This window comes from Streptomyces sp. NPDC051740 (genome assembly GCF_044453165.1).
In the GTDB taxonomy this organism is placed as follows: domain Bacteria; phylum Actinomycetota; class Actinomycetes; order Streptomycetales; family Streptomycetaceae; genus Streptomyces; species Streptomyces atrovirens.
Genome location: NZ_JBITCL010000008.1, coordinates 278472 through 330744, shown reverse-complemented (window position 1 = coordinate 330744; position 52273 = coordinate 278472). Strand labels below are relative to the sequence as shown.

Here is a 52273-nt window from a genome sequence, read left to right as displayed (position 1 = left end):
CGGTCGAGCTGTTCGGCGGGGTGCGCTTCCCCGCCGTCGGCGAACTGCCGTACCTGCTGACCCTCGGGGGCCACGGCTTCTACTGGTTCCGGCTCCGCAAGGACGCCGCGTAGAACCCGGGGCGGGGCGGTTTCCGCCGCTCCGCCCGGGGCACGCATGAGTAACACCCCGCCCACCGGCGGCGCCCCCGTGGGCGCGCCGAAAGAGGGGAAAGGACGCGACGCCATGTCGGAAGCCGTCACACGCACCGTCACGACCCCGCCCGGCCTCCTTGCGTCACTGGATCCACTGCTCAGGGAGTGGCTGCCGCGGCAGCGCTGGTTCGCGGGCAAGGGCCGCCCGGTCACCGGGTTCTCCCTGGTCGCGGCCACCGAACTGCTGCCGCCCACGGCCAAGCTGGGCCTGTACCACCTGCTCGTGCGCGCGCACCAGCCACTCCAGCCGGGCCACGGCAGCCCCGAGCAGCCCGGCGACTGCTACCAGCTGCTCATAGGCGTGCGCGAGGCGTTGCCGCCCCGGCTCGCGCCCGCGCTGATCGGTCATGTGACGCGGGGCCCGCTGGCCGGACGGACGGTCTACGAGGCCCTGCACGACACCCGGCCCGCCGAACTGCTCCTGGAGGCCCTGCGCACCCGGGCCCGGATCGGCGGGCTTCGCTTCGAGCGGGACCCGCGCCAGGAGATCCGGTCCGGTCTGGTGCCGCGCCTGGTGACCGCCGAGCAGTCGAACTCGTCGGTCGTCTACGGAGATACGTTCATCCTGAAGCTGTTGCGCCGGGTCGTGCCCGGGATCAACCCCGACCTGGAGCTGCCGCTGGCGCTGGCCGGCGTGGGCTGCCCCCGGGTGCCCCCGCCGACGGCCTGGCTGGTCGCGGAGCCCGATGAGTCCCCCGGCCCGCCGCCCCCGGCCGAGCCGTACGTCCTGGGGGTGCTCCAGCCGTTCGTGCAGGGTGCGACGGACGGCTGGGAGCTGGCGCTGCGGGAGCTGGCCAAGGGGGAGGACTTCGTCGCCGAGTCGCGGGCTCTCGGGCGGGCCACCGCCGAGGTGCACACCGCGCTGGCCCGCGCGCTGCCCACGGTCACGCTGGGGCACGCCCAGCTCCGTTCCCTGGTCGCCGGCATGACCGAGCGGCTGGAAGCCGCCGTGCACGCGGTGCCCGCGCTGCGGCCGTACGCGGACGGGCTGCGCTCGGCGTTCACGGCGCTGGACGATCTGGCCGCCGAGGGCCGCGTCTGGACCGCCCAGCGGGTGCACGGCGACCTGCACCTCGGGCAGTGCCTGCGCTCCCCCGCCGGGGAGTGGTCGCTGATCGACTTCGAGGGGGAGCCGGCCCGTCCGCTGGCCGAGCGGCGGATGCCGCAGCCGGCGGTGCGGGACGTCGCCGGCATGCTGCGGTCCTTCGACTACGCGGCGCGTTCGGTGGACCCGCCGCAGCCGGACTGGGCCGTGCGGTGCCGGGCCGCGTACTGCTCCGGCTACGCGGAGGCGGCCGGCCGGGATCCGCGCACCGACCCGGTGCTGCTGCGCGCGTACGAGACCGACAAGGCGGTCTACGAAGTGGTCTACGAGGCCCGGCACCGTCCCGAGTGGCTGCCCGTACCGCTGGCCGCCGTGCACCGGCTCGCCTCGACCGACCTGATCTGACCCATCCGACCCGCGTCCAGGAGGCTTCGCCCGTGACCCCCCGCCCCGAGTCCAGCGGTTCGCATCCGGAGCAGCCGGCCGAGCGGCAGCCCGCGGCAGCCGAACCGGTGAAGAAGGCCACCGCGAAGAAGACCACCGCGGCGGCGAAGGCCGTGGCCAAGAAGGCGGCGACCGAGAAAGCGACGGTGAAGAAGGCCGCGGTGAAGAAGGCCGCTGCCAAGAGCCCGGCGAAGAAGGCCGCGAAGAAGACCCCGGCCAAGAAGACCCCCGCCAAGAAGACCACGGCGAGGAAGACGGCGTCGAAGGCCACCCCCGCCGCACAGCCCGCCCCGCCCGAGATGGAGATCGCCGTCTCCCCCGCCGTGGACGCCGCCGACCGGGAGCGGCTGCTGAGCGGGACGCATCACGCCCCGCACTCCGTGCTCGGCGCGCATCCGGTGCCCGGCGGGGTCGTCTTCCGGGCGCTGAGGCCGTACGCCCTCGCGGTGACCGTCGTCTCCGGGGGCCTCACCGTCGAGCTGCACGACGACGGTGACGGCTTCTTCTCGGGGCTGCTGCCGCTGGGCGGGGTCCCGGCGTACCGGCTGCTCGTGACGTACGAGGGGACGGTGCAGGAGACGGAGGACGCGTACCGGTTCCTGCCCACGCTCGGCGAGCTCGACCTGCATCTGATCGGCGAGGGGCGGCACGAGGAGCTGTGGACGGTCCTCGGCGCGCACCCGATGACCCACCAGGGCGTCACCGGCACCCGCTTCACGGTGTGGGCGCCGAACGCGCGCGGGGTGCGGGTGTCCGGCACCTTCAACTTCTGGGACGGCACCGGCTTCCCCATGCGGTCGCTGGGCTCGACGGGGGTGTGGGAGCTGTTCGTGCCGGGGATCGGCGAGGGTGAGCTGTACAAGTTCGAGATCACCCGTCCCGACGGTTCGAGGACCCTGCGCGCCGACCCGCTGGCCCGCCGTACGGAGGTCCCGCCGGCCACGTCGTCGATCGTCACGTCGTCGGTGTACGAGTGGGGCGACGCGGAATGGCTGGAGCGCAGGGCCGAAGTGCCCGCGCACCGGGCGCCGTTCTCCGTCTACGAGGTGCACCTGCCCTCCTGGCGTCCGGGACTGACGTACCGGCAGCTCGCCGAGCAGCTCCCCGCGTACGTCAAGGACCTCGGCTTCACCCACGTGGAGCTGATGCCGGTCGCCGAGCACCCCTTCGGCGGCTCCTGGGGCTACCAGGTCACCGGGTTCTACGCGCCCACGGCCCGCCTCGGCACCCCGGACGACTTCCGGTACCTGGTCGACGCCCTGCACCGGGCCGGGATCGGGGTGATCATGGACTGGGTGCCGGCGCACTTCCCGCGCGACGAGTGGGCGCTGGCGGAGTTCGACGGGCGTCCGCTGTACGAGCACGAGGACCCGCTGCGGGCCGCGCACCCGGACTGGGGGACCCTGGAGTTCGACTTCGGGCGGCGCGAGGTGCGCAACTTCCTCGTCGCCAACGCCCTTTACTGGTGCGAGGAGTTCCACATCGACGGGCTGCGCGTGGACGCGGTCGCCTCGATGCTCTACCTCGACTACTCGCGCGAGCCCGGCCAGTGGACGCCGAACGAGCACGGCGGCCGGGAGAACCTGGACGCGGTGGCGTTCCTGCAGGAGATGAACGCGACCGTGTACCGCCGGGTGCCGGGGGTCGTGACGATCGCGGAGGAGTCCACGGCCTGGGACGGCGTCACCCGGGCCACCCACCACAAGGGCCCCAGCGGCTTCGGCGGGCTCGGCTTCGGGCTGAAGTGGAACATGGGCTGGATGCACGACTCGCTCCAGTACATGAGCCACGAGCCGGTCCACCGCCGGTACCACCACGGCGAGATGACCTTCTCGATGGTGTACGCCTACAGCGAGAACTACGTGCTGCCGATCTCCCACGACGAGGTGGTGCACGGCAAGCGGTCCCTGGTGTCGAAGATGCCCGGCGACTGGTGGCAGCAGCGCGCCAACCTCCGCGCCTACCTGGGCTTCATGTGGGCCCATCCGGGCAAGCAACTCCTCTTCATGGGGCAGGAGTTCGCGCAGGGTGCGGAGTGGTCGGAGGCGCACGGCCCGGACTGGTGGCTCCTCGACCCGAACTACGGCGCCGAGGCCGACCACCGCGGGGTGCGCGATCTGGTGCGCGACCTCAACACCGTGTACGGGCACACCCCGGCGCTGTGGCGGGGTGACACCGACCCGTCCGGTTTCCGGTGGGTGACCGGGGACGCGGCCGAGGACAACGTGTTCGCGTTCCTGCGGTACGACAGCGACGGCTCCCCGCTGCTCGCGGTGTCGCACCTGGCCCCGGTGGTCCGGCAGGACTACCGGATCGGCGTCCCCGACGACGTGCCCGCCTGGCACGAGGTGGTGAACACCGACGCCGGCCGCTACGGCGGCGGTGACGTCATCCACCCCGACCCGGTCAAGCCGGAGCCGCAGGGACGGCACGGGTTCCCGGCGAGCGTCCGCCTGACCCTGCCGCCCCTGGCGACGGTGTGGCTGCGCCCGGCCTGAGCTTCTCCGCTCAGTTTTCCGCTCAGGCCAGGGCGTCGGCCAGCGGCTTCGGCAGCGGCTCGGTGTGCAGGACGCCGAGCCGCTGGGTGGCGCGGGTGAGGGCCACGTACAGGTCGCTGGTGCCGTAGCGGCCCGGCTCGACCACGAGGACCGAGTCGAACTCCAGCCCCTTGGCCTGGCGCGGGTCGAGCAGCACGACGGCGTGCGCCAGGTCGGGCTCGGCACCCGCCGTCACCCCGTCCAGCCGTGCGGCCAGCGCCCGGTGCAGCTCGCGCGGGGCGATGACCGCGAGGCGGCCCTCGTCGGGGGTGAGTTCCGCGACGGCCTTGGCGACGGCGCCGGGCAGGTCGTCGGCGGCGCGGGCCCAGGGCCGTACGCCCGTGGAGCGGACGGAGCCGGGCGGCTCGAAGCCGGGGTGCTCCGCGCGCACCACGGCCGCGGCCACGTCCATGATCTCGGCGGGGGTGCGGTAGTTGACGCCGAGCCGGGTGTGCTCCCAGCGGTCCTCGACGAACGGGGTGAGGATGTCCGCCCAGGCGCCGACACCGCCCGCCTCTGAGGTCTGCGCCGGGTCGCCGACCAGGGTCATCGAGCGGGTGGGGCTGCGCCGCATCAGCAGCCGCCACGCCATCGGGGAGAGCTCCTGCGCCTCGTCGACGATGATGTGCCCGAACGCCCAGGTGCGGTCGGCGGCGGCGCGTTCGGCGGCGCTGCGGTGGTCGTCCTCCTCGTGCCGTTCGGCGAAGCGTTCGGCGTCGATGATGTCGTGCGCCGACAGCACCTCGGAGGAGTCCGGGTCGTCGTCCTCCTTGTCCTCGAACTCGTAGGTCCGGGAGGCGTACGAGACGTCCAGGACGCCCTGGGCGAAGGCGATCTGCGTCTGCCGTTCGCGTTCGGCGCGCTCGCGTTCGAGGCGGTCGTCCTCGCCGAGGAGTTCGGCGGCCTCGTCGAGCAGGGGCACGTCGGAGACGGTCCAGTGCCGGGTGACCGGGCGGCGGACCGCGGCGGCGTCCTCGTCGGGGAGGTGGCCCTCGGGTGCGGCGAGGAAGTCGGCGACCAGGCGCTGCGGGGTGATCCTCGGCCACAGCCGGTCGATCGCGGACCACACCTCGGGGTTCTCGGCGAGCTCGTCGCGGATCTGGGTGATGTCGCTGGGGTCGAGCAGGTTGGAGCCGTCGTAGGGGTCGGTGCCGATGCGTTCGGCGACCATGTCGGTGAGCGCGTTGAGGATGTGGCCCTCGAAGTGCTCACGGGCCACGTTGTGCGGCAGCCCGGCGGCGCGGGTGCGTTCGCGGGCGACGTTCACCAGGCCGTCGTCCAGCATCAGGACCTCGCGGTCGTGCTCGATCGCGATCACCGGGTCGGGCAGCGCCTGCCGGTCGCGTACGACGTCGGCGAGGACGCCGGCCATCTCCGCGCGGCCCTTGACGGCGGCGGCCTCGGGGGTGTCGGTCCGGGTGGTCCGCACGCCGGGGAACAGCTCGCCGACGGTCGCGAGCAGCACACCGGTCTCGCCGAGGCTGGGCAGCACCTCGCCGATGTAGCCGAGGAACGCCGGGTTGGGGCCGACGATCAGGACGGCACGGCGGGCCAGCAGTTCGCGGTGCTCGTAGAGGAGGTAGGCGGCGCGGTGCAGGGCGACGGCGGTCTTGCCGGTGCCGGGGCCGCCCTCGACCACCATGACCCCGTGGTGCGGGGCGCGGATGATGCGGTCCTGGTCGGCCTGGATGGTGCGCACGATGTCGCCCATGCGGCCGGTGCGCGCGGAGTTGAGCGCGGCGAGCAGTACGGCGTCGCCGGTCGGGTCCTCGTGGCCGGTACGGGTCTCGTCGCCGAGGTCGAGGACCTCGTCGTGCAGGGCGGTGACCCGGCGGCCCTCGGTGGAGATGTGCCGGCGGCGCCTGAGCCCCATCGTGGTGTGGCCGGTGGCCAGGTAGAACGGGCGGGCCACGTCGGCCCGCCAGTCGATGAGGACGGGCGTGCGTTCGGCGTCGTCGGCGCGCAGGCCGATCCGGCCGATGTGGTGGGTGTCGCCGGAGGCGAGGTCGATGCGGCCGAAGCAGAGGGAACCGTCCACGGCGTTCAGCGCGGCGAGCAGCCCGGAGCGCTCGGCGACCAGGATGTCCCGCTCCAGCCGGGCCTGCCTGGGGGTGTGGCCCTGGGCGAGCGCCTCCGTGACGGACACCTCGGCGTCGCCGCGCAGGACGTCCACGCGTGCGTACAGTCCGTCGACGAATTGCTGTTCCTGCCGCAATTCCTCGTCCGGAAATTCGGTGTTTGACAATTCCGCTCCCGCCCGGATATACTGTGGTCACTGAACTTCACCGCGACTCCCTTCGAACTTCACCGGAAATGAAGTCGCGAATCAATGAATATACGCAAAGAAAACCCCCGGGCGCAATTGCCCGGGGGTTTTCTTGTGCCGTGCACCAGGTCGCGTCAGGCCGTACCAGGTCGTCGTGCCAGGTCAGAGCACGTCCGCCAGCTCCTCGAGGAGCCGCCGCCTGGGCCTGGCCCCCACCATCGACCGCAGCGGTTCCCCGTCGCGGAACACCATGAAGGTCGGCATCGACAGCACCTTGTAGGCGTTGGTCGTACCGGGATTGGCGTCCACATTCAGCTGGACGACCTTCAGCCGGCCCTCCTCCTCGGCGGCCAGCGCGCTCAGCACCGGCGCCATCTGCCGGCACGGCGGGCACCAGTCGGCCGTGAACTCCACCAGCACCGGCAGCTCGGCCCCGATCACCTCTTCCTCGAAGTCCGCGTCGGTCACCTCGGGCACACCGCTCGCCTTGCTCATCGCAGCTCCCCTCCCAGTTCGCACACCGGCTCCGGACCGCCCGGAACCGCCGCGTCGGCGGCCAGCACGTCCCGTGCCGACTCCGCCCGCGCCAGCTGCTCGCCGACCTTCGCCCGTACCGCGCGCAGCTCGCCGATCAGGGCGTCGAGCTCGTCCAGCTTGCGCCGGTAGACCTGGAGCGAGGCGGGGCACGAGTCGCCCTCGGGATGACCGGCCCGCAGACACTCCACGAAGGGCCGGGTCTCCTCCAGGTCGAACCCGAAGTCCTGGAGCGTGCGGATCTGCCGCAGCAGCCTCAGATCGCTCTCGTCGTAGGTCCGGTATCCGTTGCCGGTGCGCCGCGCGGACAGCAGCCCGCGTGACTCGTAGTACCGCAGCGTCCGCGTGGTGGTCCCGGCCCGTGCGGCCAGCTCGCCGATTCGCATACCGACGAACGTAAGCCTTGACGTCGGCGTCAAGGCAAGGACGGGACGGAAACGGCCGAGCGGCCGGACTCACGGGGGTGAAGTCCGGCCGCTCGGCTGCTGTGGAGGCCCGGATACGGGCGACGGGCCTCCGGTGACCGGGCGGCTGAGCTACGGGGGGAGTACCCAGCCGCCCGGGTCTGTGGGGCGTGACGTCGGCGGCCGTCAGGCCTTGGCCAGCTCCTTCTCGCCGCCCGGCTCGGACAGCTCGGCGCGGGGCTCGTCCTGGTCGCCGTCGGCGGCGTGGTCGTCCAGCAGCGTCTTCTCGTCGAAGGGGACGCGGCCGGCGAGGACCTCGTCCACCCGGGCCCGGTCGATCTCCTTGGTCCAGGTGCCGATCAGGACGGTGGCGACTGCGTTGCCCGCGAAGTTGGTGAGGGCGCGGGCCTCGCTCATGAAGCGGTCGATGCCGACGATGAGGCCGATGCCGTCCACCAGGGCCGGCTTGTGCGACTGGAGGCCACCGGCCAGCGTCGCGAGACCGGCACCGGAGACACCGGCCGCGCCCTTGGAGGCCACCAGCAGGAAGAGCAGCAGCGGGATCTGCTCGCCGATCGACATCGGCGTGCCCATGGCGTCGGCGATGAACAGCGAGGCCATGGTCATGTAGATCATGGTGCCGTCGAGGTTGAAGGAGTAGCCGGTCGGGACGGTGATGCCGACCACCGGCTTGCTGACACCCAGGTGCTCCATCTTCGCGATGAGGCGCGGCAGCGCCGACTCCGAGGAGGAGGTGGAGAGGATCAGCAGGAACTCGCGGCCCAGGTACTTGAAGAGCGAGAAGACGTTCACACCCGCGACGAGGCGCAGCATCGTGCCCAGCACCAGGAAGATGAACAGGACGCAGGTGACGTAGAAGCCGAGCATCAGCACGGCCAGGCTCTTGAGCGCGTCGACGCCGGCCGAGCCGGTGACCGCGGCGATGGCGCCGAAGGCACCGATCGGGGCCGCCCACATGATCATCGCCAGGACGCGGAAGACCAGCCGCTGGATGTGCTCGATGCCGCGCAGGACGGGCTGTCCGGCGGAGCCCATGGCCTGGAGGGCGAAGCCGCAGAGCAGGGCGACCAGCAGGGTCTGCAGGACCTCACCGGCGGTGAAAGCGGAGACGATCGTGGTCGGGATGATGCCCATCAGGAAGTCGACGGTGCTCTTGGCCTCCGCGTCGACCTGCGCCTGACCGGTCTCCTTGACGGCGTCGGTGACCGCGAGGCCCGTACCCGGGTCCAGGATGTTGCCGACGACCAGGCCGATGGCGAGCGCGACGACCGACATCACCATGAAGTAGCCGAGCGCGATACCGCCGACCGCGCCGACCTTGGCGGCCTTCCGCACGGAGCCGATGCCCAGCACGATGGTGCAGAAGATGATCGGCGAGATCATCATCTTGATCAGGTTCACGAAGCCGGTGCCGAGCGGCTTCAGCTCGGTCGCGAAGTCGGGTGCGATCAGACCGACGGCGATACCGAGGGCGACCGCGATGATCACCGCGATGTAGAGATAGTGCGTGCGGTCCCGCTTGGCCTTGGGTGCGGCAGGTGCCGTAGCGGCTGTGCTGGTCACGGCGGCCCTCCTTGACGACGTCGTCGGCATCACCGGCGTGCGGCTCACGTCCGGGGGATGGGTTTTCGGGGAACGCCGTGACTATGTCGTGCCTTGTGAGCGCGGTCACCCTTCCGTTCATTTAGTTCACCGTGGAACCCGGGGGCAGACTGGCTGAATGCGCATCCCCCTCCCCCGGCCCCGCAGCCTCGCGGGCCAGCTCTTCGCCATGCAGGCCGTGCTCATCGCGGTCGTCGTGGCCGGATCCGCGCTGTTCACGTACGTCAGTGACCGCGGCCAGGCCGAGCAGGCGGCGGAACGCCAGGCCACCGCGGTGACCCGTTCGGTCGCCGACTCGCCGTCCGTGCGGGAGGCGATCCGTACGTCCGACCCGTCGGCGAAGCTCCAGCCGTACGCGCTGGCGGTGGTGCGGGACACCGACGTCGACTTCGTCACGATCATGGATCCGCGGGGCATCCGCTGGACCCACCCCGATCCCGACCAGATCGGCCTGGTCTTCCAGGGCAACACGGCCCCGGCACTCCAGGGCCACACCTTCACCGAGACCTACACCGGTACCCTCGGCCCGTCGGTCCGGGCGGTCACCCCGATCCGGGACGGCGACCGGATCACCGGCCTGGTCAGCGCCGGCATAAGGGTCGAGGAGATCAGCCAGCGCGCCCAGGGACAGCTCACCGCGCTGCTGGTGGTCGCGGCCGGCGCCCTCGGGCTCGGCGCGATCGGCACGTACGTCATCAACGCGCGGCTGCGCCGGCACACCCACGGCATGAACGCGGCCGAGCTCAGCCACATGCACGACTACCATCAGGCCGCGCTCCACGCCGTACGCGAGGGACTGCTGATGCTGGACGGCCGGTACAGGGTCGCGCTGATCAACGACGGCGGCCGGGAGCTGCTGGGCGTGACGCCGGAGGAGGACGTGGTGGGCAGGTCGGTGGCGGAGCTGGGGCTGCCCACACCGCTGACGGGCGCCCTGCTGGCCTCCGAGCCCCGGGTGGACGAGGTGCACCTGACGGCGGACCGGGTGCTGGTGGTGAACACCTCACCGGTCACCGGCGGCCAGCGGCGCGGCTCGGTGGTGACCCTGCGGGACGTGACCGAGCTCCAGTCGCTGATGGGCGAGCTGGACTCCGAGCGCGGCTTCACCCAGGCGCTCAGGTCACAGGCGCACGAGGCGGCGAACCGGCTGCACACCGTCGTCTCGCTGATCGAGCTGGGCCGGGCCGAGGAGGCGGTGGACTTCGCGACGGCCGAGCTGGAGCTGGCACAGGCACTCACCGACCAGGTGGTGGCGGCGGTGAGCGAGCCGGTCCTCGCGGCGCTGCTGCTCGGCAAGACCGCCCAGGCCAACGAGCGGGGCGTGGAACTGGTGGTGTCGGATGACAGCCGCCTGGACGACGGCCTCCTCCCGGACACCCTGCCCGCCCGGGACCTGGTCACCATCCTCGGCAACCTGATCGACAACGCCGTGGACGCGGCGCAGGGCGGGCTGCACCCGCGGGTGACGGTGACGGCACTGACGGAGGAGGACGGGGACGGGGACGGCTCGGAGCTGATCCTGCGCGTCTCCGACACCGGCCCCGGCGTGGACCCGGACCACGCGGAGGCGGTCTTCCAGCGCGGTTTCACGACCAAACCGGCCGGTCCGGGCGGGCGGGGGCTGGGCCTGGCGCTCGTACGGCAGGCGGCGGGTCGGCACGGCGGGACGCTGTCGGTGACGTCCGGGGAGGAGGGCGGCGCGGTGTTCGAGGCGCGGCTGCCGCTGAGGGGCTCCACTGTGGTGGAGAGCGCGGGAGGCACCGTATGACCGGGGAACCCATCAGAGTGCTGGTGGTCGAGGACGACCCGGTGGCCGCCGACGCCCATGTGATGTACGTCGGACGGGTGCCCGGGTTCGTCGCCGTGGGCAAGGCGCAGAGTGGGGCGGAAGCGCGACGGATCCTGGACCGGACCCCCGTCGACCTGCTCCTCCTCGACCTGCACCTGCCCGACGTGCACGGGCTCCAGCTCGCCCGCTCGCTGCGGGCGGCCGGCCACCACGCCGACGTGATCGCGGTGACGTCGGCCCGGGACCTCGCGGTGGTGCGGGAGGGGGTGTCGCTGGGGGTCGTGCAGTACGTACTGAAGCCGTTCACGTTCGCGACCCTGCGGGACCGGCTGGTGCGGTACGCCGAGTTCCACTCGGCGGTGGGCGAGGCCAGCGGGCAGGCCGAGGTGGACAGGGCGCTGGCGGCGCTGCGGGCACCGGGTCCGGCCGCACTGCCGAAGGGGCTGAGCGGACCGACGCTGGAGCGGGTGACGGGCGCGCTGCGGGAGGTCGAGGACGGGCTGACGGCGGCGGGGGTCGCCGAGGCGGTGGGGATCTCCCGGATCACGGCCCGGCGGTATCTGGAGCACCTGGTGGAGGCGGGGAGGGCGGGGCGGGCGCCGGTTTATGGGCAGGTGGGGCGGCCGGAGCTGGTGTATCGGTGGGTTCGAGGACTTCAGCAGCGGTGAGAGCCGCGCCGGCTTCAGCGGGGGAACCGGCTCGGGTGAAGGCGTCGGCGGCTCGCAGGTAGGAGGTGCGGGCATCCGCGAGGCGCTGGAGGTGTGTCTGAGCAGCTGCCAGATTTCTGAGCACGCGACCGGTTTCAAACCAGTTCTCGAATTCGTGCAAGACCTTCAAAGCCTTGCCGTACTCATCGATCGCCTCCTCCGCCCGACCCGTCGCCGCAAGGGCGACGCCCAGGTTGCCCCACGCGGCGGCCTCACCTTGACGGTCACCGACGGCCCGGTACAGGTCACGGGCACTGATGAGTGCCTCGATCGCCTCTTCCGGCCGACCGGCCTCATCCAAGGAGCAACCCAAGTTGTCCCATGCCTTGGCCTCACCGTGACGGTCCTTGAGGGCCCGGAACAAGTCGCGGGCATACGCGTGCGCGCTGATCGCCTCGTCCACCATGCCCGCCTCCTGCAGGACGAAGCCGAGGTTGTCCCAAGCGGCGGCCTGACCACGATGGTCGCCGACAGCCCGGTACAGGTCACGGGCACTGGTGAGTGCCTCGCTCGCCTCTCTCAGCCGACCCGACTGCATCAGGGCAGCGCCCAGCCCCAGCCACGCACGCGCCTCACCCGGACGGTTCCCGGCGCGGTGAGCGACCTCCTGCGTGGCACGGTTGATCGTGATCAGATCGTCGAAGTGCCGTCGCCAGCCGAGGTACACCGTCAGCAGCCCGGCCAGCTCCAACGCCACGGACGCGTATCGCTCCTCCCGCACCCACAACGTGGCTGCCACCAGCCCCGCCCGCTCATCGTCCAGCCACGCCACAGCCTGCGCACGGCCGGCAAATGGCTGCGGCTCCAACTTCACCGGCAACGCACTGAACCAGACATGGGCTGCGGCAGACCGCAAGGCGTAGAACACCAACACCCGCGCCCGTGCGGTTTCCCCCTCCTCCCGAAGAGCCGCGTGGCCGGCCACCACACCTGCCCCGAATGCCCGCACCAGGTCATGCAACCGCCACCGCCCACTCCCCCTCTCAAGGAGGTGCGCACGGACCAATGCCTTCAGTTCCCGCGCCGGAGGCACCTCGGCGCCGACCAACGCGGCAACAACCTGGTCACTCACCTCAGCCCCCGGTGCGAGGGCGAGCAACCGCAGCAGCCGAGCCTGCTCGGACGGCAGTCGACGGTAGGACAACTCAAAGGCGGCACGAACGCTGCGCTCACCGTCGTCGAGGTGGTCGAGGCGGTCGTGGGACTCGGTCAGTTCCGCCACGAGTTCGGTCACCGGCTTGCCCGGGTCCTCCGCCAGCAGGGCGGCCGCGATCTGCAGGGCCAGCGGGAGGTGCCCGCAGAGGCCGGCGAGTCGCTCGGCCGTGTCGGGGTCGTCGAGCACCCGGCTGTCGTGCGGGTCGGCGATGCGCAGGGCGAGGTCGAGGAGTTCGTACGCCTCTCTCGGGCTGAGCTGGTCCAGGGGAATCAGCCGCGCACCCAATTGGGCCAGCCGGTCGCGTGACGTGACCAGGACATGGTGCCGGGAGTCGCCCGGCAGGAGGGGCCGGACCTGGTCCGGCGAGGAGGCGTTGTCGGCCAGGACCAGCACCGGGCCGTGCTCGTGAGCCCGGGTAGCCAGCGTGGAGCGGTAGAGCGCCGTCCGCTCATCCGTCGTGGTGGGGATGTACTCCGGCGGAGTACCGAGGGCGCGCAGCAAGGCCTGGAGAGCACGGTCGGCGGTGACAGGCTCCCGGTCGTAACCGTGCAGGTCGATGAAGAGGACCCCGCCGGGGAACCAGCCCCGTTCACGGGCCAGGTGCGCGGTCTCGACGGCGAGCGCGGTCTTGCCGATACCGCCGAGACCGGACACGGCGGCGACGAGGGTCGCCGCCGGCTGCGTCCCGGCCGGGTCCAGCGCGCGCAGCAACTCCTCCGTCTCCTGCTCCCGCCCCGTGAACCCGCCGGGTCTCGGCGGCAGGCCGGCCAGCGCCTCGGGGACGGCGGCCCCGCCCTGCTGGATCACGACCTGTACGCCGACCACCTCGCGCAGGAAGACCCCGCCCCGGAAGTCGGTGTGGTCGCCGTCGTACCAGGACACCCCGCTTCCCGGAGCGGACCGCTCCATGGCCCGCGCGACGGCACCGGCGAGGCCCCGCGGATCGGCGGCGAGCAGGTCGGCCACCGTCTCGCCCCACTCCCGTACGGCCTCCCGCCGTGCCGGGTCCTGTGCCGCCTCGGCGATGTCCCGGACGGATGCACCGGCGTCGAGCCCCACCGCCCGCGCCAGCCTCTCCACCGCCCGGCGTCCACCGTCCCCGCCCGCGCCCTCGGCCAGGGCTGCCAGCAGTGCCGCTTCCATACCCCGTACCCGCCCCCGTCGACAACTCGTGACCGTACGTCAAAGGTAGTGCGGGGAGGCGGTGTTCATGCTGTCTTCGCGTACCACACGACCTGTGAGCCAAGCCCTGCCACGGCGAGCGCCTCCAGCACCGACAGCGTGACCATCAGCCCGCCGCCGTCGCCGTTCGCCCAGAACACGACCAGGGCGGCCAGCGGTACCGCGCAGAACGCCGTCAGGTCGATCACGGTCTGGATCGTCTTGCGGGACCGGCGCCGGGTGTCGCTCCGGTGGTACGCCTCCCACCCGAACGTCGTGAAACCACCCCCGTGCGCCGCGAGGGCGGCCAACCGGGGCCCCAGATCGTCCCGGACGTAACGGCCGATCGCCGAGATCTTCTCGTCGTTGACGAGATAGGTCCACCCGAGGACGACACACACCGGTGGCAACGCCAGGAGCATCGAGGGTTGCTTCGCCTGGGCCGCGGCGGCGATGACGGCGGCCACTACGGCCAGCGTCACATAGAGGAGGTTGTCCCGGAACCCGATCCTCGCCTTCTGCTCGTCCTTCACGGTCTGGTACTCGGCGAGCAGCAACTGCCCGACGGTGAGGTCCTGTTCCGGCACTCGATCCCCTTCCCCCGGTTGTAACTTAGGACTATGCAGGAGACCCGGTCCACTGTTCTGGTCCTGACCGCACTCCCCCTCGAATACACCGCCGTCCGCGCGCACGTCGAGGAGCGGGAGGAACTGGTGCACCGCGACGGGACCCGGGTCGAGAAGGGCCGGCTCCCCGGCACCTCCTGGCACGTCGCCCTCGCCGAACTGGGCATGGGCGCCGAGCGGGCCGCCGCCCTCACCACCCAGCTCATCACCTGGCTGCGCCCCGAGGCCGTGTTCTTCGTCGGCGTCGCCGGCAGTCTGAAGGAGGACGTCGGGATCGGCGACGTCGTCGTGGGCACGAAGGTGTACGAGATCCACGGCGGCAAGCAGACGCCGGAGGGTTTCCTGGTCCGGCCGAACGCCCTGCCGGGCTCGCACGCGCTCGAACAGGCGGCCCGTTCCGCCGTGCGGGACATGCCCGACGTACGGGCGCACTTCCTGCCGATCGCCACGGGCGACGTCGTCCTGGCGGACGCCGAGTCCGAGATCGCCCAGTTCATCCGCAAGAACTACAACGACGCGGGCGCGATCGAGATGGAGGGCTCCGGCGCACTCCAGGCGGCCCATCTGAACGGCCAGGTGAACGCCCTGGTGATCCGGGGCATCAGCGACCGCGCCGACGCCGGGAAACACAAGGCCGACGCCTCGGGTTCCCAGAAGCACGCCGCCGAGCAGGCCGCGTCGGTGACGGTGGCGGTGCTGCACAAGCACCGGCCCCGCGAGGGTTCCTCCGACTCCGAGGAGCGTCCCCATCGGCACGGGCACGGCGGAGCGACGTACGGCGGAGACCACATCGACTTCCGGGGTGGCACCTTCCATGGCCCCGTCACCGGCAAGCAGAGCGGAGGGCAGCGGTAGGGGGACCGTCCACGGGCCTGTCCCGCGAGCAACCGCCACCCTCCCGCCCCGCCCGCTGGGCTTCACCGGCCGGTCGGCGGAGCTGGACCGCCTCCTCCCACGCCTCTCCCCCGACGAGGACGACACGGCCGCGCTGCCGCTCCTCATCTTCGCCGTCACGGGCATGGGCGGCGTAGGCAAGACCGCCCTGGCAGTTGAAACGGCGCACCGGGCCCGTGGCAAGGGGTGGTTCCCGGGTGGAACGCTCTTCGTGGACCTGCGCGGGTACGACGATGACCCGGTCACGGCCGATCAGGCGGTCCTGTCCCTGCTCGACGCCCTCGGCGTACGGGACGGGGACCTGCCGCCGACGGCGGACCGCCAGTACGACACGTACCGCGCGCTCCTCGCCGAGCGACGGGACAGGATGTTGCTGATCCTGGACAACGCCTCGGATCCCGCCCAGTACCTGCCGCTCCTGCCCGGCACGGACCACCACCGAGTGCTCATCACCACCCGGGACCGCCCCGACGCCCTTCCGGCACGCCTGATCGACCTGGAAACCCTCGCCCCAAACGACTCCGTCGCCCTCGTGACCCGTGCCCTGCACGACACCGACGAACGGGACGACCGCCCGGCACGTGAGCCCGGCGCGCTGCGCGAGCTGGCCGACCTGTGCGGGCACCTGCCCCTGGCCCTCCAGATCGCGGCAGGCATGTTGCGTCGACGTCGCCACCGGGACATCGCCTCTCTGGTGGCCGAGATCCGGGAAGCCGGGGACGCGACCACCGTCCTCGACCACGGCAGTCCCGGAACCGACCTGTACGGACGCTCACTCGTCCTGCGACCTGTGCTGGAAGCCTCCTATCGCCGGTTGCCGCCCGAACAGGCCCGACTGCTGCGCCTGCTCTGCCTCGCACCAGGTGCGGAGACCAGCACGGAGGCGATCGCAGCTCTTGCCGGCCTTGACACCGAGTCCGTGCTGTCACTGCTGGAGGATTTGGCCGCCAGACATTTCGTCACGCCAGTGGAGGGCGGCAACGGGACGGCTTCCGCCATGCGGTGGCAACTGCATGACTTGGTGCGGGCGTTCGGGGCGGGTGTGGTGGCAGGGGATGCGAAGTTGCGGGAGGAGGGGGATGCGGCGCGGGGGCGGGTGCTGAAGTTCTACCTGCGATGGACGGACGCGGCTGATGACCGGTTGCGGTGGCTGCCAGGGATGGAGGAACCGGAGCGGTTCGGGGACCGGGGGCAGGCGTTGGCGTGGCTGGACGCGGAGCGGGCAGGTCTGGTCGCGGCGGTGGGGTGGGGGTGGGAGGAGCGATTTGCTGGTGCGGCGGTGCGGCTGGCTTTGTGTCTGGGGGAGTATCTGGACTGGCGGCGGTATTTCGACGACTGGATCGCCGTCGCGGAGGCGGCGCGCGAGTCCGCACAGCTTGCCGGGAACCAGCCTGGCGAGGCTATCGCATGGGACCACCTCGGCCTCGCCCTGGGCGAGGCCGGCCGGGCAGAGGAGGCGATCGACGCCCACACCCGGGCCCGCGACCTATATCAGGCCGTCGGCGACTGTCACGGTGAGGCCAGCGCATGGAGCAACCTTGGCGTCGCCCAACAGGAGGCGGGCCGGGCAAAGGAGGCGATCGACACCCACACCCGGGCTCGCAACCTGTGCCAAGCCACCGGGGACGATGTTGGCGAGGCCATTGCGTGGGACAACCTCGGTGTCGCCCTGGGGGCTGTGGGCCGGGCGAGGGAAGCGATCGACGCCCACAGTCGAGCCCGCGACCTATACCAGGCTGCGGGAGACCGCCACGGAGAAGGCAGGGCATGGCACAACCTCGGCAGCGCCCTGTACGAGACGGGTCAGATGGAGGAGGCAATCAAGGCGTACGGCAAGGATCTGAAGATCTGCCGAGAATTCGAGGACTGGTACGGCGAGGGGCGGACCCTCGCAAACCTGGCCCTTGTCCACGAAGCCGCCCCTCACCCTGCCGAGGCCCGCGCCGCCTACCTCCAGGCCGCCGACGCCTACACCCGCGCCAACGCCCTCACCGAAGCCGCCCAGGCCCGTGCCTACGCCGCCGGGCAAACGGAATAGCTCTCCCGGGCCCACCCCCGCATGCTTCCGGGTGTACTCGGCCGCGCTGAAGAACTGGTCACACACCGCATATGGAGGAGCGGCCCCCGACCGCGGAAGAGGTACCCGCAGTCGGGGGCATTACCCGTCCCGTCGGGGGAAGCCGGACGGGGGTCACACGTTGCTGCCCTTGTGCCTCACAGTGCCCGGGAAACGGCAGCCGTCCGGTGTGGTGCAGGAGCGCGCTCAGGCGCCTTGGGCGTCAAGCTCCCGGTAGGGGTTGCCCTCCGCCGGAGTCACCCGCCAATAGGTCTCGACCATGGCCTTGTACTGCCGATGGGCCGGATTCAGGCCCGTGTGTTTCAGCGCCCAGATCTCCACATGCTCAGGGGAGTCGTCCGACGCCGGCGCCTCTGCCCCGCACGTCATACACAGGGCGGAATAGACGGCCTGCGGATCACCCTCGCCGACTTCCGTCCCCAGCGCCCATTCAGCCGCTTTGACGATCGAACGCGTCACACTTCCCCCCGGCTCCGCCTGTTCACTTCCGCCACCCGGGCGCGCAGCCTCGCATCCGTCCTCGTCCGGCAACGTGGGCAGGCGCAGGGCGGGAACCTGTCGAAGAGTTCCGGTACGTCGGCAGGCTTGACGGTCCACAACGGCCGTACCTGGGTGCGGACACCTGTCCGCGGGTTGATCCGGTAGACCTCAATGGTCATCGTCACCGGGCATCCCCCCAGGAATTCACCCAGGGCCCCGCCCATGCCTGAGCGTCCGTACGGTTGGCCCTGGGCAAGGCGCCCAGATGTGCCACGTAGGGTCGGACGAGCGCGCCTGTCGGCTCCCAGGCTTCTTCCGCCTCCCCATCGCGGAGCAACCGCGTCCGCGGAGGCGTCGGGCACCCTTTCGTACGAAGCCGGTGCACAGTGACCAGCCGGGCACCAAAAACACATGGTGCTGGAGGGAACTGCACCCTTCGAGGTGCTACGGCGGTCGCTGCGTGTCGGCTGTGCCTGCCAGGGGTACGCGGTCCGAACAGGACCGCCCTCAGCCAGTCGAGCAGCTGCGTGATAAGCATGGGTTGTCGACGCTCCTCGTAAGCGTTGGCCACGCCCCGGGGCCGTTCGCGCGGTCGCCGGGGTCCTTGCGTCTCACCAGGCTGACGCACCCTCAAGGAGCTTTCGGTGCAGTTCCGGCGACGCTTGGGACGTTTCAGCGGTAACGTGAAAAAACGCCCAAACGTCCTCGGGGGAAGTATTGAACAGCGCACTGAGATCGGCTATGCGGTCGGCCAACCTGTCGCCCAGGCAGTTGGCGGTACGGGTAGGCGTCTCCGACAAGACAGTGGAACGGTGGGTGGCGGACGCTGAATTGATCCCGCACGCCAGAAACCGGGAAGACGCCTGCAGAATGCTGGGAGTTGACGAAGAGATGCTGTGGCCGAAAGCGGTGAAGGACCGAATCAAGTCCGGTGGGGACCGCGAGATCATCCATTCCTACCCCTACCGGTCCTCCTGTCCCTCGACGGTCTGGGCCGAACTCGTCGAGAAGTCCACGACGGACATCCTCTTCGCGGGGTACACGAACTACTTCCTCTGGATCGACCAGCCCGCGTTCGTGTCGACCCTGCGCCGGAAACTCGACGGTGGGTGCCGCGTGCGTTTCCTACTGGGCGACCCTGACGGCGAGACAACGCGCAACCGCGAGCAGATCGAAGACGTGGCCCTCACCGTTTCCACGCGCATCCGGATCACTCTTGAGCACCTGAGCAAACTCGGTACGCACGAGGGTCTGGAAGCACGTTTCTCCGCGGCGAGCGACGCGACCAGTCACGTCTCACTGTCGGTCTTCCGTTTCGACGACGAGGCGCTCGTCACGCCTCATCTGGCCCGCCTGGTCGGGCACGACTCGCCTCTGCTGTACCTGCGGAAGCTCGGCGGCACCGGAATGTTCGCCCGGTTCACCGACCATGCCGAAGAGTTGTGGTCGAGAGGAATCCCGATGGGTTCTCAGGGCTAGGGCGCAGAACGGCCCGGGGCCGACCGCGTGTGCGCGGTCGGCCCCGGGCCGTCGTGGTCCGCCGAGGGCGGAGGGCCCGCTACTTGAGGTAGACGACGCCGTCCGTGGTGATGGCCGGACGGCCGCTGGTGCCAACGACGACGATCTTGATCGTGTGCTTGGCGCTGCCGCTCCAGGTCTTGGTCCAGATCGCGTCGCGGTACTTGGTGGTGGACGACTTCAGGTCCACGGTGGCGGTCTTGGCGCCGTCCACGTAGATGTGGGCCTGGCCGGAGGTGGTGGCGCGGGAGACGGTCCAGGCGACGGACCGGCCGGTGAAGGTCCAGCTCAGCGAGGCGTTCTTGGAGGAGCTGGAGTACGACTTGCCGCCGAGGTAGCTGGAGGAGGACTTGGTCGTCCAGGTGCCGGACTTGGTGGCGGAGCTCTCCTGGAGGATGACCGGGGTGCCGGCGACCGAGGCGGTGGCGGTGTTGCCGGCCCGGTCGTAGGCCTTCAGCGACCAGGTGGTGGCGGCGCCGGACTTGGCGGTGTGGCTGGCGCTGGTGGTCGTGGGTCCGTAGGTCTTGGCGGTCGGGGCGGTGAGCCGGACCTCCTTCAGCGCGGCGCCGTCGGTGGCCTTCCACTTCAGTGTCAGCGGAACGGCGGCGGTGTTGACGGTGCCGGTGCGCAGGGCCAGGTTCGGCTTGGTGGTGAAGGTGGGGGCGGTGGTCTCGGCGACGACGGTCGCGGCCGCCGTGATGGTCGTCCTGCCCGACTGGTGGACGGCGCGGACGGCCACCTGGTGGGTGCCGGCGGCCAGGGTGGCCGTGGCGGAGGTGGCGGTGCCGGCGGTGGTGGCCACGGTCTTGCCGTCCGCCAGGAGTTCGTACTTCGAGATGAGCGCGGCCGGGGTGGTGGCCGACCAGTTCACCGTGATGCCGGCCTTGGTGTAGGTGGTGGAGCCGGAGGTGCTGTTGCCGGTGACGGACTTCAGGGTGAGGCCGGAGACCGGACCGCCCGCCCAGGTGCGGACGGTGGCGAGCTTGTTGTAGAAGGCGTCGCCGGGGCACTGGGTGTTGTAGCCGTCGCGGTGGCCGTGGATCGCGGGCAGGGTCAGTCGGTCGCCCTTGGCCCAGGTCTTCCCGGTGTAGCTGCGCCCGCTGTCGCCCGCGGTGAGGGTGGCGGTGCCGGTGGGGGCGACACCGTACTGGCCGAGCTTCCACGCGGCGATCCGGGCGACGGAGGTCATGGCGGCCGTGGAGGGCGCGGTGGAGGTGTAGGTGCCCAGCACGGATATGCCGGTGGTCTCGCTGTTGAAGCCGTAGGCGTGGGCGCCCGTCACCGGCCGGTCGACTCCGCCCTTGCGGCCCTCGTAGACCGTGCCGCACTTGTCGACCAGGAAGTTGTAGCCCACGTCCTTCCAGCCCAGCTGCTTCACGTGGTACGCGTAGATGCCGCGCACCACGGCCGGGCCCTGGGCGCAGGTGTAGTCGTTGGACTCGGCGGTGTGGTGCGCCACGACCGCCTTGACCTTCCCGTCGGGCAGGTAGCTCGGCTCCTCCGGGCTGATCGACTCGTCCGCGCCCCAGGCGGCGCGGGAGGTGATCTGCGGGCGCGGCGCGGTGGACGGCGGCGCGGGCGGGACGCTCACCGAAGGGCTGGGGGAGGCGGTGGGCGAGGAGGTGTCCGGGGCGGACGGCGTGACGGGGGCCGACGGCTCGGTCACCGAGGGCTCCGGTGCCGAGGGCTCGGAGGGGGACGGCTCGGGCGGCGTCTCGGAGGCGGGGGTCTCCGGGAGGGTGGCGTCCGGCTGCGGCTCGGTGCCGGTGCCGGTGTCCGGCTCGGTGGTCGAGGGGATGGGCTCCTCGCTCTCCTCGGCCCCTTCGGCCACGTACGCCGCCGGCTCCAGCGCGGTGACCTCGCCGCTGCCGGGGTCGACCATGTCCAGTCGCAGGCCCTTCGGCAGCCTGGCCGAGTCCTTTCCGTCGACCCGCGCCTCGACGCCGTCGGACGGGCCCACCCACGCCGGCTCGGTACCGCCGCGCGCGGCGCCGCTCTCCCCCTGGCCGCTGTCGCCGTCCAGCGTCAGCCACCGCGACCAGTTCCGCGTACCGGCGGCCCGGGTGCGGACCTCGACCGTGCCGCCGACGCGGGCGGACGGGTCGGACCAGGTCACACCGAGCATGCTGAACGGCCCGGTGTCCCGCTTGCCCAGGGCGGCGGAGGTCCCGTCCCCGGAGACCCGCAGCGCGGTGGTCTCCGCCTTGCTGGTGACGGGCCCCGGCGCACCGCCGGCGTGGGAGCCGCCGCTCTCCTGTCCCGTCATGGCCTGAAGGACGAGTGCCCCGGACAGGCCGGCCGCGACGACCGCGGACGCCTTCCAGAAATGCCGTGGTGTGCGCATGTCGGTTCGCGAGGTCCTTCTGCGTGAGGGAGGAACGGAGCGGGAAATCCGCCGCCCGGACTGGCGTCACGCAGGAGACTCACACGAAGGGGTGAAGGTTGTACGACAGTGTTGACGCCCTGGGGCAAGAAGATCGGAAACCGGTCACGCGGGGCCGGTCCGACGGCTTGCCGCCCCCGTCGCGCTTCTCATCCGTCCGCGCAGGTCTCCCGCACGTAGCCGGGACTCCCCTTCGTCACGAGGTCCAGGTCACGGCGGACGACGCCGATGTCGTCGCCCCAGCCGTCGCAGGCCGCTCGCAGCCCTCGCTCGCTGTACTCGACGACCACGACGTGGGGGCCGAACGCGCTGACGTAGTCACCGCACTCCTCGTACATCCCGCACTCCTCCACCACGGCGAAGTCGAGACCCACCTCCTTGCGCGCCGGGGCCAGTTCGGCGGTGTTCTTCTGGCCGATGGCCAGGCCCTTCTCGTGCGCGTGCGAGGCGAGCAGCGTGAGGAAGGCCTTGGCGTCGTCCGCGCTCAGCAGGTTGCCCGGGGCCCGCGTGTAGCTGTCGTAGTTGTCGGGCTCGACGGCCTGGAACCCCTTGGACGCGCACTGGTCGATCCAGCCGTTCACCTTCTCGGCGATCCGTTCACGCTTGGCGGCGGTGCTGATGTCGAGCATCGCCTCGCCCCACTCCTCGTCCATGACCACTCTGTCGGCGCCGTCGCGCAACAGGAGGTCGGGGTCCCAGCTCTTGTCCTCCCCGGGCTGGGCCTGGAAGGCGTTGACGTAGCAGATGTTGTAGGCGCCGGGCGCGGGGGACGCCGTGTGGTCGCGGGCAACGATGTCCACCCCGTCCGGCGGTGCGTAGGCGCCGCCGAGCTGGTAGTCGAATCCGGCGTGCACAGGCGGCAGGACGGGCTTGCCCGCGCCCTGGCCGTCGCCGGGGGCGCCGCCCGTGCACGCCGTGACCAGGAAGGGGAGGAGAACGGCCGCTACCGCGAGCGGCGACGGGAGGCGGCGGGCGGGGGGCCGGCTGGTGCGCATGGCTGACGGGCTCCGTGGGGGAACACTCCCGCCCCGGACCTGGCGGCGGAATGGCGACTCGGGGGCGGGCTTGCCGTGGTGGAGCGGCTCCACCGGCTGGGCGTGTCCGTGGGCCAAAGGCTCGCCGTCAGCCACTCGGAAAGCTAGACGATCACGAAACCGCACGTCCAGCCGGGTGGCCGGACACCGGCAGCCACCGGGGCCGGTTCGTGTCCGTCGGGAGTCCCCAGCGGCACGCGGGCCTCGGCGCCCGGTCCCGAACACGGGTGGCGCGGATGCGGAGCCGCTCCACCTCGATGAGCCCCGGCGGTGACGGGCCGCGGTCCCCGTCCCGTTGCCGTGGGACGGCCGCTGCCCGGCCTCACCGGGTGCTCGCGTCCGGGCCGTTCCGAGGCCGGCGGCCAGGATCTGCGGGGGCATGCCCGGCCGCCCGTTCACTAACAGGTACATGACATTCGGCCCGACCGTCCCCCCGGCCCCTTCCCCCGTCACCACAACGAAGAGTCCGGCCCCGCCGCCCCACGCGGCGGGGCCGGAACCCCAAGATCTTCATGAGTCCTCTAGAAGACCGACTCCGCCTCGTCCATCCGGTCCTTCGGGACCGTCTTCAGCTCGGTGACCGCCTCCGCCAGCGGCACCATCACGATGTCGGTCCCCCGCAGGGACGTCATCTTGCCGAACTCGCCCCGGTGCGCCGCCTCCACCGCGTGCCAGCCGAAGCGGGTGGCGAGGACACGGTCGTACGCCGTCGGGGTGCCGCCGCGCTGGACGTGGCCGAGGATGACCGGCTTGGACTCCTTGCCGAGCCGGCGCTCCAGCTCGTACGCCAGGGCCGTGCCGATGCCCTGGAAGCGCTCGTGGCCGAACTTGTCGATCTCGCCCTTGCCGTAGTCCATGGTGCCGTCGGCCGGGTGCGCGCCCTCGGCGACGCAGATCACCGCGAACTTCTTGCCGCGGGCGAAGCGTTCCTCCACCATCTTGGCCAACTGGGCCGGGTCGAAGGGGCGCTCGGGCAGGCAGATGCCGTGGGCGCCGGCCGCCATGCCGGACTCCAGGGCGATCCAGCCCGCGTGCCGGCCCATGACCTCGACGACCATCACGCGCTGGTGCGACTCGGCGGTGGTCTTGAGGCGGTCCATCGCCTCCGTGGCGACGCCGACCGCCGTGTCGAAGCCGAAGGTGCGGTCGGTGGAGGAGATGTCGTTGTCGATCGTCTTCGGGACGCCGACCACGGGCAGACCCGCGTCGGACAGCATGCGGGCCGCGGTGAGCGTGCCCTCGCCGCCGATCGGGATCAGCGCGTCGATGCCGAAGTCGCGGATCATGTCGGAGGCGTTCTCGCAGGCCTCGCGGAGGCGGTCGCGCTCCAGCCGGGAGGAGCCCAGTATGGTGCCGCCCCGGGCCAGGATGCCGCTGACCGCGTTGAGGTCGAGGGGCCGGTAGCTGCCGTCCAGCAGACCGGAGTAGCCGTCCTCGAAGCCGATGACCTCGTCGCCGTAGTTGTCGACCGCCCGGTGCACGACCGACCGGATCACTGCGTTCAGTCCAGGGCAGTCGCCGCCTGCGGTGAGTACTCCTATGCGCATCGTGCTGAGTCTCCTGGTCGCTGTCGATACCGGTGAGCCAGTCCCGATTGTTTCACGTCCCCCCGGGCGCCGCCGACGCCGTACGGGTGAGCGCCCTAGCCAGCACCGGAGGTATTGTCAAGAGGGGTCCGCTCACCTGGGTGGGCGATTTTTTGCGACCCCGCCGAAGACCCTTGCGGCCCTCGACGAAACGGAGAGCGCGCGTGACCCGCAGCGTGTACGTGACCGGTATCGACCGCGGCGACGGCCGCCAGGTCGTCGAACTCGGGGTCATGGAGCTCCTGACCAGGCAGGTCGACCGGGTGGGCGTCTTCCGCCCCCTGGTGCACGACGGGCCCGACCGCCTCTTCGAACTGCTGCGCGCCCGGTACCGGCTCACCCAGGACCCGTCGACCGTCTACGGCCTCGACTACCACGATGCGTCCGCCCTCCAGGCCGAGCAGGGCACGGACGAGCTGGTGTCGACCCTCGTCGAACGGTTCCACCGGGTCGCCCGCGACTACGACGTCGTCCTCGTCCTCGGCACCGACTACGCCGACACCCAGCTCCCGGACGAGCTGAGCCTGAACGCCCGGCTCGCCAACGAGTTCGGCGCCTCCGTGATCCCGGTCGTCGGCGGCCGCAAGCAGGCCGCCGAGGCGGTGCGCGCCGAGACCCGCAACGCCTACCGCGCCTACGACACCCTGGGCTGCGACGTGCTCGCCATGGTGGTCAACCGGGTCGCCCGCGAGGACCGCGACGAGCTCGCCGAGCGGCTCGCCACCCGGCTCCCGGTGCCCTGCTACGTGCTGCCCGACGAGCCGGCGCTGTCCGCCCCGACCGTCTCCCAGATCGTCCACGCCCTCGGTGCGAAGGTGGTGCTCGGCGACGACTCGGGGCTCGCCCGCGACGCCCTGGACTTCGTGTTCGGCGGCGCGATGCTGCCGAACCTCCTCGCCGCCCTGACCCCGGGCTGCCTGGTCGTCACGCCGGGCGACCGCGCCGACCTGGTCGTCGGTTCGCTGGCCGCGCACAGCGCCGGCACCCCACCGATCGCCGGGGTGCTGCTGACCCTGGACGAGGTGCCCGGCGAGCGCATCCTCACCCTCGCCGACCGGCTCGCCCCCGGCACGCCGGTGCTGTCGGTGCCGAGCAACAGCTTCCCCACCGCCGAGCAGCTCTTCTCCCTGGAGGGCAAGCTGAACGCGGCCACCCCGCGCAAGGCGGAGCGGGCGCTCGGCCTGTTCGAGCGGTACGCCGACACCGCGGACCTCACCAAGCGGGTCTCCGCGCCCAGCAGCGACCGCGTGACCCCGATGATGTTCGAGCACAAGCTGCTGGAACAGGCCCGTTCCGACCTGCGCCGGGTCGTGCTCCCCGAGGGCACCGAGGAGCGGGTGCTGCACGCGGCGGAGGTGCTGCTGCGCCGGGGCGTGTGCGAGCTGACCCTGCTCGGCGACGTCGACCAGATCCGCAAGAAGGCCGCCGACCTGGGCATCGACCTCGGTGACAGCCGGCTGATCGACCCGGCCACCTCCGAGCTGCGGGACTCCTTCGCCGAGCAGTACGCCGCCCTGCGCGCCCACCGGGGCGTCACCGTGGAGCTGGCCTACGACGTCGTCTCCGACGTGAACTACTTCGGCACGCTGATGGTGCAGGAGGGGCTTGCCGACGGCATGGTGTCGGGCTCGGTGCACTCCACGGCCGCGACGATCCGGCCGGCCTTCGAGATCATCAAGACCGAGCCGGACGCGGGCATCGTCTCGTCCGTCTTCTTCATGTGCCTGGCCGACAAGGTGCTGGTCTACGGCGACTGCGCGGTCAACCCGGACCCGGACGCCGAGCAGCTCGCCGACATCGCCGTGCAGTCGGCGGTCACGGCGGCGCGTTTCGGGGTGGAACCGCGGATCGCGATGCTGTCGTACTCGACCGGTACGTCCGGTACGGGCGCCGACGTCGACAAGGTGCGCGCCGCCACCGAGCTGGTGCGCTCGCGCCGGCCCGATCTGCGGATCGAGGGGCCCATCCAGTACGACGCCGCCGTGGAGCCGTCGGTCGCGGCGACCAAGCTGCCCGGCTCGGAGGTGGCCGGGCAGGCGACGGTGCTGATCTTCCCCGACCTGAACACCGGCAACAACACCTACAAGGCCGTGCAGCGCTCGGCCGGCGCCATCGCCGTCGGGCCGGTGCTCCAGGGTCTGCGCAAGCCGGTCAACGACCTGTCCCGGGGCGCCCTCGTCCAGGACATCGTCAACACCGTCGCCATCACGGCGATCCAGGCCCAGTCCCCGACCGAGAAGGCGACCGCCCAGTGAGCTCCACGCGTGTCCTCGTCCTCAACTCCGGCTCCTCGTCGGTGAAGTACCAGCTGCTGGACATGCGCGACAGCAGCCGGCTGGCCGCCGGGCTGGTCGAGCGGATCGGTGAGCGGACCTCCCTCGTCCGGCACACCCCGCTCGCGGCGGGCGGCGGGACCCGGGAGCGGACCGGCCAGGTCGTCGACCACGGTGCCGCGCTGAAGGCGATGGCCGAGGAGCTGGCCGCCGACGGGCTCGGACTCGACTCCCCCGAGCTGACCGCGATCGGCCACCGGGTGGTGCACGGCGGGAAGCACTTCACCGAGCCGACGGTGATCGACGACCGGGTGCTGGCCGAGATCGAGCGGCTGATCCCGGTCGCCCCGCTGCACAACCCGGCCAACCTCACCGGCATCCGCACCGCCATGACGCTGCGCCCGGACCTGCCGCAGGTCGCCGTCTTCGACACCGCCTTCCACACCACGATGCCCGAGTCGGCCGCCCGCTACGCGATCGACGTCGAGACCGCCGACGCGCACCGCATCCGCCGCTACGGCTTCCACGGCACCTCGCACGCGTACGTCTCGCGGGCGACGGCCGAGCTGCTGGGCAAGGAGCCCGGGGAGGTGAACGTCATCGTGCTGCACCTGGGCAACGGGGCGTCCGCCTCGGCTGTACGGGGCGGGAGGTGCGTGGACACCTCCATGGGGCTGACGCCCTTGGAGGGGCTCGTGATGGGTACGCGGTCCGGAGACATGGACCCGGCCGTCATCTTCCATTTGATGCGTGTTGGCGGAATGTCCGCCGACGAGATCGACACTCTCCTCAACAAGAAGAGCGGTCTGGTCGGACTCTGCGGTGACAACGACATGAGGGAGATCCGGCGCCGGATCGACGAGGGCGACGAACAGGCGAAGCTGGCGTTCGACATCTACATTCACCGTCTGAAGAAGTACATCGGCGCCTATTACGCCGTTCTCGGACGGGTGGACGCGGTGGCCTTCACCGCCGGGGTCGGCGAGAACGCCGCTCCGGTGCGGGAGGCGGCCGTGGCGGGCCTGGAGGGGCTGGGCCTGGCGGTGGACGGCGGGCGCAACGCCGTACGCGGCGGCGGGCCGCGGCTGATCTCGCCCGAGGGCGCGCGGGTCGCGGTCGCGGTGGTACCGACGGACGAGGAAATGGAGATCGCTCAGCAGACATACGCACTGGTCGGAAAGAACAACTGAGCAGGGACTTCCTCATTTGTATCTTCCGCCAGACGGAATATTCCGTAGCGAAACAAACCGATAGGATCGCCCCATGCGCCGTTCGAAAATCGTCTGTACTCTCGGCCCCGCGGTCGACTCCCACGAGCAGCTCGTCGCTCTGATCGAAGCCGGCATGAACGTGGCCCGCTTCAACTTCAGCCACGGCTCGCACGCCGAGCACCAGGGCCGGTACGACCGGGTCCGTGCCGCCGCCAAGGAGACGGGCAGGGCCATCGGTGTCCTCGCCGACCTCCAGGGCCCGAAGATCCGCCTGGAGACCTTCGCCGAGGGTCCCGTCGAGCTGGTCCGCGGTGACGAGTTCACCATCACCACCGAGGACGTCCCGGGCGACAAGACGATCTGCGGAACGACCTACAAGGGCCTGCCCGGTGACGTGGCCAAGGGCGACCAGATCCTGATCAACGACGGCAACGTCGAGCTGAAGGTCACCGAGGTCGACGGCCCCCGCGTGAAGTCGATCGTCATCGAGGGCGGTGTCATCTCCGACCACAAGGGCATCAACCTGCCCGGCACGGCGGTGAACGTGCCCGCGCTGTCCGAGAAGGACATCGAGGACCTGCGGTTCGCCCTGCGGATGGGCTGCGACCTGGTCGCCCTGTCCTTCGTGCGGGACGCCAAGGACGTCGCCGACGTCCACCGCGTGATGGACGAGGAGGGCCGCCGGGTCCCCGTCATCGCCAAGGTGGAGAAGCCGCAGGCGGTGGAGAACATGGAGGGCGTCGTGGCGGCCTTCGACGCCGTCATGGTCGCGCGCGGCGACCTGGCCGTCGAGTACCCGCTCGAGAAGGTCCCCATGGTGCAGAAGCGCCTGATCGAGCTCTGCCGGCGCAACGCCAAGCCGGTGATCGTGGCGACCCAGATGATGGAGTCGATGATCACCAACTCCCGTCCGACCCGCGCCGAGGCCTCCGACGTGGCCAACGCGATCCTGGACGGCGCCGACGCGGTCATGCTGTCGGCCGAGTCGAGCGTGGGCGCGTACCCGATCGAGACCGTGCGGACGATGTCGAAGATCGTCCAGGCGGCCGAGCAGGAGCTGCTCTCCAAGGGCCTGCAGCCGCTGGTGCCGGGCAAGAAGCCGCGCACCCAGGGCGGTTCGGTGGCCCGCGCCGCCTGCGAGATCGCCGACTTCCTCGGCGGCAAGGGCCTGGTGGCCTTCACCCAGTCCGGCGACACGGCCCGGCGGCTGAGCCGCTACCGCGCCACCCAGCCGATCCTGGCGTTCACCACGGACGAGTCCACCCGCAACCAGCTCGCGCTCAGCTGGGGCGTGGAGCCGTACGTCGCGCCGTTCGTGAACAGCACCGACGAGATGGTCGAGCTGGTGGAGCAGGAGCTGCTCAAGCTGCACCGCTTCAGCGAGGGCGACACCGTGATCATCACGGCCGGCTCGCCCCCCGGCGTCCCCGGCACCACCAACATGGTCCGCGTCCACCACCTGGGCGGCACGACCGGCTGACCGTGAGGGGCCTGTACGGCACCGAGGGCGTCCCCCGTGGTCTCACGGGGGACGCCCTCGGTGTGTTGTGTGTTGCGGCTCCCGGGGGTCCTGGTGGCGTTCAGCCGGTGGTGATGTACTGCTGGAGCCCGGGGACGTGCAGGGTGCCGCCGAACTGGCCGGCCTGCTTCACCGTCACCTTGGTGAAGTAAATCAGCGGGATGTCCAGCGGGGGCGGGTGCTCCGGGTCGAACGTGATCGGGATCAGGCCGAGCAGGTTGCCGGAGATGCTCTCGGTGTACATCACGGTGTCGCCGTCGCGGATCGTGGACGTCGACCCCTTGGCCGCCCGCACGTGGTGGGTCGCGCCGGACTGCTCGTCCTTGACCGTCTGGTGCAGGTCCCCGATGTCGGTGCCGTCGGAGATGACGTACTTCAGCACCCTCTTGGTGGCGCCGCTCGCCGTCCGCACCTCGACGATGCCCTTGTACGAGGCGCCCTTCAGCGTCAGCGAGCTGGCGTTGAGGGTCCAGGGGTCGTCGGGCAGCAGGAGCTCGTTGTCGACGCCGCCCTCGGCGTCGGTGGCGACCGGGCAGTCCTCGGGGTCGACCATGGCCGACTCGGAGGGGCTGGGGGAGGCGGGGGTCTCGGGGGTCCCGGTGGCCTCTTCGGTGGCTTCCTCGGCCGTCTCCTCGGTGTCCTCGGCGGTCTCCGAGGCCTTGTCGCCGGTGTCCTCGGCGGTGTCCTTCGCCGCTTCGGTGACCTTCTCGGTGACCTTCTCGGTGGTCTCCTCGGCGGTTTCGGCCGCGTCCCCGGCCGTGTCGTCCTCCGTGGCGGAGGCGGACGGGGCGGGGCTCGCCTCGGCCTCCTTCGGGGTGAAGACGTCCTTGAGGGCGTCTCCGAGGTCCTCCAGGAGGTTGCGGTCGGTCTCCGAGGGCTCCGGCTCGGGCTCGGCCGTGTCCTCGGCGGCGGAGGCCGAGGGGGCGGGCGCCGGTTCGTCCTTGTCGTCGGAACCTGAATCCGACGAAGAGGACGTGTCCTTGTCCGTGTCCTTGTCCGCCTCGGGGGCCTTCTGCTCGCCGGAGGTCCCCGCCGAGGGCTCCTCGTCCGCGGACGCGCTCCCGCTCGCCGACGCGAACGGTGTGGGCGACGCGGAGGCGTCGTCCTTCTCGGCGTCCTCGACGATCTCCAGGCAGGCCTGGTACTCGTCGACGGTCAGGCTGTTCGCCGTCGGCGTCCCGTCGTTGCCGTCGGCGAGGGCCAGCGTCGGCGTGAACCCCATCCCCATGAGGACCGCCGTGGGCATCGCCGCCAGGGCGATCGCCTTGCCGCTCGGCACGTGGAACCTGGTGAACAGCGGCTTCTTCGGGGCCGCGTGACGCGGTCCGCGCACCTCGTCAGCCGACACGGTGCCCCCCTGCGGCCCGGACGCCGTCCGCCTCCCCGTCTTCCCCCTTCTCGAAGGAAACGGCCGGGAACTGCGGTGCCACGGAGGGGTCGTGGGGCGTGGCGTCCGGCGCCGCCTCACCCGTGGGCGCGTCGACGCCGTCGTACTCCCCCGCCGCCTCGACCGGCGGCTCGCCCGGCGCCCAGGAGAGCGCGAGCGCCCCGCCGACCAGCGCGAGCAGGAAGCCGATCAGGAAGCCGCCTATGTTGGAGACCACCAGGGACACCAGGGCCAGCAGGATCGACGCGACACCGGCGAAGACCCGGGTGGCGGACTGGAACCACATGGTCAGGCCCAGCGTGACCAGCAGTACGCCGATGATCAGCGACCCCGCGCCGGCCGTCGTCGCCATGGCGAGCGACATGTGGCCCAGCTTGAGCGTGGCGTAGGGGAAGTACGCGATGGGGATGCCACCCAGCAGCGTGAACAGACCGGCCCAGAACGGCCGGGTGCCCCGCCAGTCGCGGAATCGCAGACGCAGCCGGGTGAAGGTCCCGGTGCTCTGGACCGGAGTCTCGGCACTCATGGAAAAAGCTCCCTGGGTCCGGTGGAAGTACGTACCGGCTCGGCCGTAGGCGTGGAGAAGCCGGAAGTGTGGGTCTGTGAGGGTGGCCCGGCATGCGCGGACCGGCCGGGCGGCGGGGCGGAGAAGCGATGGCTTCTCCGCCCCTCGGGGCAGCTCAGCCGCCCCGGGACACCCCGGTGACGGAAGCCGTCTAGTAGCACTCCATCTTGGCGTCCGTGCCGAGACGCATCGACAGGCCGTTCAGCGTGAACGTGCCGGCCGTGGTCGCCCACGCCGTCTGCTCGACGCCGTAGAGGTCGGCCGACTCCGCCTGCTGGGCGAAGCCGCCCGGCAGCACGCTCTCGCCCTCCTTGACGGCGGGGCCGCGGCTCTTGTCCTTGACCGCAACACCGATGTCGATGTTGTTGAACGTCGCATCGGCGTCGAGCTGGGCGACGTCGATGTAGAGGTTCTTGGCCGTGACCGGCTTGTCCTTGTCCCTGCCCGCGTCAAGACGAAGGTAGATCGTCTTGTTGATGACCGGGATCTTCGTCGCCACCGACTGGCACATCTTGGTGATCGTCGCGTCGGTGAACGACGAGATGGCGACCGGAACCTGCGTCTTCTTGTCACCGTCGGTCGACGTGTAGACGGTGTCGATACCGCCGTACTGGGCGAAACCCTCACCGTGCAGGTGACCGGCCGTCACCTTGAACTGCTGGCCGGACACGCTGAACGACGCCGCGAGCGCGCCCTGCGCCAGGCCGACACCCACCGCCGCCGTCGCGAGCACGCTGGGCACCATGACCACAGCGAACCGCTTCCATCTGGTCCCGCCACGCACCTGGGACTCCATATTTCCTCCTTCTCGGACGTACATCTCCTGCCCCGGCCCGTCGCCATGAACGGCGGCCCGGCCGGGCAGGGATGGGAGAAGTGCTACGTCCTCGGGAAGGAGAGCGCCCGAGCTCGACGGCACGTACGACGTGCCCGATCACCGGCGATCACCCCCGAGCGACAACCACTGGTCGCGCCTGACACGCATCACGCACAACCCTGCTGGACAGGCTTCACCGGGTGGGCGAAGACCCCCCTGTCCGAGAACCGGCGTCACTGCCGCCGGTTCTGCTCGGTGGGGACCCAGGAGTTCCCGCGCCCCGACCGGCTGTCGGGATACGGGTAATGGACCGAGCGTCGCCGATCGTGGTCCATTCTCGCCGTCGGCACAAGGGGGTTCGTTACTCGCTGGTAACGGCCGGGTGACCCCGCGACGACCCGACGGCGCCGCACGGCGACACTGGGTTCACCACAAGTGCCGTACAAAACCGTTGATTGACGGACGGAGTCCGACAGATCCACGCCCGCGACTTACTCGCAGTAACAGCGGCCGCGATTACCAAGTTTTGGCAAAGCGCGGCCGCACCGGCATCCGTGATCCGTTCGGCAACTCGAACCTCACACGCCCGAACCCCCGGCAAAACAGCCGGAATCGGGCGGCGACGCCCGGCTGGTTCAGAACAGGGCCCGCGCCAGCGCCCGGCGCGCGGCGACCACCCGCGGGTCGTCGGCGCCGACCACCTCGAACAGCTTCAGCAGCCGCACCCGTACGGTCTCGCGGTCGTCGCCCGCGGTGCGCCCCACCGTCTCGATGAGCCGGCCGAAGGCGTCCTCGACATGGCCTCCCGCCAGGTCCAGGTCGGCGGCGGCGATCTGCGCCTCGGCGTCCCCCGGCTTCTCGGCGGCCTCCTTGCGCACCTGCTGGGGGTCCATCTCCTGCACCCGCTTGAGCAGTTCGGCCTGGGCGAGACCCAGCGTGGCCTCGGGGTTGGTCGGGTCGTCGGCGAGCACGTTCCTGTACGCCTGGACGGCACCGCCGAGGTCACCGCTGTCCAGCGCCTGGACGGCGGCCTCCAGCAGGGCGTCGTACGGACCGACGGCCTCGCCCGGAGCGGCCTGCGCGCCGCCGCCCGGCTCGGCGTCGGGGTCGACGGCGAGGCCGGTCAGGCCGAAGCGCTCCTCACCGACCTGCACCAGCTGGTCCAGGGTCTGGCGGATCTGCGCCTCGCCCGCGGCCCCCTGGAAGAGCGGCAGCGCCTGTCCGGCCACCACCGCGAAGACCGCCGGGATCCCCTGGATCCCGAACTGCTGCATCAGCATCTGGTTGGCGTCGACGTCGATCTTGGCGAGCAGGACGCGCCCGTTGTACTCGACGGTGAGCCGCTCAAGGAGCGGGCTCAGCTGCTTGCAGGGCTCGCACCACTCGGCCCAGAAGTCGATGACGACCGGGACCTCGGTGGACCGCTGCAGGACGTCGCGCTCGAAGCCGGCCTCGTCGACGTCGATAATGAGGTCGGCCGGGGAGATCGCGCCCCCGCCGCCCTGCCGGGCCGCTTCCGCGCGCGCCTGCTCCGCCTTCGCCTTGGCCTCCTGGGCCGCCTTCACCGCGGCGAGGTCGACGACTCCGCTCATGGACATGTTCCGTGGCTGCATGCGTCTATCCTCCCCCGTACTCCGCGTGTGTGTGAAAACGCCCGGGAAAGCCAGGCATACGTGTGCTGCTGACGCCGGGTCCCCACCCCGCGCCGGTGGTCGTCGCTCGGGCACGCCGGTCACGCGTGCTTTCGCTACGGGTCGTAGCGTAATACCGACCGGTCCCCGCTGAACAGGGCGTCCCGGTGATCTCCCTCACGCACGGCCGCACGGAATCCGCCGTTATCGTCGTGCCATGCAGAGCCGCACCCCAGCCGGTCGCACCGGGCGCCCGCGCAGTGCCGCCGCGGACGCCGCGATCCTGGCCGCGACCCGTGCGGCCCTGGTCGAACTGGGCTGGTCCAAGCTCACCTTGGGAGACGTGGCGGTCCGCGCCGGGGTCGCCAAGACCACCCTCTACCGGCGCTGGGCGGGCAAGAACGAACTGGTCGTGGACGCCGTCGCGGAACTCTTCGACGAGCTGACCCTGCCCGACCGCGGCTCGCTCGCCGCCGACATCGAGGGCGTCGTGCTCCAGTTCGCCGCGATCCTGGCCCGCCCGGAGGCCAGGAACGGCCTGATGGCGGTGGTCGCGGAGGCGGCGAGGGACGAGGCCCTGCGGGAACGCATCCGCGCCTCGATCGTGGACCGCCAGAAGCGTCTCGTCCTCGCCGGCCGGGCGCGGGCGCAGGCGCGGGGCGAGCTGCCGCCCGAGTCCGACGCGCAGGAGGCGGAGCGCACGGTCGACCTGATCTTCGACATGGTGGCCGGCGCGGTGGTGCACCGCACCCTGGTGAGCGCGGAACCGGCCGACGAGCAATGGGTGCACGGCTTCACCCGGGTCCTGCTGTCGGGCCTCGCCGCCGCGGGGCCCTGAACCGGCCACGGTCGGCCGGTAGTCGCCTGTCACCGCCCCCGGCGCGCTGCGAGGATCGATGATCACGCCGCACCGGAACGTGCGGGACACCGAGCAGCCAGGGAGGCGCGTATGACCGGGACCGGAACCGAACCCGCCGCCGTACGGATCGACACCTCCAGGCCGCACCCGGCCCGGGTCTACGACTGGTTCCTCGGCGGCAAGGACAACTACCCGGTCGACGAGGAGCTGGGCCGGCAGATCATGGGCGTCGACGGCACGGCCCGGCACGTCGCCCGCACCAACCGCTGGTTCATGCAGCGGGTCACCCGGTGGCTGGCCGGTGAGGCGGGCGTCCGCCAGTACCTGGACATCGGCACCGGCATCCCCACCGAGCCCAATCTGCACCAGGTGGCGCAGGGCATCGCGCCCGAGTCCCGCGTGGTCTACACGGACAACGATCCCATCGTGCTGAAGCACGCCGAGGCTCTTCTGCGCAGCACTCCCGAGGGCGTCACCGACTACGTCCAGGCCGATGTGCGCGATCCCGGCCGCATCCTGGAACAGGCGCGCGAGAAGTTGGACTTCGGCCGGCCGGTGGCGCTGTCCCTGGTCGCGCTGACGCACTTCCTCGGCGACGAGGACGACCCGTACGGGCTGGTGGCGCGGCTCGTCGAGGCGCTGCCCTCCGGCAGCTACCTGGTCCTGTCGCAGCTCACCGCCGACTTCGACCCCGAGGCGGTCGGCCGCGGGGTCGAGATGTACAGGGCGGGCGGCGTCACGCTCGCACCGCGCGGCCGCGCGGAGATCGCCCGCTTCTTCGAGGGTCTGGAGCCGGTGGAGCCGGGCCTGGTCCAGCTGACCGACTGGCATCCCGAGCTCGCGGTCGGGGAGACGGTCGACGAGCACGCGGTGATCTCGCTGTACGGGGCGGTGGCCCGCAAGCCGTGACACGGTCGCACGGCGGGGCCACTCATATCGAGCAAGTTCCGTCGGCCGCCGGATCCCCACCGGGAAACGAGTGGCAAAGCCCTTGCTACGGTGCCCCGATGGCATCGGTCAAGAAGTTCCAGGTCACCTTCGACTGCGCTGAACCCGAGCGCCTCGCCCGTTTCTGGTGCGAGGTGTTGGGGTACGTCGTACCGCCTCCGCCGGAGGGGTTCGCCACTTGGGACGATTACCACCGCTCGCTGCCGTCCGGCCATCAGGTCGTGTGGTTCGCGTGCGTCGATCCCTCAGGTGTGGGCCCGCGGCTGCTCTTCCAGCGCGTCCCCGAAGGCAAGGTCGTCAAGAACCGGGTGCACCTCGACGTGCGGGCCGGTACCGGGCTCGTGGGTGAGGAGCGCCTCGCCACGCTCGAAGCCGAGTGCGCACGGCTGGTCGCGCTCGGCGCGGTACACGAACGCACGCTGTACGCCGACGAGGACAACGAGTCGTGCATCGTGATGCGGGACATCGAAGGCAACGAGTTCTGTCTCGACTGAGCGTCTCCCGGGGCGAGATGAGGAGCCGTCTCCCCGCTGCGGTACCCCGGTCGGCGGGCCGTGACCGGTGGGGCGGAGGCCGGCCGGGTGACCCGCTCGCCGCTCGTCGGCACCGGTCACGGGTTCCGTACCGCCCCGCCGTGCGGGGCGGTCACCGCGGCACGCGCGGAACCGGTCGGGGACGCGCGTCGAGCCGCGGATACGGAGTTCCGAGTTCCCGGCTCCGCGCCGCGGAATCCCGACGGGCGGCGCCGCGCGCCCTCCTCTCCGGTCGTCCGACCGGTGCGCCGCCGTGATCCAAGGGGCTCCGCGCCGCAGAATCCTCGCGGGCGGCGCCCTACGCCGTCCCCTCCGGTCGTCCAACCGGTGTGCCGACGTGATGCATGGGACACAGAAGGGCACTACCTTGCGCATACTCAGACGGGCGCTGGGCACCACGCTCACCGCAGCCCTCGGTTCGCTGCTGCTGACCGTTCCGGGAGCCGCCCCGGCGTTCGCGGCGGGCGGCGTGCCGCTGCCGTTGTACTCCCTCGCCGACATGGAGGTCGACGGGAGCAACCAGCGGGTCTTCCTCAGCATGCCCGCGGGAGCGGACGGCCGGGTCGTGGTGACGGACTACGACGGCGGGAACAGCACCTGGCTGGGCGGCCTGCCGGGCGCCGGCGGGCTGGCCCTCTCGCCCGACTCCCGGACCCTCTACGTGGCCGCGCGGGACATCGACACCATCGTCGCGTACGACACCACGACACTGACGGAGACCGCACGGTACTTCGTGGGCGAGGACACCGCCCCGTGGAGCCTGGCCTTCGCGGGCGGGAGGCTGTGGTTCGGGTACGGCTCCGGCGGGGACCTCGGGTCGGTCGACGTGTCCGGTGCCGAGCCGGTGATCGAGCTCGGTCTGGACGCTTCACTGGACTGGGGGGCGGAGCTCGTCGCCTCCCCCGCCGACCCCGACGTGCTGGTGGCCGGCACGGGCAACCCCAACGTCAACACCCTCACGGTGTACGACGTGGGCAGCGGATCGCCCGATGTGACCGCCCGACGGGTCTTCTCCGGGACCGAGATGAACGGTCTGCGGGACCTGGACGTGACACCCGACGGCCGGAGCGTCGTCGTGGCCGCCCTCATCTCGCCCGGCTACCAGACCTTCCGCCTCGACGACCTCTCGGACCAGGGAGCCCCCGCGGCTTCGCCCTCTCCCCTGGCCGTCGCCGTCGCACCCGACGGCACGGTGACCGGAGGAACCTCCAACAACAGCGCCGCCGCGCCGGACCTGTCCTTCTACGCGCCGGGCGCTCCCGCTCCGCTGACCACGGTCGAGCTGGGCGGTGACACCGAGAGGCTGGTGGAGGAGGGGCTGGCCTGGGCGCCGGACGGGAGCCGGGTCTTCGCCGTGACACAGCAGACCGGCGTCATGGGACTCCGGTTCCACGCGCGGCAGGTCGCCACCACCGTGCAGACCACCCTTGCCCTCCAGGCGCCCCCGACCAGCAGGTGGTACCGGCAACTGACCGTCACCGGCACCCTGGCTCCGGCGGCCGGCTTCGCTCCCGGCACCACCGTCGCGGTGAAGCGCTACGACGCCGCCGCTCCGGAAGGCACCTCGCTGGGCACCGTCACCGTGGCGGCCGACGGTACCTTCGCCGTGACCGACACGCCGCGCAGGACCGGTCAGGTGAGGTACGGCGTGACGTACGCCGGTGACCCCTGGCACACCGCGGCCTCCGCCGAGGTGACCGTGGAGATCACCCGCTACTGACGCGGCCTCCAGCACGGACGTCGCCGTGGCCCGGATCAGGATTCCGGACCACGGCGATCCCCCTCTGCGCGGTCTCGGCGCAGGACACCGGCTCCACACCCGGAACACCTCTGACCGACGGCGCGTCCCGGGCGGCACGACGGCGGAGGCGGTCGCGCCGGCGGACGCTCCCGCCGCCCCTACCGAGTGGCGTCGGGTCTAGAAGCCGGCGGGCTCCGTGTACACACCCCACTCGTCGCGCAGGACACCGCAGATCTCGCCGAGCGTCGCCTCCGCGCGTACGGCGTCGAGCATCGGCTCGATCATGTTGGCGCCGGAGCGCGCGGCGGCGATCATGGCGTCGAGCGCGCCGCGCACCTCGGCGTCGTCGCGGGCGGCCTTGCGCTCGCCGAGGAGCCGCACCTGCTCGCGCTCCACCTCGTGGCTGACGCGCAGGATCTCCAGGTCTCCGGTGACGGACCCGGTGTGGACGTTGACGCCGACGACCCGCTTGTCGCCCTTCTCCAGCGCCTGCTGGTAGCGGAACGCCGACTCGGCGATCTCGCCGGTGAACCAGCCGTCCTCGATGCCGCGCAGGATGCCGGAGGTGATCGGCCCGATCGGGTGCCGCCCGTCCGGGTGGGCCCGCAGGCCCCGCTCCTTGATCTGCTCGAAGATCTTCTCGGCGTCCGCCTCGATGCGGTCGGTGAGCTGCTCGACGTACCAGGAACCGCCCAGCGGGTCGGCGACGTTGCCGACGCCGGTCTCCTCCATCAGCACCTGCTGGGTGCGCAGGGCGATCTCGGCGGCCTGCTCGCTGGGCAGTGCGAGGGTCTCGTCGAGGGCGTTGGTGTGGAGGGAGTTGGTCCCGCCGAGCACGGCGGCCAGGGCCTCCACGGCGGTCCGTACGACGTTGTTGTACGGCTGCTGCGCGGTCAGCGAGACACCGGCGGTCTGGGTGTGGAAGCGCAGCCACTGCGCCTTGTCGCTCTTCGCGCCGTAGACGTCCCGCATCCAGCGCGCCCAGATCCGCCTGGCCGCGCGGAACTTGGCGATCTCCTCGAAGAAGTCGACGTGCGCGTCGAAGAAGAAGGAGAGCCCGGGCGCGAACACGTCCACGTCGAGCCCGCGGCTGAGCCCCAGCTCCACGTACCCGAAGCCGTCCGCGAGCGTGTACGCCAGCTCCTGCGCGGCCGTCGCCCCGGCCTCGCGGATGTGGTACCCGGAGACCGACAACGGCTTGTAGGCGGGGATGCCGGCCGCACAGTGCTCCATCAGGTCACCGATGAGGCGCAGATGGGGCTCGGGCTGGAAGAGCCACTCCTTCTGCGCGATGTACTCCTTGAAGATGTCCGTCTGCAGCGTGCCGTTGAGCACGCCGGGGTCGACGCCCTGGCGCTCGGCGGCGACGAGGTACATGCAGAAGACGGGCACGGCGGGCCCGCTGATCGTCATGGAGGTCGTCACGTCCCCGAGCGGGATGTCCCGGAACAGGACCTCCATGTCGGCGGCCGAGTCGACCGCCACCCCGCAGTGCCCGACCTCGCCCAGGGAGCGCGGGTCGTCGGAGTCGCGGCCCATGAGCGTCGGCATGTCGAAGGCGACGGAGAGCCCGCCCCCGCCGTTGCCGAGGATCATCTTGTACCGCTCGTTGGTCTGCTCGGCGTTGCCGAACCCGGCGAACTGCCGGATGGTCCACGTACGCCCCCGGTAGCCGGTCGGATACAGCCCGCGGGTGAACGGGTACTCCCCCGGCCAGCCGATCCGCTCGAACCCCTCGTAGCTGTCCCCGGTCCGGGGCCCGTACACCGGCTCCACGGGATCGCCGGAGAGCGTGGTGAAATCCGCGTCGCGCTTGCGAGCGGCGTCGTACCGGGCCTGCCAGCGTCGGCGGCCCTCCTCGATGGCGTCAGCGTCCATACCCTCGAATTTACTAGGACGTCCTAGTAAATGTCGATGGGAGACCGCCGCACACTGCTCCGTACGGCGGTGGGATGCGAAACGTTACGCCTTGGCGACCGCAGGGGCTTCCCCGGTGACCTCGCCCTCCAGCTCGCGGCTGATCCTGCGCTCCACGAAGAACGCGGCGGTGGGGACGGTCCCGGCGAGCAGCACCCACAGCTGCTTCTTGACCGGCCACTTCGCCTTGGAACCGAGGTCGAAGGCGAAGATCAGGTAGACGACGTACAGCCATCCGTGGGCGATGCTGACCACCTGCGTGAAGTCGGCCGCCCCGCCCATGTCGAGCGCGTACTTGCCGATCATGCCGAAAGTCAGCGCGACGAGGAGGACACCGGTGACGTAGGCCATGATCCGGTAGCGGGTCAGCACGCTCTTCTTCATGGACACGAGCGTAACGGCCCGTTCCGGGAGATCTTGGCAGGGGTAGGCCCCCCTCGAAGTCAGCGGGTGGCGCCCTCCGGCCACAGGATCCGTACCGGGGTGCCGCCCCGCTCCGCGTACGAGACCGCGTCCGCGGTGCCGCCGAAGCCCCAGGCAGGCTTGCCGTCCCACACCGCGAGGAGTTCGTCGGACAGGCCCACGAGGATCTTCGAGCCCGCCATGTGCGCCTCGGACGTCGACTCGTCCATGCCGGTCTCGTGGACGTCGGACGCCTGCCCCAGCAGGGCGTCATAGGTGGCGTGGTGCCACTCCGGGAGGGCATCGCGGTACCCGGCCGCCGGAATGATCACCTCAAGACGGCCGCCGTGCTTCACCACGGCTTCGGCGAACCAGGCGTCGGGGCCGTCCGCGATGCACGAAACGCCGACCAGCTCGGCGGCGTCATAGGCGCTCACCGCCTCGACGAGCATCTCCCGCACGCGCCGCTCCACGTCCACGCCGAGTCCACGGTGACCGGTGATCCCCACCCGCATGCCTGTCCTCCTACAGATGGGCGCCGTGCAGGCGCTCGTCGAAGTCGCGCACCACCTCGGGCGGCGCGCTGGTCGTGAGGGTACGGCGCACAGCGCGGGCCCAGCAGGATCACGGCCGGTGGCTGAGCCATTCCTGTGGCAGTTCCTGGCCGGGTTCGTCGAGCCAGTACGTCTGGCCTTCGGGGGTGACGGTCACGCCGAAGCGTTCGCGCACGGGGTACCCGTGGGACTCGAACCACTCGTATGCGCGTTCCGCGGTGTCCCACAACTTGCGGGGACCGCTCTGGTGGACCGTGCCGTCTTCGACGTGCGCCCACGATCCGTCGCTGGTCCACATGCGGTGGCCGGTGACGATGCCGCCACTCGCCTCCTGGGCTTCCCCGACCTCGCCCACGACGAGGGAGTGCATGAAGCGGAAACCCTCACCGCTGAGGTCACGAAGGTCGAAGACGGCGTGCCGGTGAGTGGGGTTGTCAGGCTGCCCCGGGTAGGGGACGCCGCCCGTGCTGTTCTCGTCGCGGGCCTTCATGAAGTAGGAGCCACCGGCCAGGAAGCGTCCCAGGAGGGTGCCGTCCCCGCCGACGGTCATGCGAGCGTTGCCCCAGCCGAGGGGGCAGACGATGACGCCCCCGGGCCGGACACCGCGTGCCAGGGCGTAGGGGAAGGCGTCGAAGCCGCAGGTGACGACCAGCCGGTCCAACGGGGTGTCGGCCGGGAAGCCGACACGGGCGTCCGCTGCCCGCACTGTCGGGTGGTAGCCGGCCTCACCGAGACGGGCCTTGGCCAGACGAGTGAGGTTGGCGTCGACCTCCACGGTGACCAGGTTCTTGTCGCCTGACCGGTGACAGATCAGAGCAGCGTTGTAGCCGGTTCCAGTGGCGACCTCCCCGATCGCGTCGCCGTCCTCGACACCGAGTGCCTCGAGCATCTGGAGCATGAGGCTGGGCTGGGACGAGGAGGAGGTGGCCATGCCTTCGGACACCTGCGTCGTCAGTGCGCGGTCGCTGTAGACCGCGTCGAAGTATCCATCGTCGTCGGCCGTGACGACGGCCCACTCACTGTTCACCTGGCGGTGGAAGACGGGGACGAACACGTGACGGGGCGTCTCGGCGACCGCCCTGTACCAGGCGGGATCGTGGAGGTGACCACCGTCGGCGAGCCGCTGGGTCATGTCCTGCCGCAGGGCTTGGACGGCAGGGGTGTCCGGGTGGCTCAACTGATCGCTCCTCGCAGGAGGGAGGCGTGCGCCTCCGCGATGGGCAGCCCGGTGGCCTGGGCGATGAACTGCCACTGGCCGGCCGGGTTGCACTCGTAGAAGACCCATTCGCCGTCCGGGCGTACGGCGAAGTCGAAGGCCCCGTAGTTCATTTGGTAGAAGTTCATGAAACGTCGCACTCGCCGGGCGACATCTTCGGGGATACCGACGGGCTCGTACTCCAGGGCGTCGTAGTCGCTGCGCCAGTCGGCGCGTCCCCGTTCGCTTCTGGAGTGGATGGCGACGGGGAACATGCGGCTCCCGACGACGGTGAGGCGTACCTCGTACGCCTTGGGCACCCACTCCTGGAGATAGTGGGCGGTCAGTTCCAGGGACTCGTCGAGGTCGCTGACGTGGAGGCGGCGGGTGGGGATCATCAGCGGCGGCCGGCCGACGAGGTCGAGAGAGGCCGCGGCGATGGGCTTGCACGCGAGCGGACCACCGACGTTTTCACCCCATGTGCGTGCGGCGGCGAGGTCGTTGCCGATGAAAGAGCGGGGTACGCGCAGGCCGCACACGGTGGCGGTGGTGAGTTGGCCCGGCTTGTGGGCGCCGGCCCGGTAGACGTCCGGGTGGTTCATCCAGGTGACCGGTAGCGAGGTGAGGACCTGCACCATGCCGATCAGGGCCTGGGACAACGCCCATGCGCGGTAGGCGTCATCGACCTTGGGAGAGAGGACCGGGAGGCCGGGCCGCCCGTAGTAGACGGCTCGGACCTCCTGGAACCGCACCGCGCGCCGGCTGGTCTCCAGGCTTCCGATCCATCCGGGCGCTGTGGCCCTGTGCTCGGCGACCAAAGCGACCTGCTGGGGGAACTCGGCCAGATCGAACCGCAGTACAGGCGTTCCGCTCTCGGTGAGTGCGTGAACCACCAGGTCGGCGGTGGGATCGAGTTGCTCGGCGACAACAAGGACATGCCCGCGCGGTGTGGTCACTGTGTTACCTCGCGGCCTTCATCAGACCGTGCGCGGCCGGCGCCTGCCCGGGGTCGGGCTCCTCGAACAGGTACGGGTCCTTCGTCTCGTCCGCCGGCCCGTTGGAGTCGTTGTTGGTGGCGGTGGAGGAGGCCGCGATGGGCTCCATGGCCCACAGTCCGCCGTCGGGGGTGACGTTGAGCTGGCGGTCCTCGTCATAGTGGAACGAGCTGGGGTCGATGGTGACGGTGTAGGTGGGTGCCGGCGCTTGGGCGCCGAGGGGTACGAGAGTCGTGGCCATAAGGACTGCCTCCTTGAATGAGTGTGGATGTCGTCGTGCGGCCCGCCCCGGTGACGGCGCGAGTGGGGTCACCGGGGCGGGGTGGTACCCCGCCTCCCTGGCGCGATCTTCCGTCGGGGAGCCATCGGATCGGTTGTGCAGGGAGACGGGAGTCGGGTGTTCAGGCGCGATCCCTCGCGGCGCAGTACTGCCACACCATGTGGTCCAGTTCGGCGATGCACATCGCGCAGCCGTAGAGCGGGGCCTGCGCCCCGGAGGAGACGACGGGACCGATCCAGGCCACGGTGACGTTCGAGCGCCGGCAGTACAGCCAGCACGTGCCGGTGACCCAGGGGCTGTCCCGCAGTCGGCGGCCCTCGGAAGTGGGGGCGTCACACGCGATGCGTCCGGGAGTGCTCATCGGGATGCGGCGGCAAGACCGTGGAGACGGTGCCGAGGACACCTGCAGGGCGGCCAGTTGTCGACGAGCGGGATCATCTTGATCGGCGTCACTTCGTGCTCCTCGCGGATCACGATCCTCTTGCCGTCCGGAGTCACCCGGTACACCGCCATGGTCATCATGTCAGTCCTCAGCTCGCGGACGTTCCGTTGTTCGCTGTCTGTAATCAGTCAACGACACACTGAGTGAGCGAAGGCGCACAGGAAGTGCACAAGAGCGCCGCATGGGTACTCGTGGCTGAGAACATGAGGGGCGGAACATCCGACTGGGAAGACATCACGTATGAGCGCAGAGAGCACCACGCCTGGGCCGGGTGCCAACGTCAAGGTCCTGCGCGTGCAGCGCGGCTGGCTGCAAGACCATCTGGCCGCCAGGGCAGGCATGTCGAAGTCCATGCTCGGCAAGATCGAGCGGGGTGAGCGCCCGCTGACCCAGGGCATGGGCGCGGCATTGTCGAACGCTTTCGGGATCACGCTCGACGAGCTGCTCGGCCAGAGCCCGGTTGCCCCGGGCGAGGAGGACCGGCTGAAGGAACTGCGGAATGTCATACGGCGCTTCGATCTGCCCACGGACGAGCCGGTGCGCGCCGAACTCCTTGAGCAGGGCCTGGCGGAACTCTTCCAGCTCCGCGGCGACGCCGATCTGGCCGGGGTGACGCAGCGGTTGCCCGGTCTGCTGCGTCGGGCGCAGGACCACGCACACGCGACGGGCCTGCCGGAGCACTGGGCGCGGGTGGCCGACGTCTACAGCACGGTCTACTGGCTCGCCGCGCGGCACCGCTGGATGACGCTGGCGGAACTGGCGGTGGTCAAGCAGCGGCAGGCGGCGGAGCGGGCGAACGCGTTGACCCGCGCCGTCGCGGCCCGGGACGAGGCCGGTACGTTCCTCAACGGAGGGGATTTCGCGGGCGGCCTTGCCGTGGTCGACCGGGCGGTGGTGGAGGTCGAGTCGACGCTGTCGGGCCGGGCCCGCAGCCTCGGGCTCGGGCTGCTGCATCTGCGGGGGATGACGCTCGCCGGCCGACTGGCGGACAAGAAGACCGCGCAGCGGCACATCGTGGCGGCACTGAAGGCGGCCGAGGTCATCGACACCGATGTGAACGTCAACGGCATGCACTTCGGGCCGGAGAACACCGCGACGCACGTGGTGGCGACCAACGCGGACCTGAACCGGCACGCGGACGCTCTGGAGGCCGGGGAGAGGTACCTACGAGAGGGCCCCACGCTGCCCGCGACGCGTATCGGACCGCTGCACATGAACGTGGCCCGGTCGAAGCTGGCGCTCGGGGACCGCGACGGGGCGGTGGACTCTCTCGCCGACGCGTGGAAGGCGACGCCTCAGATGGCGAAAGTGCACCCGACCTTCCAGGAACTGAGCCGGGTGCTGGTATCGCTGCACAAGCGGAGCAACCCGAAGGTGTCCGCGCTGGCGAAGCGGGCGGGGATCTCCCTGTAGGAGGGGTCAGCAGCAGCCGTTCGCCGGCTCGCCGCTGTACGCCGTCATGGTGAAGAGGCTGCGCCTCTGAACGTTGCTGCCGCGCCGTGGCATCGGCCCTCACTCCTCCGCGAAGTCCCCCGCCGCCAGCCGCAGCGGGCGGAGCATCGCGAAGAGTTCGCCGCACTCCTCGGCGTCGTAGGCGCCCAGGCCGAAGTCCATGGCCATCAGGTCGCGGGTGGCCGACTCGACCACCTCGCGGCCCTTGTCGGTGATGGTCGCGAGGGTGCCGCGGCCGTCGTTGGGGTTGGGGCGCTTCGCGACCAGGCCCGAGCGCACCAGGCGGTCCACGGTGTTCGTCACCGACGTGGGGTGCACCATGAGCCGCTCGCCGATCTTGGACATCGGCAGCTCGCCCGACTTGGAGAAGGTCAGCAGCACCAGCGCCTCGTACCGCGCGAACGTGAGCCCGTACGGCTTGACCACCGCGTCCACCTCGGCCAGCAGGATCTGCTGCGCCCGCATGATCGAGGTGATCGCGGCCATCGACGGCACGTTTCCCCAGCGCTGCTTCCAGAGCTCGTCGGCGCGGGCGATGGGATCGAACGAGAGACTGAGCGGCTTCGGCACGGACCAGACCCTACCGGCCGGTCATATGTCGGTCAGCCCCGTCTCACTCATCGGTATCTCCGCGTACGACGACCCGGCGAGACCGTTCGCCGTGGCGTGGACGACCATCAGCGCAGGACGTAACTCCCCGCCCCCAGAACCGTGCGCAGGCGCCCCTCCTCCCGGAGGGCGACAACGGCCTTCTGAACCGTCGACTGTGTCACCCCGTACTCCGCCGCCAGCGTGACCGTACCCGGGAAGCGTTCACCAGGTTCCCACTCGCCAGCGTCCAGACGTCGACGGAGGTCTGCGGCCACCTGGGGCCAGACGGGAACGGCGCGATCGAGGTCCATGCCTCCAGCGTCTGCGGGAATGCGAATACGAGCTACCGCGTAAGCGCGTAACCGCGTAAGGTCGTCACCGTAAGTACCCCGGCGACCGCGCGAACGGCCCCGGGGCGTGGCCGACGCTACTAAGGAGCGACGACATGCACGACACTACCCAGCTTCGACGCCTGCCCTGGCGAGAGGACGATCGACCCGTGTTCGTCCCGCAGGGCGACGGAATCGTCAACCGACTGGCCGACGTGCTGGAGGCCGAACTGATCGAGACGGCACGAGCCGACGCCGCTCGGGCACGGGGCCTGGCCGACGACACCGGGGCGACCCGGCCGGAACTGAGGACCGCCCTGCGCTTCGTCGCGCACTCCGTCGAGGAAGCGGTCCTGGTCGCGGTCCTGCGCGGTGAGCGGCTGGGGCTGAGCGGCCCTGAGCCGTCAGGTGGTGGGCAGGCAGACGAGTCCGGCCGATAACGGCGGGCGCAGGAAAAGGCCCGGTGGAGGTACCGGAGAGTCCGGTACCTCCACCGGGCCTCGGGTGGACACCGTCCACCCCGCACGGCTACTCGGCCAGATGCCGCTCGACGGTCTCCACCTTGGACGTGAGACCGTCCTCCACACCCGGGCGGATGTCCGCCTTGAGGACCAGGGAGACGCGCGGCGCGCGTGCCTCCACCGCGGCCACGGCGCGCTTCACCACGTCCATGACCTCGTCCCACTCACCCTCGATCGAGGTGAACATCGCGTCGGTGCGGTTCGGCAGGCCGGATTCGCGGACCACCCGAACGGCGTCGGCGACGTACTCCCCCACGTCCTCGCCGACGCCCAGCGGTGTCACCGAGAAGGCGACGATCACGCGTTCACCACGCCCTCGTTACGGGCGCGGGAGGCGATCACCGCGTCCTCGGCCTCGCGCTTGAGGCGGCGGTCGGCGAAGAAGCCGCCGGTGGGCAGGACCGACATCAGGAAGTAGAAGGCGGCGGTCCCCAGCGACCACTTGGCGCGGTTCCAGGCGTCGGCCCAGAAGAGCACGTAGAGGACGAAGAGGAAGCCGTGGACCGCGCCCATCACCGGGACGGCGTTGAAGTCGGTCGTCCGCTTCAGGACCGAGCAGACGAGCAGCAGCAGGAACGAGATCGCTTCGGGGCCCGAGACCAGGCGGAGGCGGCGGAGGGCGGAGGCGGTCTTGATGTCCACGGGTCACCTTCGGTGGGAGAGACGTCGGCGTTGACGGGTCGGACGGCTTGTGAACGCACGCACAAGCGTCCCGCCATTGTGGCAAACGCCGTCCGTGATCACCGGAGGGGGCCCGTCGAACATTCGGTGATGGGAGCGTTCCTCCCGGCTTGACGTCGCTTATGCGGTGTTTCGTCGGGAGAAACGCTCCAATCGTTCCGCCGAGGCGGGACCGCACACCCCGTACGGGTGCGACTCCACCCTCGGGATCTGTCGGCGGGGGCGAAGGTGCGGCTACCGTCGCAGGCGTGGCGATGTTCCGACTTCAGAGCAGCAAGGTGCTCGCCGTCGACATGACCGGGGACGCCGTGAAGGCGAAGAACGGCTCCATGGTCGCGTACGACGGTGAGATGGCCTTCAAGAAGCTCAGCGGTGGCGGTGAGGGGCTGAGGGGGATGGTGACCCGCAGGCTCACGGGCGAGCAGATGACGCTGATGGAGGTGAAGGGGCACGGGACCTGCTTTTTCGCGGACCGGGCCTCCGAGATCAATCTGGTGGGTCTGCGGGGCGACAAGCTGTACGTGGAGTCCAGCAATCTGCTGGCGACGGACGGGGGGCTGCGCACGGGGACGAGTTTCACGGGGATGCGCGGGGCCTCGCAGGGCAACGGGCTGTTCACGACGACGGTCGAGGGGCACGGCCAGGCGGCGCTCCTGTCGGACGGGCCGGCGGTGCTGCTCCGGGTCAGCCCGCAGTACCCGCTGACGGTCGACCCCGGCGCCTATGTTGCCCACCAGGGGAACCTGCGGCAGTCCTTCCAGTCGGGTGTGACCTTCCGCACGCTGATGGGCGAGGGCGGCGGCGAGGCCTTCCAGATCCGGTTCGAGGGCGACGGGCTGGTCTACGTGCAGCCCAGTGAGCGGAACACGATCGCGGGGGATGTGTGACATGGGCTTCCGTGAGATCAACTCGAAGATGATCGAGGCGACCGTGTCGCCGGGGCAGCGGCTGTTCAGTCAGCGCGGCGCGATGCTCGCGTACAAGGGGGAGGTCGGCTTCGCCCCGAACACGGCCGGCGGTCAGGGCGGGGTGATGTCGATGATCGGGCGGCGGGTGGCGAACGAGGACACGCCGCTGATGACCGTCGAGGGCAGCGGCACCGTCCTGTTCGGGCACGGCGGCCACCACATCCAGGTGATCGACCTCGCCGGGGACACGCTGTACGTCGAGGCCGACCGGTTGCTGGCCTTCGAGGGCACCCTGGAGCAGGGCACGGTGTTCCTCGGCGCCCAGGGCGGGGTGATGGGCATGGTCCGGGGGCAGGTCTCCGGGCAGGGGCTGTTCACGACCTCGCTCAAGGGGCACGGCTCCGTCGCCGTGATGGCTCACGGAGGGGTCATCGAGGTCCCGATCACCCCGCAGCGGCCGGTGCACGTCGACCCGCAGGCCTACGTCGCCCACCACGGCGACGTCCGCAACAAGCTGTCGACCGCCCTCGGCTGGCGGGACATGGTGGGCCGGGGTTCCGGCGAGGCGTTCCAGTTGGAGCTGAGCGGCAGCGGTGCCGTGTACGTCCAGGCGTCGGAGGAGAAGCTTTGAACGGCACTGTGCACGACCCGATGACGCTGCCGTCCGACGACAACGTCGATCACTACACCTTCTGCGTGGAGCTCAAGGGCACCCAGTGGTTCATGCAGAAGGGGAAGATGATCGCCTACTACGGTTCGATCGAGTTCAACGGGATCGGGCACGGGCGGCTCGACCGACTCGTCCGTACGTCGTTCCATTCGCCACTGCACGCGAGCGACTGGGTCGTGGCGGAGGGCTCGGGCAAGATGCTCCTCGCCGACCGGGCCTTCGACGTGAATTCGTACGACTTGGACGACGGCAACCTGACCATTCGCTCGGGCAACCTTCTCGCTTTTCAGCCAAGTCTCGCGCTCAAGCAGTCGATCGTGCCGGGTTTTCTGACGCTGATCGGAACCGGGAAGTTCGTGGCCGCCTCCAACGGTCCGGTGGTGTTCATGGAGCCCCCCATCCGGGTGGATCCGCAGGCGCTGGTCGGATGGGCGGACTGCCCCTCCCCGTGCCACCACTACGACCATGGCTACATGACCGGCCTGATGGGCGGTCTACGTGCGATGACGGGCCTGGGCGGGGCCTCCGGCGAGGAGCACCAGTTCGAGTTCGTGGGGGCGGGCACGGTGCTGCTCCAGTCGTCCGAGACGTTGATGGCGGAGCAGTCCACGGGAGTGACCCCCGACGAGCCGGGAGTGCCCGGGGGCGGGGTCACGGGCGGCCACGGGCAGGGGGCGGGCACACCGCGCCTTCCCGGACAGCTGGGAGACCTCCAGCGTCGCTTCGGGCTGTGAGCGGTAGTGTGCGGGGTGTGACATCGAACGTCTGCGCACGGTGTCACACGGAAGCCTTATTAGTTCACCATTCAACTTCCTTAGGTAGACTTCATTCATGGAGACCGAGACGGCCACCCGCTGGCTGACCAATGCGGAGCAGTGCGCCTGGCGCACCCACCTGGAGGTCAACAGGCTGTTGACGTACCAGCTCGAGAAGGATCTGCAGCCGTTCGGCCTGACGATGAACGACTACGAGATCCTGGTGAACCTGTCCGAGTCGGAGGACCGGCGGATGCGGATGAGCGACCTCGCCTCCGCCACCATGCAGTCCAAGAGCCGCCTCTCGCACCAGATCACCCGCATGGAGAACGCGGACCTGGTCCGGCGGGAGAACTGCGAGTCCGACCGCCGCGGGCTGTACGCGGTCCTCACCGACCACGGCATGGAGACCATGCGGAAGGTCGCGCCGCATCATGTGGCGTCCGTGCGCCGGCACTTCATCGACCTGCTCGCCCCCGAGGCCCTCACCGAGCTCGACAAGGCCCTCAAGCCCATCGCCGAGCATCTGCGGGGGCAGCGGGGGCGTCACTGACGGTCCCCGGGCTCAGCGGGCGAGCGGCAGGCGGAGTTCGAAGACGGCTCCGCCGGTCGGCGCCGCGGACGCCGTGAGCGTCCCGCCGTGCCGTACGGCGACGTCCCGCGCGATCGCCAGGCCCAGCCCCGCGCCACCGTCGTCGCGGCTGCGGGCGGCGTCCAGCCGTACGAACCGCTCGAAGATCCGCTCCCGGTCGGCCTCGGCCACACCCTCGCCGTCGTCGGCCACCGCCAGGACCGCCCGGTCGCCCTCCCGCCGTACGGTCACGGTGACCCGCTCGCGGGCGTGCCGCCGGCCGTTGTCCAGCAGATTGGCGAGCACGCGCGCCAGTTGCCCCCGGGATCCGGTGACCTCCGCCGGTTCCGCGTCCACCGTCACTCCCGTACGGCCCGCGGCCTCCTCGCGGGCCAGTGCGGACAGGTCGACCCGGGCGTCGGCGGGCCGCTCCCCCGCGTCAAGCCGGGCGAGCAGCAGCAGGTCGGCGGCGAGGTGCTGGAGCCGCACGGTGTCCTCGACGGCGCCGTCCAGGTCCAGCAGCCCGGGGTGGGCGGCGGCCACCTCCAACTGGGTGCGCAGGGACGCGATCGGGCTGCGCAGCTCGTGCGAGGCGTCGGCGACGAACCTCCGCTGCCGCTCCACGGACGCCTCCAGCGCGGCCAGTGTCTCGTTGGTGGTGCGGGCGAGGCGGGCGATCTCGTCGTGGGTCGCCGGTTCGGGGACGCGGCGGGCGAGGTCCTCGGAGGCGGTGATCGCCGCCATCTCGCTCCGGATGCCCGCCACCGGGCGCAACGCCCGGCCGGTGACCAGCCAGGTCACACCGGCGACCACGCCGAGCAGGACGGGCAGGCCGATGAGCATCCCGGTCAGCGTGGTGCTCACGGCGCTGTGCTCGGCGGCGAGCGGGGCACCCGCGTGGACGGTGAGGCGGCCCCGGTCGGAGGTCTCCACCTCCAGGGCGGCGAAACGGTAGTCCTCGGTGTCACCGTCGATGGTGGCGGAGCCGTTGGTGAAGGTGGTCTCGTCGGCGACCTGGCCCGGGGCGAGGGACTCGCCGGAGTCGTCCGAGTCGTCGCCGGAGTCATCGTCGTCGTCATCGTCCGGCTTCGGCGACCGCGGCGTCACGTCGGTCGTCGCGGTGCCGGTGATCCGCTCCAGGTCCTCGCTCGCCGCGACCAGCCGTCCGTCCTCGTCGACGATCTGCACCGGGCGGTCCTCGCCGTCCAGCCCCGACAGTCTGTCGTACGGGGTCCGGGCGGCGAGTTCGGAGGCGACCGCCCGCGCGGACTGCTCCGCCCGGGTGCCGGCCTCGCCGATCAGGTTGGAGCGCAGCGACAGCAGTACGGCGGTGCCGGCCGCGACGAGGGCGACCGCGACCACGAGGGTGGCGCCGAGCGTCGCCCGTGCGCGGACCGAACCGAACAGCCGGCTCACGGCGCCGTCTCCAGGCGGTAACCGGCGCCGCGCACGGTGCGGATGAGACCGGCGCGCAGTTTGCGGCGCAGGGCGCTGATGTAGACCTCGACGATGTTGGGGTCGCCCTCGTAGGCGAAGTCCCAGACGTGTTCGAGGATGTCGGCCTTGGAGACCACCTCGCCGGCCCGCAGCACCAGGTGTTCGAGGACCGAGAACTCCTTCGCGGTCAGGGTCACTTCGTCCTCGCCCAGGAAGACCCGGCGGGCGGCGGTGTCCACCCTGAGGTCGCCGTGCACATGGACCGGGGAGGCCCCGCCGGCCGGCCGGCGGCGCAGCAGCGCCTTGATCCTGGCGACGAGGACGACGTACGAGAACGGCTTGGTGAGGTAGTCGTCGGCGCCGGTGTCGAGGCCCTCGGCCTCGTCGTACTCGCCGTCCTTCGCCGTGAGCATCAGGATCGGCACGTCGTGGCCCGCGGCGCGCAGGGCGGCGCAGACGCGGTAGCCGTTCAGGCCGGGCAGCATGATGTCGAGGACGAGGAGGTCGTACGTCACCTCCGTGGCCCGGTGCAGGCCCTCCCGGCCGTCGTGGACGACGTCCACGGCGTAGCCCTCGGCGGTCAGGCCCTTGGCGAGCGACAGGGCCAGCCGCTTCTCGTCCTCCACGATCA

General features: G+C 70.8%; 47 protein-coding genes and 1 pseudogene (1 of these 48 running past the window's edge). 21 read left to right on the top strand and 27 right to left on the bottom strand.

The genetic code is table 11. From position 1 onward, the window contains the following. The 3 genes from ACIA6T_RS16825 to glgB all read left to right on the top strand — a co-directional run. Positions 1–113, top strand: a 113-nt coding sequence (locus ACIA6T_RS16825) for an alpha-glucosidase C-terminal domain-containing protein (protein ID WP_385059174.1), incomplete at its 5' end; no start/stop codon positions are given. Positions 114–225: 112 nt separating this feature from the next. Further along, complete coding sequence (locus tag ACIA6T_RS16820; RefSeq protein WP_399447229.1) at positions 226–1644, top strand: maltokinase; 1419 nt, start codon at positions 226–228, stop codon at positions 1642–1644. 32 nt (positions 1645–1676) lie between these two features. Further along, positions 1677–4181 (top strand): 1,4-alpha-glucan branching enzyme, encoded by a 2505-nt coding sequence (gene glgB, locus ACIA6T_RS16815; RefSeq protein ID WP_399447228.1) that lies wholly within the window; start codon positions 1677–1679, stop codon positions 4179–4181. A 22-nt stretch (positions 4182–4203) separates the two neighbouring features. On the opposite strand, the gene ACIA6T_RS16810 is transcribed toward glgB, so the two are convergent. The 4 genes from ACIA6T_RS16810 to ACIA6T_RS16795 form a co-directional block, all read right to left on the bottom strand. Continuing rightward, a complete protein-coding gene (locus ACIA6T_RS16810; RefSeq protein WP_399447242.1) occupies positions 4204–6435 on the bottom strand; it encodes a HelD family protein in 2232 nt (743 codons plus the stop codon). A 213-nt stretch (positions 6436–6648) separates the two neighbouring features. Next, complete coding sequence (locus ACIA6T_RS16805; protein WP_399447241.1) at positions 6649–6963, bottom strand: thioredoxin family protein; 315 nt, start codon at positions 6961–6963, stop codon at positions 6649–6651. A 14-nt stretch (positions 6964–6977) separates the two neighbouring features. Further along, a complete protein-coding gene (locus tag ACIA6T_RS16800) occupies positions 6978–7406 on the bottom strand; it encodes a MerR family transcriptional regulator (RefSeq protein WP_399447227.1) in 429 nt (142 codons plus the stop codon). Positions 7407–7610: 204 nt separating this feature from the next. Then, complete coding sequence (locus ACIA6T_RS16795; protein WP_399447226.1) at positions 7611–9008, bottom strand: cation:dicarboxylate symporter family transporter; 1398 nt, start codon at positions 9006–9008, stop codon at positions 7611–7613. A 157-nt stretch (positions 9009–9165) separates the two neighbouring features. Here ACIA6T_RS16795 and ACIA6T_RS16790 point away from each other — a divergent pair, with 157 nt between their 5' ends. Then, a complete protein-coding gene (locus ACIA6T_RS16790) occupies positions 9166–10815 on the top strand; it encodes an ATP-binding protein (RefSeq protein ID WP_399447225.1) in 1650 nt (549 codons plus the stop codon). Continuing rightward, a complete protein-coding gene (locus tag ACIA6T_RS16785; RefSeq protein ID WP_399447224.1) occupies positions 10812–11504 on the top strand; it encodes a response regulator in 693 nt (230 codons plus the stop codon). The genes ACIA6T_RS16790 and ACIA6T_RS16785 overlap by 4 nt, the downstream gene beginning before the upstream one ends. Before the next feature lie 49 nt (positions 11505–11553). On the opposite strand, the pseudogene ACIA6T_RS16780 reads toward ACIA6T_RS16785, so the two are convergent. Then, positions 11554–13608 (bottom strand): annotated as a pseudogene (locus ACIA6T_RS16780) (tetratricopeptide repeat protein); the annotation flags it as partial. Between the two features lie 299 nt (positions 13609–13907). Then, entirely contained in the window at positions 13908–14447 is a 540-nt protein-coding gene (locus tag ACIA6T_RS16775) for a hypothetical protein (protein ID WP_399447223.1), read from the bottom strand. A 33-nt stretch (positions 14448–14480) separates the two neighbouring features. Here ACIA6T_RS16775 and ACIA6T_RS16770 point away from each other — a divergent pair, with 33 nt between their 5' ends. Then, positions 14481–15341, top strand: coding sequence for a nucleosidase (locus tag ACIA6T_RS16770; RefSeq protein WP_399447222.1), 861 nt, complete (start codon positions 14481–14483; stop codon positions 15339–15341). Then, positions 15301–17418: a tetratricopeptide repeat protein gene (locus ACIA6T_RS16765; protein WP_399447221.1), complete on the top strand. Its 2118-nt coding sequence runs from the start codon at positions 15301–15303 to the stop codon at positions 17416–17418. Before ACIA6T_RS16770 ends, ACIA6T_RS16765 begins: the two co-directional genes overlap by 41 nt. A 225-nt stretch (positions 17419–17643) precedes the next feature. Here the strand turns inward: ACIA6T_RS16765 and ACIA6T_RS16760 are convergent, their stop codons facing one another. Then, positions 17644–17916, bottom strand: a complete 273-nt coding sequence (locus ACIA6T_RS16760) for a hypothetical protein (protein ID WP_399447220.1) — start codon at positions 17914–17916, stop codon at positions 17644–17646. An 837-nt stretch (positions 17917–18753) separates the two neighbouring features. On the opposite strand from ACIA6T_RS16760, the gene ACIA6T_RS16755 reads away from it, so the two are divergent. Then, complete coding sequence (locus ACIA6T_RS16755; protein ID WP_399447219.1) at positions 18754–19416, top strand: XRE family transcriptional regulator; 663 nt, start codon at positions 18754–18756, stop codon at positions 19414–19416. A gap of 79 nt (positions 19417–19495) precedes the next feature. On the opposite strand, the gene ACIA6T_RS16750 is transcribed toward ACIA6T_RS16755, so the two are convergent. From ACIA6T_RS16750 to ACIA6T_RS16740, 3 genes are all read right to left on the bottom strand, one after another. Further along, a complete protein-coding gene (locus ACIA6T_RS16750) occupies positions 19496–21799 on the bottom strand; it encodes a peptidoglycan recognition protein (protein ID WP_399447218.1) in 2304 nt (767 codons plus the stop codon). A gap of 188 nt (positions 21800–21987) precedes the next feature. Beyond that, a complete protein-coding gene (locus tag ACIA6T_RS16745; protein WP_399447217.1) occupies positions 21988–22833 on the bottom strand; it encodes an endo alpha-1,4 polygalactosaminidase in 846 nt (281 codons plus the stop codon). Between the two features lie 560 nt (positions 22834–23393). Continuing rightward, positions 23394–24419: an ATP-dependent 6-phosphofructokinase gene (locus tag ACIA6T_RS16740; RefSeq protein WP_399447216.1), complete on the bottom strand. Its 1026-nt coding sequence runs from the start codon at positions 24417–24419 to the stop codon at positions 23394–23396. Between the two features lie 203 nt (positions 24420–24622). On the opposite strand from ACIA6T_RS16740, the gene pta reads away from it, so the two are divergent. From pta to pyk, 3 genes are all read left to right on the top strand, one after another. Next, positions 24623–26713, top strand: a complete 2091-nt coding sequence (gene pta / locus ACIA6T_RS16735) for a phosphate acetyltransferase (RefSeq protein WP_399447215.1) — start codon at positions 24623–24625, stop codon at positions 26711–26713. Next, complete coding sequence (locus ACIA6T_RS16730; RefSeq protein WP_399447214.1) at positions 26710–27921, top strand: acetate kinase; 1212 nt, start codon at positions 26710–26712, stop codon at positions 27919–27921. Before pta ends, ACIA6T_RS16730 begins: the two co-directional genes overlap by 4 nt. A gap of 73 nt (positions 27922–27994) precedes the next feature. Beyond that, positions 27995–29422, top strand: a complete 1428-nt coding sequence (pyk, locus tag ACIA6T_RS16725) for a pyruvate kinase (protein ID WP_399447213.1) — start codon at positions 27995–27997, stop codon at positions 29420–29422. Between the two features lie 100 nt (positions 29423–29522). Here pyk and ACIA6T_RS16720 read toward each other — a convergent pair whose 3' ends face one another. The 4 genes from ACIA6T_RS16720 to ACIA6T_RS16705 all read right to left on the bottom strand — a co-directional run bounded on the left by ACIA6T_RS16720 (position 29523) and on the right by ACIA6T_RS16705 (position 33843). Next, positions 29523–30809 carry a hypothetical protein gene (locus ACIA6T_RS16720; RefSeq protein ID WP_399447212.1) on the bottom strand — a complete coding sequence of 429 codons (1287 nt, stop codon included), beginning with the start codon at positions 30807–30809 and terminating at the stop codon, positions 29523–29525. Beyond that, the gene (locus ACIA6T_RS16715) at positions 30799–31374 is read right to left on the bottom strand and encodes a DUF6114 domain-containing protein (protein ID WP_399447211.1); all 576 of its coding nucleotides are present in this window, start codon (positions 31372–31374) and stop codon (positions 30799–30801) included. The genes ACIA6T_RS16720 and ACIA6T_RS16715 overlap by 11 nt, the downstream gene beginning before the upstream one ends. Positions 31375–31564: 190 nt before the next feature. Beyond that, a complete protein-coding gene (locus tag ACIA6T_RS16710) occupies positions 31565–32209 on the bottom strand; it encodes a DUF6230 family protein (RefSeq protein ID WP_399447210.1) in 645 nt (214 codons plus the stop codon). Between the two features lie 656 nt (positions 32210–32865). After that, a complete protein-coding gene (locus ACIA6T_RS16705; RefSeq protein WP_399447209.1) occupies positions 32866–33843 on the bottom strand; it encodes a tetratricopeptide repeat protein in 978 nt (325 codons plus the stop codon). A 235-nt stretch (positions 33844–34078) separates the two neighbouring features. Between ACIA6T_RS16705 and ACIA6T_RS16700 the strand changes: the two genes are divergently transcribed. The 4 genes from ACIA6T_RS16700 (at position 34079) to ACIA6T_RS16685 (ending at position 37921) form a co-directional block, all read left to right on the top strand. Beyond that, a complete protein-coding gene (locus ACIA6T_RS16700; protein WP_399447208.1) occupies positions 34079–34699 on the top strand; it encodes a TetR/AcrR family transcriptional regulator C-terminal ligand-binding domain-containing protein in 621 nt (206 codons plus the stop codon). Between the two features lie 111 nt (positions 34700–34810). Continuing rightward, positions 34811–35629: an SAM-dependent methyltransferase gene (locus ACIA6T_RS16695; RefSeq protein WP_399447207.1), complete on the top strand. Its 819-nt coding sequence runs from the start codon at positions 34811–34813 to the stop codon at positions 35627–35629. Positions 35630–35727: 98 nt separating this feature from the next. Further along, the gene (locus tag ACIA6T_RS16690) at positions 35728–36162 is read left to right on the top strand and encodes a VOC family protein (protein WP_399447206.1); all 435 of its coding nucleotides are present in this window, start codon (positions 35728–35730) and stop codon (positions 36160–36162) included. A 406-nt stretch (positions 36163–36568) separates the two neighbouring features. Further along, entirely contained in the window at positions 36569–37921 is a 1353-nt protein-coding gene (locus ACIA6T_RS16685) for a YncE family protein (RefSeq protein ID WP_399447205.1), read from the top strand. A gap of 198 nt (positions 37922–38119) precedes the next feature. On the opposite strand, the gene ACIA6T_RS16680 is transcribed toward ACIA6T_RS16685, so the two are convergent. From ACIA6T_RS16680 to ACIA6T_RS16650, 7 genes are all read right to left on the bottom strand, one after another. Then, a complete protein-coding gene (locus tag ACIA6T_RS16680) occupies positions 38120–39820 on the bottom strand; it encodes a methylmalonyl-CoA mutase (protein WP_399447204.1) in 1701 nt (566 codons plus the stop codon). Positions 39821–39904: 84 nt separating this feature from the next. Then, positions 39905–40243: a DUF3817 domain-containing protein gene (locus ACIA6T_RS16675; protein ID WP_399447203.1), complete on the bottom strand. Its 339-nt coding sequence runs from the start codon at positions 40241–40243 to the stop codon at positions 39905–39907. A 59-nt stretch (positions 40244–40302) separates the two neighbouring features. Continuing rightward, a complete protein-coding gene (locus ACIA6T_RS16670; protein WP_399447202.1) occupies positions 40303–40776 on the bottom strand; it encodes a hypothetical protein in 474 nt (157 codons plus the stop codon). A gap of 109 nt (positions 40777–40885) precedes the next feature. Then, positions 40886–41992 carry a protein-L-isoaspartate(D-aspartate) O-methyltransferase gene (locus tag ACIA6T_RS16665; RefSeq protein ID WP_399447201.1) on the bottom strand — a complete coding sequence of 369 codons (1107 nt, stop codon included), beginning with the start codon at positions 41990–41992 and terminating at the stop codon, positions 40886–40888. Then, positions 41989–42966, bottom strand: coding sequence for an MvdC/MvdD family ATP grasp protein (locus ACIA6T_RS16660; protein WP_399447200.1), 978 nt, complete (start codon positions 42964–42966; stop codon positions 41989–41991). Before ACIA6T_RS16660 ends, ACIA6T_RS16665 begins: the two co-directional genes overlap by 4 nt. 4 nt (positions 42967–42970) lie before the next feature. Next, positions 42971–43246, bottom strand: a complete 276-nt coding sequence (gene tgmA, locus ACIA6T_RS16655; RefSeq protein ID WP_399447199.1) for a putative ATP-grasp-modified RiPP — start codon at positions 43244–43246, stop codon at positions 42971–42973. A gap of 160 nt (positions 43247–43406) precedes the next feature. Beyond that, positions 43407–43646, bottom strand: coding sequence for a hypothetical protein (locus ACIA6T_RS16650; protein WP_399447198.1), 240 nt, complete (start codon positions 43644–43646; stop codon positions 43407–43409). Between the two features lie 321 nt (positions 43647–43967). Between ACIA6T_RS16650 and ACIA6T_RS16645 the strand changes: the two genes are divergently transcribed. Further along, positions 43968–45140: a helix-turn-helix domain-containing protein gene (locus ACIA6T_RS16645; protein ID WP_399447197.1), complete on the top strand. Its 1173-nt coding sequence runs from the start codon at positions 43968–43970 to the stop codon at positions 45138–45140. A 99-nt stretch (positions 45141–45239) separates the two neighbouring features. Here the strand turns inward: ACIA6T_RS16645 and ACIA6T_RS16640 are convergent, their stop codons facing one another. Both ACIA6T_RS16640 and ACIA6T_RS16635 read right to left on the bottom strand, forming a co-directional pair. Continuing rightward, a complete protein-coding gene (locus tag ACIA6T_RS16640) occupies positions 45240–45749 on the bottom strand; it encodes a MarR family winged helix-turn-helix transcriptional regulator (RefSeq protein ID WP_399447196.1) in 510 nt (169 codons plus the stop codon). 107 nt (positions 45750–45856) lie between these two features. Continuing rightward, positions 45857–46081 (bottom strand): GntR family transcriptional regulator, encoded by a 225-nt coding sequence (locus ACIA6T_RS16635; RefSeq protein WP_383351587.1) that lies wholly within the window; start codon positions 46079–46081, stop codon positions 45857–45859. A gap of 134 nt (positions 46082–46215) precedes the next feature. Between ACIA6T_RS16635 and ACIA6T_RS16630 the strand changes: the two genes are divergently transcribed. Then, positions 46216–46539, top strand: coding sequence for a hypothetical protein (locus tag ACIA6T_RS16630; protein ID WP_399447195.1), 324 nt, complete (start codon positions 46216–46218; stop codon positions 46537–46539). An 88-nt stretch (positions 46540–46627) separates the two neighbouring features. Here ACIA6T_RS16630 and ACIA6T_RS16625 read toward each other — a convergent pair whose 3' ends face one another. Further along, positions 46628–46921 (bottom strand): MTH1187 family thiamine-binding protein, encoded by a 294-nt coding sequence (locus ACIA6T_RS16625; RefSeq protein ID WP_383351593.1) that lies wholly within the window; start codon positions 46919–46921, stop codon positions 46628–46630. Beyond that, on the bottom strand, positions 46918–47262 hold the full coding sequence (locus ACIA6T_RS16620) for a DUF3817 domain-containing protein (protein ID WP_383351596.1): 345 nt from the start codon (positions 47260–47262) through the stop codon (positions 46918–46920). The genes ACIA6T_RS16625 and ACIA6T_RS16620 overlap by 4 nt, the downstream gene beginning before the upstream one ends. 293 nt (positions 47263–47555) lie before the next feature. On the opposite strand from ACIA6T_RS16620, the gene ACIA6T_RS16615 reads away from it, so the two are divergent. The 4 genes from ACIA6T_RS16615 to ACIA6T_RS16600 all read left to right on the top strand — a co-directional run bounded on the left by ACIA6T_RS16615 (position 47556) and on the right by ACIA6T_RS16600 (position 50187). Beyond that, complete coding sequence (locus tag ACIA6T_RS16615; protein ID WP_399447240.1) at positions 47556–48188, top strand: AIM24 family protein; 633 nt, start codon at positions 47556–47558, stop codon at positions 48186–48188. A 1-nt stretch (position 48189) separates the two neighbouring features. After that, complete coding sequence (locus ACIA6T_RS16610) at positions 48190–48840, top strand: AIM24 family protein (protein WP_399447194.1); 651 nt, start codon at positions 48190–48192, stop codon at positions 48838–48840. A 20-nt stretch (positions 48841–48860) separates the two neighbouring features. Further along, positions 48861–49613, top strand: a complete 753-nt coding sequence (locus ACIA6T_RS16605; RefSeq protein WP_399447239.1) for an AIM24 family protein — start codon at positions 48861–48863, stop codon at positions 49611–49613. 97 nt (positions 49614–49710) lie between these two features. Then, the gene (locus ACIA6T_RS16600; protein ID WP_399447193.1) at positions 49711–50187 is read left to right on the top strand and encodes a MarR family winged helix-turn-helix transcriptional regulator; all 477 of its coding nucleotides are present in this window, start codon (positions 49711–49713) and stop codon (positions 50185–50187) included. 12 nt (positions 50188–50199) lie between these two features. On the opposite strand, the gene ACIA6T_RS16595 is transcribed toward ACIA6T_RS16600, so the two are convergent. Continuing rightward, positions 50200–51621 (bottom strand): sensor histidine kinase, encoded by a 1422-nt coding sequence (locus ACIA6T_RS16595; RefSeq protein ID WP_399447192.1) that lies wholly within the window; start codon positions 51619–51621, stop codon positions 50200–50202. Then, positions 51618–52273, bottom strand: partial view of a response regulator transcription factor gene (locus tag ACIA6T_RS16590; RefSeq protein WP_399447191.1) — the 3' portion only. Its footprint extends 10 nt past the window's final position; the window shows 656 of its 666 coding nt (coding positions 11–666); its start codon lies beyond the right edge, outside the window — the gene reads right to left on this strand; it ends in the stop codon at positions 51618–51620. The genes ACIA6T_RS16595 and ACIA6T_RS16590 overlap by 4 nt, the downstream gene beginning before the upstream one ends.

What these genes read in the sequence shown, in the direction of transcription:
- ACIA6T_RS16705 (WP_399447209.1), bottom strand. Translation starts at nt 33,843, where the DNA reads ATGCAGCCACGGAACATGTCCATGAGCGGAGTCGTCGACCTCGCCGCG.
- pyk (WP_399447213.1), top strand. Translation starts at nt 27,995, where the DNA reads ATGCGCCGTTCGAAAATCGTCTGTACTCTCGGCCCCGCGGTCGACTCC.
- ACIA6T_RS16650 (WP_399447198.1), bottom strand. Translation starts at nt 43,646, where the DNA reads ATGAGCACTCCCGGACGCATCGCGTGTGACGCCCCCACTTCCGAGGGC.
- tgmA (WP_399447199.1), bottom strand. Translation starts at nt 43,246, where the DNA reads ATGGCCACGACTCTCGTACCCCTCGGCGCCCAAGCGCCGGCACCCACC.
- ACIA6T_RS16740 (WP_399447216.1), bottom strand. Translation starts at nt 24,419, where the DNA reads ATGCGCATAGGAGTACTCACCGCAGGCGGCGACTGCCCTGGACTGAAC.
- ACIA6T_RS16645 (WP_399447197.1), top strand. Translation starts at nt 43,968, where the DNA reads ATGAGCGCAGAGAGCACCACGCCTGGGCCGGGTGCCAACGTCAAGGTC.
- ACIA6T_RS16680 (WP_399447204.1), bottom strand. Translation starts at nt 39,820, where the DNA reads ATGGACGCTGACGCCATCGAGGAGGGCCGCCGACGCTGGCAGGCCCGG.
- ACIA6T_RS16750 (WP_399447218.1), bottom strand. Translation starts at nt 21,799, where the DNA reads ATGCGCACACCACGGCATTTCTGGAAGGCGTCCGCGGTCGTCGCGGCC.
- ACIA6T_RS16670 (WP_399447202.1), bottom strand. Translation starts at nt 40,776, where the DNA reads ATGCGGGTGGGGATCACCGGTCACCGTGGACTCGGCGTGGACGTGGAG.
- ACIA6T_RS16605 (WP_399447239.1), top strand. Translation starts at nt 48,861, where the DNA reads ATGACGCTGCCGTCCGACGACAACGTCGATCACTACACCTTCTGCGTG.
- ACIA6T_RS16615 (WP_399447240.1), top strand. Translation starts at nt 47,556, where the DNA reads ATGTTCCGACTTCAGAGCAGCAAGGTGCTCGCCGTCGACATGACCGGG.
- ACIA6T_RS16785 (WP_399447224.1), top strand. Translation starts at nt 10,812, where the DNA reads ATGACCGGGGAACCCATCAGAGTGCTGGTGGTCGAGGACGACCCGGTG.
- ACIA6T_RS16700 (WP_399447208.1), top strand. Translation starts at nt 34,079, where the DNA reads ATGCAGAGCCGCACCCCAGCCGGTCGCACCGGGCGCCCGCGCAGTGCC.
- ACIA6T_RS16635 (WP_383351587.1), bottom strand. Translation starts at nt 46,081, where the DNA reads ATGGACCTCGATCGCGCCGTTCCCGTCTGGCCCCAGGTGGCCGCAGAC.
- ACIA6T_RS16790 (WP_399447225.1), top strand. Translation starts at nt 9,166, where the DNA reads ATGCGCATCCCCCTCCCCCGGCCCCGCAGCCTCGCGGGCCAGCTCTTC.
- ACIA6T_RS16630 (WP_399447195.1), top strand. Translation starts at nt 46,216, where the DNA reads ATGCACGACACTACCCAGCTTCGACGCCTGCCCTGGCGAGAGGACGAT.
- ACIA6T_RS16770 (WP_399447222.1), top strand. Translation starts at nt 14,481, where the DNA reads ATGCAGGAGACCCGGTCCACTGTTCTGGTCCTGACCGCACTCCCCCTC.
- ACIA6T_RS16765 (WP_399447221.1), top strand. Translation starts at nt 15,301, where the DNA reads ATGGCCCCGTCACCGGCAAGCAGAGCGGAGGGCAGCGGTAGGGGGACC.
- ACIA6T_RS16695 (WP_399447207.1), top strand. Translation starts at nt 34,811, where the DNA reads ATGACCGGGACCGGAACCGAACCCGCCGCCGTACGGATCGACACCTCC.
- ACIA6T_RS16675 (WP_399447203.1), bottom strand. Translation starts at nt 40,243, where the DNA reads ATGAAGAAGAGCGTGCTGACCCGCTACCGGATCATGGCCTACGTCACC.
- ACIA6T_RS16820 (WP_399447229.1), top strand. Translation starts at nt 226, where the DNA reads ATGTCGGAAGCCGTCACACGCACCGTCACGACCCCGCCCGGCCTCCTT.
- ACIA6T_RS16600 (WP_399447193.1), top strand. Translation starts at nt 49,711, where the DNA reads ATGGAGACCGAGACGGCCACCCGCTGGCTGACCAATGCGGAGCAGTGC.
- ACIA6T_RS16610 (WP_399447194.1), top strand. Translation starts at nt 48,190, where the DNA reads ATGGGCTTCCGTGAGATCAACTCGAAGATGATCGAGGCGACCGTGTCG.
- ACIA6T_RS16715 (WP_399447211.1), bottom strand. Translation starts at nt 31,374, where the DNA reads ATGAGTGCCGAGACTCCGGTCCAGAGCACCGGGACCTTCACCCGGCTG.
- ACIA6T_RS16745 (WP_399447217.1), bottom strand. Translation starts at nt 22,833, where the DNA reads ATGCGCACCAGCCGGCCCCCCGCCCGCCGCCTCCCGTCGCCGCTCGCG.
- ACIA6T_RS16800 (WP_399447227.1), bottom strand. Translation starts at nt 7,406, where the DNA reads ATGCGAATCGGCGAGCTGGCCGCACGGGCCGGGACCACCACGCGGACG.
- ACIA6T_RS16690 (WP_399447206.1), top strand. Translation starts at nt 35,728, where the DNA reads ATGGCATCGGTCAAGAAGTTCCAGGTCACCTTCGACTGCGCTGAACCC.
- ACIA6T_RS16710 (WP_399447210.1), bottom strand. Translation starts at nt 32,209, where the DNA reads ATGGAGTCCCAGGTGCGTGGCGGGACCAGATGGAAGCGGTTCGCTGTG.